The 56,079-nt window shown below is 66.8% G+C and carries 54 protein-coding genes and 2 tRNA genes (1 of these 56 running past the window's edge); 24 read left to right on the top strand and 32 right to left on the bottom strand.

Going from position 1 to position 56,079, the window contains the following annotated elements; translation table 11 throughout:
• The 6 genes from ACIPRS_RS09875 to ACIPRS_RS09850 form a co-directional block, all read right to left on the bottom strand.
• Window positions 1–646: the 5' portion of an RDD family protein gene (locus ACIPRS_RS09875; RefSeq protein ID WP_446538422.1), read on the bottom strand. It extends 401 nt beyond the left edge of the window; the window shows 646 of its 1,047 coding nt (coding positions 1–646); it begins with the start codon at window positions 644–646; the stop codon falls past the left edge of the window.
• A gap of 19 nt (window positions 647–665) precedes the next feature.
• Complete coding sequence (locus ACIPRS_RS09870) at window positions 666–1,568, bottom strand: RDD family protein (protein ID WP_446538421.1); 903 nt, start codon at window positions 1,566–1,568, stop codon at window positions 666–668.
• Window positions 1,569–1,619: 51 nt separating this feature from the next.
• Window positions 1,620–2,357 carry a GYF domain-containing protein gene (locus tag ACIPRS_RS09865; protein ID WP_446538420.1) on the bottom strand — a complete coding sequence of 246 codons (738 nt, stop codon included), beginning with the start codon at window positions 2,355–2,357 and terminating at the stop codon, window positions 1,620–1,622.
• 26 nt (window positions 2,358–2,383) lie between these two features.
• Window positions 2,384–2,857: a DUF494 family protein gene (locus ACIPRS_RS09860; protein ID WP_142123186.1), complete on the bottom strand. Its 474-nt coding sequence runs from the start codon at window positions 2,855–2,857 to the stop codon at window positions 2,384–2,386.
• The gene (gene dprA / locus ACIPRS_RS09855) at window positions 2,854–4,029 is read right to left on the bottom strand and encodes a DNA-processing protein DprA (protein WP_446538419.1); all 1,176 of its coding nucleotides are present in this window, start codon (window positions 4,027–4,029) and stop codon (window positions 2,854–2,856) included. The genes ACIPRS_RS09860 and dprA overlap by 4 nt, the downstream gene beginning before the upstream one ends.
• Window positions 4,030–4,107: 78 nt before the next feature.
• Entirely contained in the window at window positions 4,108–5,232 is a 1,125-nt protein-coding gene (locus tag ACIPRS_RS09850) for a LysM peptidoglycan-binding domain-containing protein (protein WP_337732289.1), read from the bottom strand.
• A gap of 132 nt (window positions 5,233–5,364) precedes the next feature.
• On the opposite strand from ACIPRS_RS09850, the gene def reads away from it, so the two are divergent.
• From def to ACIPRS_RS09830, 4 genes are all read left to right on the top strand, one after another.
• A complete protein-coding gene (gene def / locus ACIPRS_RS09845; RefSeq protein WP_337732288.1) occupies window positions 5,365–5,877 on the top strand; it encodes a peptide deformylase in 513 nt (170 codons plus the stop codon).
• Between the two features lie 75 nt (window positions 5,878–5,952).
• On the top strand, window positions 5,953–6,873 hold the full coding sequence (gene fmt, locus ACIPRS_RS09840) for a methionyl-tRNA formyltransferase (RefSeq protein ID WP_446538418.1): 921 nt from the start codon (window positions 5,953–5,955) through the stop codon (window positions 6,871–6,873).
• The gene (rsmB, locus tag ACIPRS_RS09835) at window positions 6,870–8,165 is read left to right on the top strand and encodes a 16S rRNA (cytosine(967)-C(5))-methyltransferase RsmB (RefSeq protein ID WP_446538417.1); all 1,296 of its coding nucleotides are present in this window, start codon (window positions 6,870–6,872) and stop codon (window positions 8,163–8,165) included. Before fmt ends, rsmB begins: the two co-directional genes overlap by 4 nt.
• A 249-nt stretch (window positions 8,166–8,414) precedes the next feature.
• Window positions 8,415–9,593: an O-antigen ligase family protein gene (locus ACIPRS_RS09830; RefSeq protein WP_446538416.1), complete on the top strand. Its 1,179-nt coding sequence runs from the start codon at window positions 8,415–8,417 to the stop codon at window positions 9,591–9,593.
• A 33-nt stretch (window positions 9,594–9,626) separates the two neighbouring features.
• Here the strand turns inward: ACIPRS_RS09830 and ACIPRS_RS09825 are convergent, their stop codons facing one another.
• The 3 genes from ACIPRS_RS09825 to ACIPRS_RS09815 are packed head-to-tail and all read right to left on the bottom strand — an operon-like array spanning window position 9,627 to window position 12,365.
• Window positions 9,627–10,517, bottom strand: coding sequence for a glycosyltransferase family 2 protein (locus tag ACIPRS_RS09825; protein WP_337732283.1), 891 nt, complete (start codon window positions 10,515–10,517; stop codon window positions 9,627–9,629).
• Window positions 10,514–11,425: a glycosyltransferase family 2 protein gene (locus ACIPRS_RS09820; protein WP_337732282.1), complete on the bottom strand. Its 912-nt coding sequence runs from the start codon at window positions 11,423–11,425 to the stop codon at window positions 10,514–10,516. Before ACIPRS_RS09820 ends, ACIPRS_RS09825 begins: the two co-directional genes overlap by 4 nt.
• A 1-nt stretch (window position 11,426) precedes the next feature.
• Entirely contained in the window at window positions 11,427–12,365 is a 939-nt protein-coding gene (locus tag ACIPRS_RS09815) for a UDP-glucuronic acid decarboxylase family protein (protein WP_337732281.1), read from the bottom strand.
• 152 nt (window positions 12,366–12,517) lie between these two features.
• Here ACIPRS_RS09815 and ACIPRS_RS09810 point away from each other — a divergent pair, with 152 nt between their 5' ends.
• Genes ACIPRS_RS09810 through ACIPRS_RS09800 form a run of 3 tightly spaced genes read left to right on the top strand, consistent with a single transcriptional unit; the run spans window position 12,518 to window position 15,245 of the window.
• Window positions 12,518–13,345 carry a glycosyltransferase family 2 protein gene (locus ACIPRS_RS09810; RefSeq protein ID WP_446538415.1) on the top strand — a complete coding sequence of 276 codons (828 nt, stop codon included), beginning with the start codon at window positions 12,518–12,520 and terminating at the stop codon, window positions 13,343–13,345.
• A complete protein-coding gene (locus tag ACIPRS_RS09805; RefSeq protein WP_446538414.1) occupies window positions 13,345–14,373 on the top strand; it encodes a CDP-glycerol glycerophosphotransferase family protein in 1,029 nt (342 codons plus the stop codon). Before ACIPRS_RS09810 ends, ACIPRS_RS09805 begins: the two co-directional genes overlap by 1 nt.
• Before the next feature lie 56 nt (window positions 14,374–14,429).
• Window positions 14,430–15,245 (top strand): glycosyltransferase family 2 protein, encoded by an 816-nt coding sequence (locus ACIPRS_RS09800; RefSeq protein WP_446538413.1) that lies wholly within the window; start codon window positions 14,430–14,432, stop codon window positions 15,243–15,245.
• Here the strand turns inward: ACIPRS_RS09800 and ACIPRS_RS09795 are convergent.
• The 5 genes from ACIPRS_RS09795 to ACIPRS_RS09775 form a co-directional block, all read right to left on the bottom strand.
• Window positions 15,221–16,231, bottom strand: coding sequence for a glycosyltransferase family 9 protein (locus ACIPRS_RS09795; protein WP_446538412.1), 1,011 nt, complete (start codon window positions 16,229–16,231; stop codon window positions 15,221–15,223). The two genes, ACIPRS_RS09800 and ACIPRS_RS09795, sit on opposite strands and share 25 nt — an antisense overlap.
• Window positions 16,232–16,305: 74 nt before the next feature.
• Entirely contained in the window at window positions 16,306–17,838 is a 1,533-nt protein-coding gene (locus tag ACIPRS_RS09790) for a PH domain-containing protein (protein WP_446538411.1), read from the bottom strand.
• Complete coding sequence (locus ACIPRS_RS09785) at window positions 17,838–18,338, bottom strand: PH domain-containing protein (RefSeq protein ID WP_446538410.1); 501 nt, start codon at window positions 18,336–18,338, stop codon at window positions 17,838–17,840. The genes ACIPRS_RS09790 and ACIPRS_RS09785 overlap by 1 nt, the downstream gene beginning before the upstream one ends.
• Window positions 18,335–19,723, bottom strand: a complete 1,389-nt coding sequence (locus ACIPRS_RS09780; RefSeq protein ID WP_446538409.1) for a hypothetical protein — start codon at window positions 19,721–19,723, stop codon at window positions 18,335–18,337. The genes ACIPRS_RS09785 and ACIPRS_RS09780 overlap by 4 nt, the downstream gene beginning before the upstream one ends.
• 91 nt (window positions 19,724–19,814) lie before the next feature.
• On the bottom strand, window positions 19,815–20,714 hold the full coding sequence (locus tag ACIPRS_RS09775; RefSeq protein WP_446538408.1) for a lauroyl acyltransferase: 900 nt from the start codon (window positions 20,712–20,714) through the stop codon (window positions 19,815–19,817).
• Window positions 20,715–20,809: 95 nt separating this feature from the next.
• On the opposite strand from ACIPRS_RS09775, the gene dtd reads away from it, so the two are divergent.
• The 5 genes from dtd (at window position 20,810) to ACIPRS_RS09750 (ending at window position 26,922) form a co-directional block, all read left to right on the top strand.
• The gene (dtd, locus tag ACIPRS_RS09770; protein WP_446538407.1) at window positions 20,810–21,250 is read left to right on the top strand and encodes a D-aminoacyl-tRNA deacylase; all 441 of its coding nucleotides are present in this window, start codon (window positions 20,810–20,812) and stop codon (window positions 21,248–21,250) included.
• A gap of 100 nt (window positions 21,251–21,350) precedes the next feature.
• Window positions 21,351–23,207, top strand: coding sequence for an RNA polymerase sigma factor RpoD (gene rpoD / locus ACIPRS_RS09765; protein WP_337732271.1), 1,857 nt, complete (start codon window positions 21,351–21,353; stop codon window positions 23,205–23,207).
• Between the two features lie 165 nt (window positions 23,208–23,372).
• Complete coding sequence (locus tag ACIPRS_RS09760; RefSeq protein ID WP_446538406.1) at window positions 23,373–24,911, top strand: glucan biosynthesis protein; 1,539 nt, start codon at window positions 23,373–23,375, stop codon at window positions 24,909–24,911.
• Between the two features lie 2 nt (window positions 24,912–24,913).
• The gene (mdoH, locus tag ACIPRS_RS09755) at window positions 24,914–26,884 is read left to right on the top strand and encodes a glucans biosynthesis glucosyltransferase MdoH (protein ID WP_446538458.1); all 1,971 of its coding nucleotides are present in this window, start codon (window positions 24,914–24,916) and stop codon (window positions 26,882–26,884) included.
• Window positions 26,847–26,922 (top strand) — tRNA-Ile (locus ACIPRS_RS09750). The genes mdoH and ACIPRS_RS09750 overlap by 38 nt, the downstream gene beginning before the upstream one ends.
• 428 nt (window positions 26,923–27,350) lie before the next feature.
• Here ACIPRS_RS09750 and ACIPRS_RS09745 read toward each other — a convergent pair.
• The 5 genes from ACIPRS_RS09745 to ACIPRS_RS09725 form a co-directional block, all read right to left on the bottom strand.
• Window positions 27,351–28,856, bottom strand: coding sequence for a YadA-like family protein (locus ACIPRS_RS09745; protein WP_446538405.1), 1,506 nt, complete (start codon window positions 28,854–28,856; stop codon window positions 27,351–27,353).
• A 148-nt stretch (window positions 28,857–29,004) separates the two neighbouring features.
• Window positions 29,005–30,843, bottom strand: coding sequence for a sensor histidine kinase (locus ACIPRS_RS09740; RefSeq protein ID WP_446538404.1), 1,839 nt, complete (start codon window positions 30,841–30,843; stop codon window positions 29,005–29,007).
• Window positions 30,840–31,532 (bottom strand): response regulator transcription factor, encoded by a 693-nt coding sequence (locus tag ACIPRS_RS09735; RefSeq protein ID WP_337730832.1) that lies wholly within the window; start codon window positions 31,530–31,532, stop codon window positions 30,840–30,842. The genes ACIPRS_RS09740 and ACIPRS_RS09735 overlap by 4 nt, the downstream gene beginning before the upstream one ends.
• 219 nt (window positions 31,533–31,751) lie before the next feature.
• On the bottom strand, window positions 31,752–33,008 hold the full coding sequence (locus ACIPRS_RS09730; RefSeq protein ID WP_446538403.1) for a tyrosine-type recombinase/integrase: 1,257 nt from the start codon (window positions 33,006–33,008) through the stop codon (window positions 31,752–31,754).
• A 176-nt stretch (window positions 33,009–33,184) separates the two neighbouring features.
• A tRNA-Met gene (locus ACIPRS_RS09725) sits at window positions 33,185–33,261 on the bottom strand.
• Between the two features lie 116 nt (window positions 33,262–33,377).
• Here ACIPRS_RS09725 and ACIPRS_RS09720 point away from each other — a divergent pair.
• From ACIPRS_RS09720 to bfr, 3 genes are all read left to right on the top strand, one after another.
• A complete protein-coding gene (locus ACIPRS_RS09720; RefSeq protein WP_337731772.1) occupies window positions 33,378–33,977 on the top strand; it encodes an RNA pyrophosphohydrolase in 600 nt (199 codons plus the stop codon).
• Between the two features lie 67 nt (window positions 33,978–34,044).
• Window positions 34,045–34,257 (top strand): (2Fe-2S)-binding protein, encoded by a 213-nt coding sequence (locus tag ACIPRS_RS09715; protein ID WP_337731771.1) that lies wholly within the window; start codon window positions 34,045–34,047, stop codon window positions 34,255–34,257.
• Window positions 34,258–34,377: 120 nt separating this feature from the next.
• Complete coding sequence (gene bfr / locus ACIPRS_RS09710; protein ID WP_337731770.1) at window positions 34,378–34,854, top strand: bacterioferritin; 477 nt, start codon at window positions 34,378–34,380, stop codon at window positions 34,852–34,854.
• Here the strand turns inward: bfr and ACIPRS_RS09705 are convergent.
• The 3 genes from ACIPRS_RS09705 to ACIPRS_RS09695 all read right to left on the bottom strand — a co-directional run bounded on the left by ACIPRS_RS09705 (window position 34,821) and on the right by ACIPRS_RS09695 (window position 39,926).
• Window positions 34,821–37,286, bottom strand: coding sequence for an ATP-binding protein (locus ACIPRS_RS09705; RefSeq protein WP_446538457.1), 2,466 nt, complete (start codon window positions 37,284–37,286; stop codon window positions 34,821–34,823). The genes bfr and ACIPRS_RS09705 overlap by 34 nt on opposite strands.
• 38 nt (window positions 37,287–37,324) lie before the next feature.
• Entirely contained in the window at window positions 37,325–39,223 is a 1,899-nt protein-coding gene (locus tag ACIPRS_RS09700; RefSeq protein ID WP_337731769.1) for an EAL domain-containing protein, read from the bottom strand.
• 82 nt (window positions 39,224–39,305) lie between these two features.
• A complete protein-coding gene (locus ACIPRS_RS09695; RefSeq protein WP_142126192.1) occupies window positions 39,306–39,926 on the bottom strand; it encodes a DUF4126 domain-containing protein in 621 nt (206 codons plus the stop codon).
• A 98-nt stretch (window positions 39,927–40,024) separates the two neighbouring features.
• Between ACIPRS_RS09695 and ACIPRS_RS09690 the strand changes: the two genes are divergently transcribed.
• The 6 genes from ACIPRS_RS09690 to ACIPRS_RS09665 are packed head-to-tail and all read left to right on the top strand — an operon-like array spanning window position 40,025 to window position 44,295.
• A complete protein-coding gene (locus tag ACIPRS_RS09690; protein ID WP_446538402.1) occupies window positions 40,025–40,759 on the top strand; it encodes a DUF6776 family protein in 735 nt (244 codons plus the stop codon).
• 1 nt (window position 40,760) lies between these two features.
• Window positions 40,761–41,192 (top strand): bactofilin family protein, encoded by a 432-nt coding sequence (locus tag ACIPRS_RS09685; RefSeq protein WP_192202291.1) that lies wholly within the window; start codon window positions 40,761–40,763, stop codon window positions 41,190–41,192.
• 47 nt (window positions 41,193–41,239) lie between these two features.
• Window positions 41,240–41,968: a DUF6776 family protein gene (locus ACIPRS_RS09680; protein WP_446538401.1), complete on the top strand. Its 729-nt coding sequence runs from the start codon at window positions 41,240–41,242 to the stop codon at window positions 41,966–41,968.
• Between the two features lie 37 nt (window positions 41,969–42,005).
• Complete coding sequence (gene erpA, locus ACIPRS_RS09675) at window positions 42,006–42,392, top strand: iron-sulfur cluster insertion protein ErpA (RefSeq protein ID WP_337731766.1); 387 nt, start codon at window positions 42,006–42,008, stop codon at window positions 42,390–42,392.
• Between the two features lie 20 nt (window positions 42,393–42,412).
• A complete protein-coding gene (nudC, locus tag ACIPRS_RS09670; protein ID WP_446538400.1) occupies window positions 42,413–43,363 on the top strand; it encodes an NAD(+) diphosphatase in 951 nt (316 codons plus the stop codon).
• 38 nt (window positions 43,364–43,401) lie between these two features.
• Window positions 43,402–44,295 (top strand): hypothetical protein, encoded by an 894-nt coding sequence (locus tag ACIPRS_RS09665; protein WP_446538399.1) that lies wholly within the window; start codon window positions 43,402–43,404, stop codon window positions 44,293–44,295.
• A 61-nt stretch (window positions 44,296–44,356) separates the two neighbouring features.
• On the opposite strand, the gene ACIPRS_RS09660 is transcribed toward ACIPRS_RS09665, so the two are convergent.
• The 4 genes from ACIPRS_RS09660 to ACIPRS_RS09645 form a co-directional block, all read right to left on the bottom strand.
• A complete protein-coding gene (locus tag ACIPRS_RS09660; protein ID WP_446538456.1) occupies window positions 44,357–44,767 on the bottom strand; it encodes a DUF2752 domain-containing protein in 411 nt (136 codons plus the stop codon).
• Window positions 44,767–45,102, bottom strand: a complete 336-nt coding sequence (locus ACIPRS_RS09655; RefSeq protein WP_337731763.1) for a CD225/dispanin family protein — start codon at window positions 45,100–45,102, stop codon at window positions 44,767–44,769. Before ACIPRS_RS09655 ends, ACIPRS_RS09660 begins: the two co-directional genes overlap by 1 nt.
• Before the next feature lie 43 nt (window positions 45,103–45,145).
• Window positions 45,146–45,433 carry a CD225/dispanin family protein gene (locus ACIPRS_RS09650; protein WP_192202286.1) on the bottom strand — a complete coding sequence of 96 codons (288 nt, stop codon included), beginning with the start codon at window positions 45,431–45,433 and terminating at the stop codon, window positions 45,146–45,148.
• A gap of 111 nt (window positions 45,434–45,544) precedes the next feature.
• On the bottom strand, window positions 45,545–47,440 hold the full coding sequence (locus tag ACIPRS_RS09645) for an MFS transporter (RefSeq protein WP_446538398.1): 1,896 nt from the start codon (window positions 47,438–47,440) through the stop codon (window positions 45,545–45,547).
• Between the two features lie 142 nt (window positions 47,441–47,582).
• On the opposite strand from ACIPRS_RS09645, the gene ACIPRS_RS09640 reads away from it, so the two are divergent.
• A complete protein-coding gene (locus ACIPRS_RS09640) occupies window positions 47,583–48,689 on the top strand; it encodes an NADH:flavin oxidoreductase/NADH oxidase (RefSeq protein WP_446538397.1) in 1,107 nt (368 codons plus the stop codon).
• Window positions 48,690–48,696: 7 nt separating this feature from the next.
• Here ACIPRS_RS09640 and purD read toward each other — a convergent pair whose 3' ends face one another.
• From purD to prmA, 6 genes are all read right to left on the bottom strand, one after another.
• Window positions 48,697–49,989, bottom strand: a complete 1,293-nt coding sequence (gene purD / locus ACIPRS_RS09635; protein WP_446538396.1) for a phosphoribosylamine--glycine ligase — start codon at window positions 49,987–49,989, stop codon at window positions 48,697–48,699.
• Between the two features lie 10 nt (window positions 49,990–49,999).
• On the bottom strand, window positions 50,000–50,434 hold the full coding sequence (locus tag ACIPRS_RS09630) for a hypothetical protein (protein ID WP_337731759.1): 435 nt from the start codon (window positions 50,432–50,434) through the stop codon (window positions 50,000–50,002).
• A 90-nt stretch (window positions 50,435–50,524) separates the two neighbouring features.
• The gene (gene purH, locus ACIPRS_RS09625) at window positions 50,525–52,111 is read right to left on the bottom strand and encodes a bifunctional phosphoribosylaminoimidazolecarboxamide formyltransferase/IMP cyclohydrolase (protein WP_446538395.1); all 1,587 of its coding nucleotides are present in this window, start codon (window positions 52,109–52,111) and stop codon (window positions 50,525–50,527) included.
• A gap of 76 nt (window positions 52,112–52,187) precedes the next feature.
• Window positions 52,188–52,460, bottom strand: a complete 273-nt coding sequence (fis, locus tag ACIPRS_RS09620) for a DNA-binding transcriptional regulator Fis (RefSeq protein WP_142126177.1) — start codon at window positions 52,458–52,460, stop codon at window positions 52,188–52,190.
• Window positions 52,461–52,580: 120 nt separating this feature from the next.
• The gene (locus ACIPRS_RS09615) at window positions 52,581–53,537 is read right to left on the bottom strand and encodes a DUF3426 domain-containing protein (RefSeq protein ID WP_446538394.1); all 957 of its coding nucleotides are present in this window, start codon (window positions 53,535–53,537) and stop codon (window positions 52,581–52,583) included.
• 64 nt (window positions 53,538–53,601) lie between these two features.
• Window positions 53,602–54,516 carry a 50S ribosomal protein L11 methyltransferase gene (prmA, locus tag ACIPRS_RS09610; RefSeq protein ID WP_446538393.1) on the bottom strand — a complete coding sequence of 305 codons (915 nt, stop codon included), beginning with the start codon at window positions 54,514–54,516 and terminating at the stop codon, window positions 53,602–53,604.
• Between the two features lie 173 nt (window positions 54,517–54,689).
• On the opposite strand from prmA, the gene ACIPRS_RS09605 reads away from it, so the two are divergent.
• Together ACIPRS_RS09605 and ACIPRS_RS09600 are read left to right on the top strand one after the other, a co-directional pair.
• Window positions 54,690–55,601, top strand: a complete 912-nt coding sequence (locus ACIPRS_RS09605; protein ID WP_446538455.1) for a hypothetical protein — start codon at window positions 54,690–54,692, stop codon at window positions 55,599–55,601.
• Window positions 55,598–55,960 (top strand): hypothetical protein, encoded by a 363-nt coding sequence (locus ACIPRS_RS09600; protein ID WP_337731753.1) that lies wholly within the window; start codon window positions 55,598–55,600, stop codon window positions 55,958–55,960. The genes ACIPRS_RS09605 and ACIPRS_RS09600 overlap by 4 nt, the downstream gene beginning before the upstream one ends.
• Window positions 55,961–56,079: the final 119 nt, after the last annotated feature.

The raw sequence follows: 56,079 nt of genomic DNA, 5'->3' as shown, positions 1-56,079 counted from the left end.
ACGAGATGGCGGTTTCGCCGACGTTGAAAGCGCCCGCCGCCCCCGAGAAGCCATCGGCGAACGAACTGCCCAAGCCCAGCAGCCCGGCGATGATGGTGGCCACGATGCCCACCGGGATGCCGATGGCGAACGCGTCGATGAAGCTGGCCGCCACGCGCTTCCAGAAGCCGGCATACACCACGTGACCATCCGCGACGGGGGGGCTGTAGGTGACGCGGCCCATGTCCGCGCGTGGTGCCGCGTAGGGCGACGCGGCCGCCTCCGGGGATTCCCCCGCCGCAACCGCGCGGGTGGCGGCGGCTGCGGCCGCCACGGCATCGGACTGGCTGGCATGCGCTGGCGCATGCCGTGCATAGCTGGGTTCGCTGGCGGTGAAAACGGCCCGGCCGGTCAGCGGGCGCTCTACGGGTGCCGGCTGCGGTTCGGGCTCCTGCGCGGCGGGCGCAGGTGAAGCCGGGACGGGGCGCGTGTCCGCGATGCCGAGTTCGACCGCGAGTTCGCCCAGCGGCGTCCACTGGTTCATGCCCTCCCGCCAGGCAAGCGATGCACTGGTCAGGGCACCGGAACGGTAGAGCCCCGTGAGAGCCTCCGGGGACACCGGGCCTTGGCGCTCGTGCCGGATATCAACGTAATACCACTCGGTCATGCAGGGTCTCCTTGCCCTTTCAGGATTGTGTGGCCAGCGGAATCAGGATGGCGGCCATCATGGCGATGAAGATCAGGCCGTAGATCACGGCCGCGATCGCCAGGATCACCTTCGTGGCGGTGCCGAGGCCGCGCTGCTGCCAGTCGGGATGCGCGGTGTACGCCCAGCGGTCCACCACCAGCGTGCCCACCGCCATGTCGTGCAGGCCCTGCTTGCGCTCGGTGAAGGCCGCGATCAGGTAACCGATGTACAGCGTGAGGTAGTTCAGCATGACGGCCAGCCAGCGCAGCAACGCGCGACCCAGCGTCAGGCGGCGCCCGTCGATGTCGGTGACCTTGATGCCGACCGCCATCTTGCCCAGCGTGGCCTGCTTGCCCGAGGACTCGAAACCGACGTAATACGCCGCACTGATCACCGGATACAGCAGGTAGACCAGCGCCATCATGCCGAACATCGCCGCCATGCCTTCGGCGTCGTTCCCGCCGCGCATCAGCAGGCTGCCGCCGACGCCCAGCACGACCACACACACGATGAGCACCAGGTAGTAGGCGAAGCCCACCACCATCGAGTCGATGAAAAGCGCCGCGAGGCGCCGCCAGAAGCCAGCGAGCACCACGTCGCCATCGCCCACGTAATGCTGTTCCGATGCGATCTGTGCCGCAGGCGGTGCGTAAGGCGCGTCTGCGGCGGGGATGTGGAGTTCAGTGGCGGCGTCGGCACCTGCTGCCGGCGGGTCCATCGTGCCGACTGGCAGGTCCAGTTCGGAGGCCAGCGCACTCAGCGGCTTCCAGTCCTCCAGCCCCTCTCGCCACACCAGGGACTGCGCGCCCAGGCGCGCCTGGCGGACATGGCCGCCGAGTTCCCCGGCCGTGAACGGCCCCTGCCGCTGCCCTTGGGCGTCGGCGTAATACCAGTGCGTCATGCGTTCGATCCCCGATGAAATACGTGGCCTGCCGCGCCACGTCGACGTTGCTCAGCCGCGACACTCCATGGGCAGCCATTTGTCGTCGATTTCCGACGAGCACTGCCATTCGGTGTGGTCGCTCCCCATGTCCCACCACAGCTTCCTGCCGTCGATCTGCGCGTTGCCGGTATTGCCGAACTCCAGCTCGAAACCGCAGGTGCCGTCGTCGAAGTCGCCGACGACGGCGCGCGTGATGTAGGTACCCGCGTAGCTCTCGGGCGTGCCGATGCCGCCTTCGCCATTGGTGGGGCAGCGCCCTTCGCGGTCATGGAAGGCCTTCACGTCGCTGCGCAGTTCGACGTTGTCGATCACCGCCTGGGAAACCTTCGAGCGCAGGGTGTAATCGTTGTACGCAGGGATCGCGATGGCGGCCAGGATGCCGCCGATGCCGACGCAGGGCAGCACCAGGGCCGCCGCCACGATCAGTGCGATCCTGCCGCCCGACATCCCTTTCTTGGCGACGGGCTGCGCGGGTGCGCGCAACAGGCGTTCCTGTGCGGGAGAAGCGGCAACATGCGCTGTCGGCGGCGGTGGAACGGGCGGTGGCGTCCCGCCGCCATCGGCCGGTGCCGCATCCAGTCCCAGCTCGGCGGAAAACTCCCGCAGCGGCAGCCACTCGGGCAGGCCTTCGCGCCAGACAAGGCTGTCCAGCGCGACGCGGCCGTAACGGTAATGGGTGACCAGTTCTTCCGACGACACCGGCCCGTGCTGCTGACGGTTCCGGTCAGCGTAGTACCAACCCGACATGCTTCCCCCTGAAGCGTTTCAACGCCTCAGTGTACCGGCTCGGGTTCGTCCGCAAACATCTGGGTTTCCATCCACGCGTAGGCGGCTTCCGAGCCGGGCTGGTTGAACAGCACCATCAGCACGACCCACTTCAGGTCGTCCAGGTCCAGTTCGTCCTGGTCCAGTGCCATTGCACGGTCCAGCACCAGCTCGCGTTGGTCCGCGTCCAGTACGCCATGCTGCTCCAGGAACAGCAGGAAGCCCCGGCATTCGACGTCGAGCTTTTCCAGCTCGGGACCGTGGAAGACGCGGGTGGGGCCGCCCACGCGCGGCGTCGACGCGGCCGGCCGCTGGTCGGCCAGGGCATCGAGCCAATCGAAGGCCTTGCTGATTTCGGCGGGGCTGAAACCGGCCTGGATCAGGCCGTTCTGGAGAGAGTCGCGATCGCGGACGGGGTCCGCATCTTCGGTGAAGTAATGTTCGAACAGGTACAGCAGTACATCCAGGATGCTCTCTTTCATTGCCCCTCGGCCTGCGTCATCGACGCTGTGGAGGTGAAGAAACCGGTCTTTCTCTGGTATCGGCCGTGTTCTGCCGTTACTAAGCCATCCAGTTCCATGACCAGCAGCATGGAGGACAGTTCCGCAGCCGTCAATCCGGTTCGTGAGACGAGCTGATCCATACCTGTTGGGTCGTGACCCAATCCTTCCCACAACTTCTGGTAGTCGGCGTCCAGTCGCAAGGGTGTCTCGCCTGGTCCTGCGATTGCCGCCGATTCAGTCTCGCCCAAGCGGCCACGCAAGGCGTTGGCGAGGTCTGCGGCCAGTGGTGCCACCGCCTCGATGACCTCCTGCGCGCATTCCACCAGGGCGGCGCCGTCCCGGATCAGGCGGTGGCAGCCCCGCGCCAAGGGGTTGTGGATCGAGCCGGGGATGGCGAAGACCTCGCGCCCGGCTTCGCCGGCCTGGCGGGCGGTGATCAACGCCCCCGACCGCTCGGCGGCTTCGACCACGAGCGTGCCCAGCGTCAGGCCCGCGAGGATCCGGTTGCGCGAAGGGAAATGGCTGCGCATCGCAGGGGTCCCGGGCGGGTGTTCACTGACCACGGCGCCGTGGGTGGCCAGGCGATCGCGCAGCCGGTCATGCCCCGGGGGATAGGCGATGTCCGGGCCCGTGCCGACGACCGCAAGGGTGGTGCCGGGTCCCAGCGCCAGCGCGGCCTCATGCGCTGCGGCGTCGATGCCCCGCGCCATGCCGCTTGCCACCACGATCCCTGTCGAGGCGAGCGCCCGTGCGAAGGCGTGGGCATTGTCCCGTCCCCCGCTGGTCGGCGCGCGGCTGCCGACCACGGCGACGGCGGCCCGCCACAGCAGGGTTGGATCGCCTTCGACGAACAGCGCCAGCGGCGGGCTTCCGATCTGCCGCAGCGGGGCCGGGTAGTCCGCGTCGTGCCAGCCGATCAGATGATGATCGGGGACTTGCAGCCACTCCAGTGTTCTCATGTGTGCTTCATCGGCAGGGCCGCGCAAACGGGTGATCTGTACGTCATCCATTCCTGCCGCTCGCCAGGCGCTTGCTCCTGCCCGGAGGGCCGCCGCCGGTGTGCCGTACTGGTCGAGCAGGCGTCGGCGGCACAACACCGGGCCACTGGCCAGGACCAGTCTGGCCAGTGCGATCGTGTCGTCGGTATGCATGCCGCGAGCGTAGGCCGGAAACGACGACGGCGCCCTCGGGCGCCGTCGCGGTCTTGCGTAGGAATTGCCTGACGCGGATCAGTAGGTCGCGTCGGGGTGCTTCAGCTCGTAGCCGACCCGGGTGGCCTCCACGCCTTCCATGACCAGCGCGTAGCTGACCTTGTCGAAGGTGCGGAACACCATCGCATGGCTGGCGTATTCGTCAGGCAGGCTGACGCGGCCAGCGCCCGACTTCGGCGACTCGCTGATTCGCGAGGATTCCGGATGGGCCATGCGGTTGGCGGTGTGGCTGCCATTGCGCCAGATCGAGAACACGGTGCCGTTGTCCACGCCGTCCAGGCGGCCGCCGGAGATGGCGATCACGTCGCGCGTACCGCCCGAGGTGAGGGCATCCGCCACCGCCAGCACGCGCAACTTGCCGGCCGGATCGCTGGCGGGCGGGTGCGGGAAGAAGTGCAGGTCGTAGGGCTGCGCGTCCACCGGGATCAGGCGGTCACCGACGCGGACCTCATGTCCGCCGATGTCGGCGACCAGCGTGCTGACTTCGGTGCCCGGGACGACACCCCGCGTGAAGGTCGCCACGTTGACCTTGGCCAGTTCGTAGCCCAGGAAAGCGCCCTTGCCACTCTGTTCGACGATGTCCTTCCACTGGTCCACTTCGCCGCGGATGGTCTTGCCGCGGAAGTCCAGGTCCTGCGCGCGCGGGTTGTCGGTGAAGCGGGCCGTCGGCCGGACCACCGCAAAGCGCTGGCCAGGCTGCGCGCCATCCAGTCCGCGGACATAGATGTTGTGGCCGCCGGAGCCGCGCAGGCGATCTTCATCCAGCCCGGCGACATGCGGCAGGCTCTCGAAGCTGTCGACGACGCGACGATCCTTCAGGTACGCCTCGATGTCGGACAGCGGGATGGCGTTCAGCGGGGCTTCCTGGCGCGGGCCCGGTTGCACGGCCACGCGGTCCAGGTAGGCCAGGCTGATCACATCGCCCGGATAGATCAGGTGCGGGTTCTGGATCTGCGGATTGGCCTGCCAGATCTCCGGCCACAGCCAGGGCTTCTTGAGGAAGCGCGCCGAAATATCCCACAGCGTGTCGCCACGCTTGACCACGTAGGTATCAGGGTGGCTCCCCGCCATCTCGGCAGCGGCCGCGTAAGTGCCGACGGTCAGCGCCGCAACGGCGAGAACCGTACGAAAATATTTAAACATGGCGGTATCTACCTGATTCCCCGACAGGTGGTCAGCACTATAGTCCAGAAAACCCGACGCAAAGCAAGCGCCCGCGTTAGAATTCGTGAGGGCTTGCCGGATTCCACTGGCGCCCCCATCCAGAGAAGCATCATGGCCCTGCTCCCCATCCTCGAATTCCCCGATCCCCGCCTGCGCACGAAGGCCGTGCCGGTGGATGCGGGGCATGTGACCTCGTTGGCGTTCCAGCGCCTGCTGGACGACATGTTCGAGACCATGTACGACGCTCCCGGCATTGGCCTGGCCGCCAGCCAGGTGGATGTGCACCAGCGTTTCATGGTGATCGACATCAGTGAAGAGAAGAACCAGCCGCAGGTCTTCATCAATCCCGAGCTGAGCGACAAGTCGGGCGAACAGATCTACCAGGAAGGCTGCCTCTCCGTCCCGGGCATCTTTGCCGACGTGACCCGTGCCGATGCGGTCACCGTGCGTTTCCTCGACCGCCAGGGGCAGCCGCAGGAACTGCGGGCCGATGGCCTGCTGGCGGTCTGCATCCAGCATGAGATGGACCACCTGGACGGCAAGCTGTTCGTCGATTACCTCTCGCCGCTGAAGCGCGAAATGGTGCGCAAGAAACTGGCCAAGCAGCGCAAGCACGTCGCCTGACGTGCGGGCGTGGCGGGATCGGGTGCCGGGCTGGTCCCGCCCGTTCCGATATCCCTTTCCTGAGGTCTCACCCGCATGAGAATCGTCTTCGCCGGCACGCCGGCGTTCGCCGTGCCCAGCCTGCGCGCCGCACATGCCCACCATGAAGTCGTCGCGGTCTACACCCAGCCCGATCGCCCGGCGGGGCGCGGGCGCGGGCTGACCCCTTCGCCCGTCAAGCTGGAAGCGATCCAGCGCGGCATCCCGGTGCTGCAGCCGCTCTTGCTGAGGAAGAAGTCCACCCAGGACGCACTGCGCGAGATGCAACCGGACGTCATGGTGGTGGTGGCTTATGGCTTGATCCTTCCGCAGGCGGTCCTGGACATTCCCCAGTACGGTTGCTGGAACGTACACGCCTCGCTGCTGCCGCGCTGGCGCGGTGCCGCGCCGATCCAGCGCGCCATCGAGGCGGGCGATACCGAGACGGGTGTCTGCCTGATGCAGATGGAAGCGGGCCTGGACACCGGGCCGGTGCTGCTGGCGCAGAGCATGCCGATTGGTCCGGAAGATACCGGCGGGCAACTCCACGACCGGCTTTCCGATCTGGGCGCCCAGGTGTTGCGCGATGCATTGGGTCTGCTGCGCGCCGGTGTCCGCCTGCCGCCGCATCCCCAGGCGGAAGAGGGCGTGGCGTACGCACATAAGCTGGACAAGGCCGAAGCGAAGCTCGACTGGTCGCAACCGGCCGGAGTGCTGGCCCGCAAGGTGCGTGCCTTCAATCCCTGGCCCGTGGCCGAAGCGCAGGTCGCCGGCGAGCGCTTGCGCATCCACGGCGCGGTCGTGGTGGACCAGTCCCACGACGCCACGCCGGGCACGTTGCTCGCGGCAGGCCGGCAGGGGTTGGACATCGCCTGCGGCGTTGGCGTCCTGCGCCTGCGTGTCGTCCAGCGGGAAGGGGGCAAGGCCATCACCGCAGCGGACTACCTCAACGCCCGGCGCGACCTGGTGACGGCATGAACACGCAGGCCGGCGTCGCGGTACGGGTCCTGGCCACCCGTGTCGTCGATGCCGTGATGCACCGTGGCCGTTCACTGAAAGCGGAACTGGCCGCCTGCCTGCCCCGCATCGATGACGCACGGGATCGCGCGTTGCTGGAGGCGATCTGCTTCGCCGTGCTGCGCTCGCGTGCCCGCAGCGAGGCAGCGCTGGGGCAGTGGATGAGCAGGCCGCTGGGGCCGCGCGACAACGAGTTGCGTGCGCTCCTGCACGTGGGGTTCGCGCAGGTGGTCGTCCTGGGGCTTCCCCCGCACGCGGCGCTGTCGGCAACCGTGGAAGCCGTGCGCGCGCTGGGGAGGCCGCACCAGGACAAGGTCGTGAATGCGCTGCTGCGTCGTGCGCAGCGTGAAGGCCTGCCCGCTGTGCCCGCTGACGCGCTCTGGCCGGAGTGGCTGCGCCGGCAGATCAGGGCCGATTGGCCTGAGCATGCCGAGGCGATCTTCGAGGCCAGCCAGCAGGAAGCGCCGCTGTGGTTGAGAGTCAATCGGTCTCGTGGAAGTCGCGACGAGTACCGGCAACGACTGGCGGATGCGGGCATCGTGGCGGACCTCGCAGAAGGCATGGCGGATGCGCTGGTACTGCACGAACCGCTGGCCGCCACGGCGTTGCCCGGTTTCGCCCAGGGCGATGTCTCCGTACAGGATGGCGCCGCACAGCGCGTGGCCGACCTGGCAGCTGCATTGCCCAACGGAGTCCGCGTGCTGGACATGTGTGCCGCACCCGGGGGCAAGTCCGCACACCTGCTGGAACGTGATCCTTCATTGGGACTGGTTGCACTGGATGTGGACGCCCGCCGGTTGCAGCGCGTCCGGGAGACACTCGACCGGGTGGGTGTCAGCGCACACCTGCAGGCAGCCGATGCCACCGATACGGCGTCCTGGTGGGATGGCCAGCCGTTCGATGTCGTGTTGCTGGATGCGCCCTGCTCCGCCACGGGCATCGTGCGCCGGCAACCGGACGTGCTGCTGCATCGGCGAGCCGAGGACCTTGCGGCGCTGACGCGGCTGCAAGCCAACCTGATGGATGCGGCTTGGCATGTCCTGGCCCGCGGCGGGCAACTGATCTACACGACATGTTCGATTCTGCACGCAGAGAACGGACGACAGATAGAGGCGTTCCGCTCACGCCACCCGGAAGCGGTGCTGGATGCACTGGATGACACATGGGGTCACGAAGACGCGGGCGGCCGGCAGTGTTTGCCCGGTGAGGAGGACCGCGACGGGTTCTTCTACGCGTCATGGCACAAAGCGTGAGCCGCGTTGCAGGACGCAACCTGACTCGACTGCATGGAGCGTGCCGCGTACCGGGAATGCCTCGATTGCCGCATACTTCCGCACGCAGAGAACCGTCGATTCACATCACTTTGACGTAACAAGTAAGCGGTTGGCTCAGACTCTGTTTCCCGGAGTACCGCCTGCCGCCTTCATGATCGTGCCGCCACAATCCGCAGGACCCGAGGTGTACAGGTGAGGAGCTATCGTCGACAGGATGTCGCGCGTGGGTTGGCGTGGCTGGCGGGATTCAGCGCGGCCGCGCTGCTGGTGGTGCCGAAGGGACTGTCCGTATTCGCGGTACTGATGCTGGCGGCAACCTTGGCCGCGCTCCCCGACGTCTGGCGCAGCGGACGCACAATCCCACGTGCCTGGTATGCGTTGTTGGCGGCGGCATTGATCGTTGTCGCGATCACGGCCATATCCACCTGGACGGCTGGCGCGGGTTGGACAGCGCTGGACAATCCTTCGCGCGCGCTGCTGCTGCCCTGGTGCGCCTGGTTGGCATGGACGACTGGCGTGCGGATGTCGAGCCTGTGGTATGGCGCGCTGGCGGGCCTGCTCATCGCGTTCGCCATCTCGATCGTGCAGGTGTGGCTGGGCGTCGAGCGGGCTGGCAGTGAGGCGAACCCGATCGTGTTCGCGAATGCGGTGCTGACGTTGCTGGTGGTCGCGGTGTTCTGTCGGCCGCCGGGCAGGGGTCTCCTGATGCCGCTGCTGTTGGTGGGGATGATCGTGCTGGCCAATGTGGCCGTCATTCTCAGCGGCAGCCGCGGCGCGCTGCTGGGCCTGGGATTGGTGGTGCTGATGTTGCTGGTGGGCGGTGCAACGCAGTACCGGTGGCGGCGGCTGGGTATCGCCGGCGGCGTGCTCGCGACCTTGTTCGTCGCGCTATGGACCGTGCCATGGCTGTCCACCCAGTTCAGGCTGGACCAACTGCATGCGGACGTGTCCGGCTATGCGCTAGGCCAGGTGGACAAGCCGATCAGCGCGCGCCTCGCGCTTCTCTCCGTGGCATGGGACGCTTTCCGCGACGCGCCGCTTACGGGCATCGGCATTGACGCTTTCGAGGCGCGTATCGACGCCAGCATCTATTGCCAGGGGGCAGAGCGGCATTTCTGCGGGCTGGAGCACGCTCACAACGATCTCGCCCAGTGGGGCGCGACGATGGGGGTCGCCGGGATCATCGCCTTGTTGACCCTGTACCTGGTCCCGCTGGTAATCGCGGTGCACCAGATCCGCACGGGACGCACGGGGGTGGCGGCAGGAGCCCCGTGGGCGGCCGGCATGCTGGTGGCCACCTACATGGTTTCGGGTCTGACGCAGTCCATGTTCGCCCACGCGCTCAGCACGAGTGCATATGTGGTGCTGGTGGGATTGCTGCTTGGCATCGGCATGCGGAACGAGTGAGCGCGCGCCCGCGCATCATTGCTGGCACATGCTTCATGCTGCGTTAGCGTGTTCTCCGCCTGCAGAACTCGCCAGGTCGGGCAGTAACGCCCGGTCAGCCGTCTCAAGGTGCCTGTCCAGGCCCAGTAGGCTGCGCGTGCGCCGTCCGTGTTTCGTTTCGAAGATCAGCGCATCATTGGCGCTCGTTTCCCCATCGTGGCGTTCAGGGTGATACAGATGGCTGGCCAGACCGGCGAAACGGAGTGACCGACGCCTTATGCCCAACCGTATGGCGCGAACCGCCAGATCAACATCTTCGCGTCCCCATCCCTCGTAGCGTTCGTCGAAGCCGTTGAGTGCGACCAGATCTTCACGCCACCACGCCTGGTTGCAGGTCTTGATGGCTTTCAGGGACGTACTGGGGCTCACGGCTGCGATGCAGCGCGACAACCATGGCAGGCGCAAGGCGTGACGCCGCCGGCGAATGCCCGGATCGAAGAACCGTAAGGTGTAGGCGTCGCTGGCAAGTAGCCTGTCACGACCGTCGGCATCGGTCAGCACGCGCATACCTTGCACGAAGGTGTTACGCCGCGCGGCAGCAAGGTGATCGGCGACGAATGCAGGATGCGGCACCATGTCGCCATCGAGCAGGATCACGTACTCGCCGGAAGCGGCCGCGATGGCGCGGTTGCGGCACAACGCAGCCCGGAAGCCCTGGTCGGGTTGCCAGCAATGATGCAGAGGTATCGGATAGTCGCGTGCAATGCGCTCGACGCAGTCACGCGTGGCGGGGCCAGACCCGTCATCGGCCACAATCACTTCACCAGGCAGTGTCTGCTGAGCTGCGAGCGCGCGCAATGTCTTCGCCAGCGCCTCGGGCCAATTGAATGTCGTGACGACGACGCTGACCGAATGCGGCTTGCGCGAAGCGGGCTTGGTATTCATCGCTTCCCCATTCTGCGGCCAAGCATGATCCCAAGCGCCCGCTCCCATCGTTTCCACCATGGGGCCGTTCCACGCAGCGCGAGCGAAGCATACCGTTTGCGCTCCGTCCGCGAGGGCGCGACCTTCGTGCGGTACTCGTACTTGCCAAGATCCGCTGCGGACCGGTCGAGGCCGACGATGGCCGCGTAGTGGTTGATGATGCCGAGGTTGCGGATGCGGTTGCGGTAAATTGACACCGGGTCGCGGCGTGTGGCCCACCAGCCATTCTTTCCGTGCGACCGATAGCGTACCTCGCCGGTTGGCAGGAAGTACTTGCGTGCGCCCAGGATGCTGGCGCCGTGGACTACGCAGGCATCGGCGCACAGTCGCCACAATGCGTCGAAGGAAGCGGGAAGGTCGAGCGTCCGCACGGCCCAGTTACGGCGGAGCGACAGTGCGGACGTGGGGGCGCCGTACCAGGGCTGGAATACGAGGGTGCTGATGGCCGTGAAGCCGAGATCGACGGGTTTCTCATCGAAGCGGATGTGCTCGCTGTCGTCACCGAAGACCTGCAGGTCACTGAAGACAAAGTCAACATCCGCGCGCTGGTCGTATAGCCCGGCGAGTGCTTCCAGGTAACCGGGTTCCCACAGGTCATCCGCATCCAGGAAGCAGACCACGTCGGCATCGGCTGACATTACGCCTCTTCGGAACGCCGACAATTGCCCGCCATTCTCGCCGAACAGGAGTGTCACCCTGGGGTCGGCACCGTAACGTTGCCGGAGCAGTTCGGGCGAGCCATCACTGGATCCGTCGTCCACCACGATGACCTGTCGTGGCGCATGGCGTTGGGCCAATGCACTGTCCACCGCAGCCTCGACGAACGCGCGGTAGTTGTAGTTCGTGACGACGACGGCGAACGTGGTCATGCTAGGCCTGCAGCAGGCGGCGGAAGTAGGAGATGGTTTCTTTCAGTCCATCCTCCAGCTCGATACGGGGCTGCCACCCCAGCTTCTCGCGCGCCAGCGCGATATCCGGCTGGCGCTGCTTCGGGTCGTCGGAAGGCAGAGGCTGGAAGACCAGCCGGGAACGGCCGCCGACCAGAGCGAGTACTTTTTCCGCCAGCTCCAGCATGCTGAACTCGCCGGGGTTGCCTATATTGACCGGGCCGGTGAAGCCGCGCTCTGTCTCCATCATGCGACCCATGGCATCGATGAGGTCATCCACGTAGCAGAAGCTGCGTGTCTGGCTGCCATCGCCGTAGATGGTGATGTCGTCGCCGCGCAACGCCTGCACGATGAAATTGGACACGACGCGGCCATCGTTGGGATGCATCCGAGGTCCGTAGGTATTGAAGATTCGCACGACCTTGATGTCGAGCTGGTGCTGGCGGAAGTAATCGAAGAACAGTGTTTCGGCGCAGCGCTTGCCCTCGTCATAGCAACTGCGGATGCCGATCGGGTTGACGCGCCCCCAGTAGCCTTCCTGCTGCGGATGCACCTCCGGGTCCCCGTACACCTCGCTGGTGGACGCTTGCAGGATGCGCGCATCGAGCCGCTTGGCCAGCCCCAGCATGTTGATGGCACCATGCACGCTGGTCTTCGTGGTCTGCACCGGATCGTGCTGGTAATGCACGGGCGAGGCAGGGCAGGCAAGGTTGAAGATGCGGTCCACTTCCACGTAGAGGGGGAAGGTCACATCGTGCCGCATCAATTCGAAACGGGGATGATTGAGTAGGTGGGCAATGTTCTGTTTGCTGCCGGTGAAAAAGTTGTCGACACACAGTACGTCATGGCCTTGCTCGACCAGTCGCTCGCACAGGTGCGACCCGAGGAAGCCGGCTCCGCCGGTGACCAGGATGCGCTGCATGGGAAAGGGGGATAGTGGGGACGCAGTATTTTCCCGGGACTGTGGGCTGAGGGCGGGTCCGCGTGTAAGCGCAAGACAGCCGCCAGTCAGGAAGTCATGCCAGTGAAGGATCGGCAGGCCTCCTGCAGCCGGAATCTGCGTGGGAGTCTAGAATGACCGCCATGCCCCCCCCCCTTCCCATCTCCCTCGTCGTCATTACCCACAACGAGGCGCTGAACATCGGTCGCTGCCTGGATAGTGTGCCGTTCGTCACGGAAAAGCTGGTGGTCGACAGCGGGAGTACCGACGATACCGTCGCGGTCGCGGAGGCGCATGGCGCGCGCGTGGTTCATCAGGACTGGCTGGGGTTCGGGCCGCAACGCAACTTCGCCAGCACCCAGGCGCGCCACGACTGGCTGCTGGTGCTGGATGCGGACGAGTTCCTGTCGGAGGAACTTGCCGCGCAACTCGAACGCGAATTGCCCTCCTTGCTGGCCTCTGCGAAGGCTGGTGCCTGGCTTCGCCGTCGTACCTGGCTGATGGGCGCACCGATGCGGTGGTACCGGCCGATGGTGGGCGAGCGTTCTGCGCGGATCTATCACCGCGACCGGGCGCGGTGGACGGATGCCCGCGTGCATGAGTCGTTGCGTTTCGATGGCGGGACGGTAGAGTTCCGCGCGCCATTCAATCACGCCGACAACCCCAGCTTGGTGCACAAGCAGCTGAAGGTACTCCGTTACAGCGAACTCAAGGCTCTGGACTGGCGCGACAAGCGGCGGCCGGTACGGATGTGGCTGACCCCGCTGGTCTATCTGTCGAGCTTTATCAAGGACTACCTGCTGCGACTGGCTTTCCTGGACGGCTGGCGCGGTTTCATCATCGCCCAGACTGCGGCGAACTACGCTGTCTACAAACGCATGCGCTACTACGAGATGCAACACAACCCGGCCTCGATCAAGGCCGCACATCGCAAGCTCGCTGCACACCAACTGGAACACTGATGGCCAAGCACTATCTCCTCTATGGTTCGGAGCGCTATGCGCTCGCCATCCTGCGGCCGTTGCAGGATGCCATCCGTGCTCGCGGCGACGAGGCCGCCTGGTTCTTCGATGGCCCAGGGGCGGAGGACCTGCGACCGGACGAGAGACTGCTGACCACCACGGAGGAAGTCCGCCGCTGGAACGCCATCGCCGTGATCACCGGCAGCAACGCGGTCCCGCACTTCTTCCCAGGCGTGAAGGTGGAAACCTTCCACGGCTTCGATGCGGGGAAGCCCCGGCATATCTACATCCGCGGGTTCTTCGACCTCTATTGCACCACGGGGCCGAACGACACGCGCGCATTCACGGGCATCGCCGAGCGCGTCGGCCACTTCAAGGTGGTCGAGACGGGCTGGCCGAAGATCGACCCCTTCATGAAGGATATCGCCGGCGCCCTGCCGCCGGTTCGCGATCCGCCGGTCATCCTGTACCACTCCACATTCTCCCCGTCATGGAGTGCCGCAGAGACGCTGTACGAAGAAGTGAAGCGACTGTCGCGCACCGGGGAGTGGCGCTGGATCGTCACCTTCCATCCGAAGATGAATCCGGACACCGTGGCGAAATTCCGCGCGCTGCAGAACGAACACCTGCGCTTCGCCGACGACGACAACATCCTGGACCTGTTCCCGCAGGTCGACATGATGTGTTCGGACACATCGTCGGCGCTGAACGAGTTCCTGCTCACGCACAAGCCGGTGGTGACGTTCAAGAACCGCAGGCCGGGCCCGCAACTGATCGACATCGACGATGCGGCCCAGTTCGAGCCGGCCATCCGGCGTGCGCTGTCCCGGCCGCCGGCGCTTATGCAGGCCATCGTCGACTACGCCGACAGCATCCATCCATACCGCGACGGCCGATCGAGCGAGCGCGTGCTGGAGGCCATCGACGCGTTCGTCGCGGCAGGGGCACGCAACCCGCGGCCCAAGCCGATGAACCTGTGGCGGAAGCTCAAGATCCGCAAGCGCATCGGTTATTGGGGGCCGGCCTGAGGACCGCGACCGGTTGTCATCTGGCCCGGCGAGAATCGGGCGGGTGAAGGGGTGTCATGAAGATCACTGTCATTGCCAGTACGTACAACGCGGAGGAATGGCTGGAGAAGGTGCTGCACGGCTACCGGTTCCAGACATGGCGCGACTTTGAGCTGATCGTTGCCGACGATGGTTCGCGCGCGAGCACCCGCGAGATGGTGGAACGGCTGGCGGCCGATTATCCGGTGCCGTTGCGGCATGTCTGGCACGAGGACGCGGGTTACCGGCGACAGGAAATCCTGAATCGCGCGATCCTGGAGTCGTCGCACGACTACATCCTTTTCACCGACGGCGACTGCATTCCGCGCCGCGATTTCGTGGGCGTCCACGCCGCACTGGCGGAGCCGGGGCGCTTCCTGTCCGGGGGCTACTGCAAGCTGAGCATGAAGGCGAGCAAGGCGATCACGCTGGAGGACATCCGCGACGGCCGGTGCTTCCAGCTCGACTGGCTGCGCGCACTGGACCGCGTGGGATTCTCGCCTGCGCTCAAGCTGGGCGCGGGAACGCGGACCGGCCCCCTGCTGGATGCCATCACCACCACGCGCGCGACGTTCAACAACTGCAACTCTTCCGCATGGAAGCAGGATCTGCTGGCGATCAACGGTTACGACGAACGGATGAAGTACGGCGGCCCCGATCGCGAGCTTGGCGAGCGTCTGGAGAACCATGGGGTGCGCGGCAAGCAGATCCGGCATCGCGCGGTCTGCGTGCATCTCGATCACGCGCGTGGTTACAAGACGTCCGAATCGCTCCAGCGCAACCTCGCCATCCGCGCACAGACCCGCGCGCAGCGCATCACCCGGACGCCTTACGGCATCGAGAAGACGGGCTGATCGCGCATGGGCAGCGTGCGCCATGCGTGGATCACGTCGGCGACCTGAAGGTCACTGACGCGGCTCGCCTCGCCGCGTTCGCCGCCCAGCACATGGATCGCTCCGGGACCGATGGGTCGCCATTTCGCGGGCGACGCGGAACCGAACATCACGACGAGCGGGCAGCCGAGCGCCGCAGCGGCATGGGCGGGGCCGGTGTCGACGGACACGATGCTGTGCGCCTGTTCCAGCAATGCGAGCAGGCGCGGCACCGGAAGTTCCCCTGCGGCGTTGACCATCCTGGGCGTGTGCCCAGCGGCCGCGTGGATGTCGTCCAGCACGCCGCGTTCGACCGGCGATCCGCAAAGCACGATCCGGGCATCGGGCCGGTCGTTCCAGATCGCGTCCGCCAGTCTGGCCCATGCACTGGGCGGCCAATGCTTGGAATGGCTCAGTGCGCCCAGACGGCCTCGCTTGTGGGTGCGCTTGTTGCCAGGCTGGAACAGGATGCACGGCGCGGTTCCGAATCCGTAGGCGGCCTTCCAGCGCAGCACGTCCTCGCGATCCGCCGGGCGCACGACCAGCCGCGGCAGGCGGAAGGCAGCGGCATCGACTTCGGCAGCATGCGGGTAGGGGTGCGCCGGATCGTTCGCACCCAACAGCAGCCAGCGGTCAGGCCAGAGTCTCGGGACGCCGTCGCGCTCATCGTCCTCGAGTGCGCGCCGCACCTGGTCCTCGTCGGGTATGCCCGCACGTTGCAGCAGGCGCAGTGTGGGCGAATGTGTTTCGCACACGTACACGGGGCCGCGCCCGCGTGCGCGCAGCCGACTGACTGCCGCCCATTGGCTGGGGCAGAGCAGGTAAGGCGTATTGCGGCTGCGGATCGTCCACACGGAACCCACCTCCGGCAATGGCTCGAGCAGGGCGTGCGTCCAGGGTCCGGCGCCCAGTACATCGACGGGACGGCCGTAGCGTGCGTGCAGGAGGCGGATGAGGGTGGTGAGCATCACCACATCGCCGAAGGCGCCACAGCGCACCACGAGCGGAGCGGCGGCGTCCGATTGCGGAATTGACTCCATGTTCACCATGTCAGGCGGCGAGTCGCCAATGTGCCACGCAGGCGATCATAAACAATGGCCACGTCTTCGAAACGTACGAAGCGCAGGCACAGCGGTGCGGCGATCCCGCTCGCGCCCGCCGTATCCAGCCAGAGCGTGGCGGTGCCGCAGGCGTGGTCGAGGGGCGAGCGCGACAGGCGCAACGCCTGCAGTTTGTCGATCTCGGCAAAGCGCCAGTAGCGTGACCACCAGCCACTGCGCACCGCCACAACGTGATTGTCCAGGGCCCAGCCCATGCGCTGCGCCTGCCGGTGTGCGGCGTACGCGGCGAAGGCGAACCATGCGAGCCCCAGCCAGGCCCAATGGCCGACGTGCCACGCTGCGAGCGCGGTGACCGGTACCAGCAGGGCCAGCGACGGCAGCAACAAGCGCCAGCGTGCGGAGTCTTCGACGGGTTGCCAGTCCTTGCGTGGCCATTCCACATGCGGCAGCAGGTGCCGTATGAGCGCATCGCACGCGTCTGGCGACGCGACGGGGGCCACGTCCTTCAGTGCGCGCGTGTCCTGTTGGCCTGCCTTCTCGGCCACGGCGGTATCGATGCGCAGCGAGCGGCGGTGGAACACCCGGTGCAGCACGCCCTCATGGACGGTCCATGCCTGGATGCGCCGGCGCGCAACGCTGGTGCGCAGGCGCGCAAGCAGGCCGCGTTCCACCATCAGGCGGCGTGCATCTTCTGTCAGCCGGAAGCCGTGGAACTGCAGCAGTGCCAGCACGACGGACAAGGCCCGGACCAGGCCCAGCGCGAGGATGACGAGCGCGACGACGCTGGCCGCGCCCGCGAGCCAGCCCAGATGCAGTTGCTCGGCATAGCCGTAAGCCTGTTTCGCACCCTGGCGGAAGAACTGTTCGATCATCTTCTCCGGCAGGATCTGCCACGCGGCACCGAAGCCCGCGGCGACCACGATCATGCCGCGGTTGGAGATCAGGCCAAGCCTGATGACTTCCCGTGTCGAGAGTGACAGAAGTGTGGTGTCGGCCGGGTGTGCTGCGCCCGTCGTACCCGGCGCCTCGTGGGCGGCCGTGCCATGCGCCTGATGCCGCACCAGGTTTTCCAGGGCCAGCGCGTCGTGCAGGCCAAGGACCCGCATTTGGGCTTCCGGCTTCTGTCCTCCCGCAGACTCGAGCCGCACCTCTGCGACGCCGAACATGCGGTGCAGCAGCGACTGGTGGACCACCACGTTGTGAATGCGCGAGAACGGGATCTCCCGTCGCGAGCGGTGCAACAGGCCTTCGCGCACCGTCAGGCCATCGCGCCCGATCGTGTAGCGATAGGTGAAGTACTGCAGGATTGCCAGCACCACCAGCACGGCGATGCCGATGATGGGTGCGAGCGATGCCCAGACGTCGCCATCACCGCTGCTTTTGCGGGCACCGAACACCACCAGCGCGACCAGCGGAAAGATGAGCTGCCTGAGTTGTTGCAGCAGCACGAACAGCCATGACCAGGGGTGCAGGCGGCGTTCGTCGGGAGCATCGGTTTGCACGGCGCCATCCATCACAGCGCGTCGTCGTGGTCGACCTGCGTGGCGAGGCGTTCGCGCAGGCGCTCCGCGTCCTCTGCATCCAGCCCCGACACGGAAACCGCCGCCATCCGCGTGCCTGCGGTATGCACCACCAGGGTCGACAGGCGTGCGCTGCGTTCGAGCGGTCCCCGCTTGAGATCCAGATGCTGCACGCGCGAAATGGGCACGTGGGTCTCGCTCTGCCACCAGTTGCCGCGACGCAACGCGAAACCCTGGTCGTCCAGGCGCCAGCGGGTGCGCCGATGGCGCTTGACCGCGACCCACGCGCCGATCAAGGCGCCGGCCAGCGCCGCTGCCGGAACGGCAAGCCAGGGCGACACGACGTCAGTGGCCCGGGAGATGAAGAAAGCAGGGATCGCCAGCGGGAACATCAGGGCAGCACCGCCCAGCGCGGCCAGCCAGGCGCCGCGGGGCGGCAGTGATTGCCAGTTGGCGACCGCCGGCAGGGGTGTGGGGATATCGGGGTGCGTCACTGCCTGCCTGTCCTCAGTTCATCGATCATCCGATAGTCCAGCACGTAGTCACGGCCGCTGCGATAGCGGCTCAGCCGGGCTTTCATGCGCTTCAGGACCGCGTCGCGCTCGCGCCCGCTGTACTCGGGATCGGCGCTCATCTTCTCCACCGCTTGGCTCTGGAAGCGGACAGCCTGCTCGAAGTCGTGATTGGCGGCCAGCGCAGCCGCGACGGTGTCCAGTTCATGCCAGGCCAATGCCTCTTCGCGATGGATCATGTGCTGGGCGAGTTCCAACGCCTGGACCGGATCGCGTTGTCCGGCGACAGGACAGGTGGCCCAGATCCAGACACGTTCGTTGCGCGCAGACTCCGCTCCGGCTTCTTCAGCGCGCGCCGCCCATTCCGCTGCCTGCCGGCAGTCGCGCGGCAGACCGCCCATGCCATCCAGGTAGTAGTTGGATTGTGCCAGCAGTGCTTCGGGCGGCCGGCCTTGGGCCACTGCGCGCTGCAGGTGGGGGAGTGCCTTGAGCATGGCAGCATCGGTCTGGCCTTCTTTGCCCCCGGTGATGGTGATGAACGTCATCCACGCGGCGTCGCCATGTCCGCCTTCGCTGGCCTTCTCCCACCAGGCGAGGCCGGCGGCTTCATCCTTGGGCAGAACGGCCGGTATCTCACCGCTATACAGCAGGCTGCCGGTGACGAATTGGGCGAAGGCGTCGCCTTCTTCGGCCTTGCGCACCACGGCGCGTACGCGCAGGTGTCGCCACTGGCTGTAGTCAGGCCATCTCTCATTCAGTCGCGTGCGCTTGGCCGCATCATCCAGCAGCGCCCGGTCGAGTGTGGCCAGGCTGGGCGCCTGGCTCTGGAGCGAATTCGAGAGCGACATTTCCAGCACGCGGGATTCACTCATGCCCGTTCGCCGTATCTGCTCGTCCATCCCGAAGGACATGTCCTCCACCATGGACGTGTAAAGGAAGCGCCACTGGCCGTCCTCGCGCACGAACGCGGGCCCGAACTGGAACTGGGTCTCCGTCGGTGGTGCCAGTTCGCCGATCGCCTGGTCGCCCACCACCGTGACGTGGGACAGGCTTGGTATGGCGGCATCAGGCTGGGGTGGTCGGGTATTGATCCAACCCCGGCTCACGCACAGGGTGGCCACGGCGCGATCGTCCATGGCCTGCAATGCCGCCTCGGCTTGAGTGGCGCGAAGAAGATAGACGACCACGCGATCAAGAACCGGCAGGCGCCGCAACTGATCAGGCGAGGCGTAGAGCGCCATGTCGCGCAGAAAGCCGGCGTGCGTCAGGCTCGAGTCTGACAGCAGATCCACGGCCTCGACCCTATCCTGGCTGCTGAGTGCTGCATAGCGATCCCACGCTCGTGAGACCTCGTTCATGGTGGCCATGTCCTGCGCCGCCGCCGGCAGCACCAGCGCGCCAGCCACTATCCCGGCCAGCCATCTCCGCATCCGCATCGTCTTCCCCCGTGTATTCCCCTCAGTGGTAGGGATTGCCCTCGCCACTGCCTTCCGGCCGCAGGGTATAGCGTTTGTAGGTCCACTGGTACTGAGCCGGATCGCGACGCGCGATCCGCTCGACGGCCTGGTTGAGTGCTGTCACGGCCGTCACGGCGTCCGTATCGGCGATCGCTGCGGGTGCGCGCTCCACGTGCAGCGCGAAGTCCGGCCCCGGACCGATGCGTTCACACCAGGCGAACAGCACCGTCGCCCCCGTGCGCTCGGCCAAGCGCGACACCAGCGTCATGGTCAGCGCAGGCTTGCCGAAGAACGGCGCGAATTCGCCGTCGCCCATCTTGGGCTGCTGGTCGGGCAGGATGCCCACCGCACCCCCATCCTTCAGTACCTTCCACAGCTGGCGCACGGCGGGGCCCTCCGCACGCACCTGGCGGATGTTGTCCGCTCCACGTACCCGCAGCAGGAAGGCGTCACCCGCCGGCGACTCAGGCGGGCGGTAGACGATGGCGATCGGGCCGCGCGAGGCCAGCCACTGGTTGAGCAGCTCCCAGTTGCCGAAGTGGGGCGCAGCGACGATCACGCCCTTGCCACTGGCCAGCGCTTCGTCGTACAGCGCTTCGCCGTGACGCTCGCGCAGGCAGGCCAGGTTCTCGCCTGCCGGCCGCGTCCAGAAGCGCAGCGTTTCCAATGCCTGCCGCGCGGTCGTGCGCAGGATGGCGGCGTGCAAATCGTCCCGCTGTCCCGGCAGCAGGTCCGGATAGGCGATCTCCAGATTGCGGCGGGCCACCCGGCTTTCGCGCACGTCGAACCGCCGCCACGCCCAGGCCATCGCATCTCCCAGTGCGCGCAGCCAAGGCCAGGGGAGGCGCCCGATGAAGGCGGCGGCGTGGTAGCCGAAGGCGGCGAGGGTGTCCGGTTTCATCCGCCGAGTGTAGCCAACCGGCGTGCCGCCCTTGCCAGTGCGGGACGGCGCCCCCGGTATCCTGTTCTTCCCTTCATGCCATCCGGACCCATCCCATGCTTTCCCTGATCCAGCGTGTGACCCGGGCGAGCGTCGCGGTCGACGACACCGTCGTGGGGGCCATCGACGCCGGTCTGCTGGCCTTGGTGGGGGTGGAACCAGGAGATGGCGAGGCGCAGATCGCCCGCATGGCCGACCGTCTGCTGGGTTACCGGGTCTTCGCCGACGAGGCGGGGCGCATGAACCGCTCCCTGGCCGATACGAACGGCGGACTCCTGCTGGTCAGCCAGTTCACGTTGGCCGCCGATACCCGTTCGGGCATGCGGCCCAGCTTCACCACCGCGGCCCCGCCCGCCGAGGCTGAACAGGGCTTCAACCGGCTGGTCGACATCTGCCGAGAAAAGCACGCCGGCAGGGTGGAAACCGGGCGTTTCGGCGCCCATATGGTGATCAGCCTCGTCAATGACGGGCCCGTGACCTTCCTGCTCCGCCCGTGACGTTCTCCCCTTGCCGGGAGACAGGCTTCAGGAACCCAAGCCGGTCCGGGCTGGTATAATACGGGGTTCTCCCTTTCCTCTTCCCGGTGGCGCAACCTCGATGGCCAACGAACGTCCTGCGCAGCAGTCCGACATCAAGCTCTTGATCAGCAAGGGCCTGGAGCAGGGCTATCTGACTTACGCCGAAGTCAACGATCACCTTCCCGACGACCTGGTCGATCCGGAACAGATCGAAGACATCATCGGCATGATCAACGGCATGGGCATCGATGTCCATGAAGTCGCTCCCGATGCCGAAACCCTCCTGCTTGCCGATGGCAACACCGGCAACCGCGAAGTCGACGAAACCGCGGCCGAAGAAGCCGCCGCGGCGCTCACTTCGCTGGATACCGAAGGTGGTCGCACCACCGACCCGGTGCGCATGTACATGCGCGAGATGGGCACCGTCGAGCTGCTGACGCGCGAAGGCGAAATCGCCATCGCCAAGCGCATCGAGGAAGGCCTGGGCCAGGTGCAGGCGTCGCTCGGCAACTTCCCGTGGTCGATCGAGCTGTTGCTGGAAGACTACGAGCTGCACAAGGCGGGCAAGAAGCGCCTGGCCGAGGTCATCGTCGGATTCAACGATGTCGAGGAACCGGCGCCGGAAGTACCGGTGGCCGAGGAAACCGTCGAAGCCGCCGACGATGCCGCCGACGATGAAGAAGAAGCCGCCGACGATGTGGCCGAGGAAGCGGGCCCGACCGGCCCGGATCCGGAAGAAGTCGCGCGTCGCATGCAGGTGCTGGCCGACGGCTACGCCAAGTTCAAGAAGTCCTATGCGAAGAACGGCCCCGAGAACAAGGCCGTGGTCAAGCTGCGCACCGAACTGGGCGAGACCTTTGTCACCCTCAAGCTGCCGCTTCCGCTGACCGACACGCTGGTACGCAAGCTGCGTGAGGTCGTGGCCCAGGTCAAGGACCATGAGCGCCGCGTGCTGCACCTGTGCGCCAATGTCGCCAAGATGCCGCGCAAGGAGTTCCTGCGCGCGTGGGAAGGCAACCAGACCAACCTGGGCTGGGTGGACGAGGTGTTGAAGCGCAAGCAGAAGTGGTCGTCCGGCCTGCGTGACGTCAGGGAGCAGATCGTCGCCGAGCAGGAAGCCACCATCGCCGTCGAACAGGCGATGTACCTGACGCTGGCCGACATCAAGGAAATCAGCCGCGCGATGGCCTATGGCGAAGCCAAGGCACGCAAGGCGAAGAAGGAAATGGTCGAGGCCAACCTGCGCCTGGTCATCTCCATCGCCAAGAAGTACACCAACCGCGGCCTGCAGTTCCTCGACCTGATCCAGGAGGGCAACATCGGCCTGATGAAGGCGGTGGACAAGTTCGAATACCGTCGCGGTTACAAATTCTCGACCTATGCCACCTGGTGGATCCGCCAGGCCATCACCCGCTCGATCGCCGACCAGGCGCGCACCATCCGCATCCCGGTGCACATGATCGAGACGATCAACAAGCTCAACCGCATCTCCCGCCAGATGCTCCAGCAGTACGGCCGCGAGGCCACGCCGGAAGAACTGGCGAAAGAAATGGACATGCCGGAGGACAAGATCCGCAAGGTGATGAAGATCGCGAAGGAACCGATCTCCATGGAGACGCCGATCGGCGACGATGAGGATTCCCACCTGGGCGACTTCATCGAGGACACCAACGTGGAGTCCCCGATCGAGAACACCACCAACATCAACCTGTCGGAAACGGTTCGCGACGTACTCGCCGGCCTGACCCCGCGGGAAGCCAAGGTGCTGCGCATGCGCTTCGGCATCGACATGAACACCGATCACACGCTGGAAGAGGTCGGCAAGCAGTTCGACGTGACCCGCGAGCGCATCCGCCAGATAGAAGCCAAGGCACTGCGCAAGCTGCGTCATCCGTCGCGTTCGGAACAGCTGCGCAGCTTCCTCGACATCGATTGACGCAGCGGAACCTCTGCGTTTGCACCAATGAAGCGCGGCCCTGGTGGGCCGCGTTTCTTTTTGGTGCATGGCGTGCCCGCGCATTGTGCGCAGTGCGTGGTCTTGTCATTCCGCTCACATCACGCGATCTAGAATGAACGAGACACCCGTTGTCATGGGAAAGGCGTGGAGCGCAGACAGGTATTGAAGGGCGCCATCGCGTTGGCGGCATGGGGCGCGATGCCTCGTGTATGGGCACAGGCGAGCGTCACGGCAGGCGCCACGCCAGGCCACTTCTCACTGGAAACGGTTCCAAGACTTGCACGGATGCTGGCGCGCCAGCCTTATCGCGCACCCGATGAAACCCTGCCGGCGTCACTGGATGTCGGCTATGACGGCTACCGCGACATACGCTTCGATCCCGCGCAGGCGATCTGGCGCAAGGAGGCGCTGCCGTTTCGAGTGCAGATGTTCCATCGGGGCTTCCTGTTCAAGCAGCGCGTCGAGCTGTGGCGCGTGCACGAGGGGCTTGCCGAACCGATCACCTACTCCCCCGACCTGTTCGACTTTCCGGAAGGGGTGACACCGCCGCGGGACCCCGCGCTCGGGTTCGCCGGCTTCCGCGTGCATGCGCCGCTCAACCAGCCGGACGTGTTCGACGAACTGGTCGCATTCCTGGGCGCCAGCTATTTCCGCGCGCTGGGCAAGGGGCACGCATATGGTCTCTCCGCACGGGGACTGGCGTTGGGCAGTGGCGACGCGGGCGCGGAGGAGTTCCCGCTGTTCCGTGCCTTCTGGATCGAACAGCCTTCGGCAGGCGCGAAGCATCTGGTTGTGCATGCGTTGCTCGACAGTCCCAGCGTGACGGGCGCATTCCGTTTCGTGATCCGCCCGGGTGGCGAAACCGCCATCGACGTGCAGTCGCGCCTGTATCCCCGCGTGGACCTGGCGCATGCCGGCATCGCGCCGTTGACCAGCATGTTCGAGTTCGATGCCGGTGATCGCGTGGGGACCGACGACTACCGTCCGGCCGTGCACGATTCGGATGGGCTGGCCATCTTCAACGGGCACGGCGAACAGATCTGGCGTCCGCTGAGCAACCCGCCGCGGGTCCAGCACAGTGCGTTCGCCGATGCCGATCCCCGCGGCTTCGGCCTGATGCAGCGCAAGCGTGGCTTTGGCGACTATGCCGATATCGAGGCGCGTTACCACCAGCGTCCCAGTCTCTGGATCGAACCCAGGGGAAATTGGGGAAGAGGTGCCGTCACGCTGGTGGAGATTCCCACCGGCGACGAATACCACGACAACATCGTGGCGTTCTGGCGGCCCGCCGCGCCGCTGCGTGCGGGGCGCGAACACCGCTTCGACTACCGCATGCACTGGTGCGACACGCATCAGTGGGACGCCGACCTGGCCGTCGTCACCGACACGCGCATTGGCGCGGCGCCTGATCCTGCGCGTCGACTGGTGGTGATCGATCTGGATGGCGGCCGCCTGGCCTCGCTGCCGCGCGATGCGAAGCTGACACCGGATGTGTGGGCGGCGAGGGGCGACATCGTCGGTGCGGTGGTCTATCCGAATCCGGAGACGCGGGGCTGGCGGTTGAGCTTTGAATTCTGTCCCCAGACAGGGAACACGGATGGACGTGACGTGGAACTGCATGCGCGCGTGCTGGAGGGGCACGTGCCGTTATCCGAAACCTGGCTGTACCGGTGGAGCACCTGACCATGAACACACATCGCGTGGATGATCCGCTGCAGCAGGAGTGGCTGCCCCCGGAATCGCCGCTTGCCATGCCGGTACAGGACCTGCGGACAGGCCGTCTGTCGTCAAGAGCGCTGCCCACATCGCCCCCCGCCATCAGGCGGCGGCGTGCGTTGGTAATGGGTACTGCGATCGCGCTGACCCTGTTCGCGACCTACCAGATCTGGTGGGTATTGCGTGGCGACGGCATCAATGTGCTGGAGGGCGTGCTGCTCGCGTTGTTTGTTGCGCTGTTCGCCTGGATCGCGCTGTCGTTTTCCAGCGCACTGGCTGGCTTCGTGCTGCTGTTGCGCCGACGCCCGCATCCACTCGGCATCGATGACGCGGCGGCGCTTCCCGAGCTATCGACGCGCACGGCCCTGCTGCTGCCGACCTACAACGAAGACCCGCATCGCGTGCTGGCCGGCCTGCATGCGATGCATGAGTCGCTGCAAGGTACGGGACAAGGGGATCGCTTCGACTTCTTCATCCTCAGCGACACCACGCGCTCGGAAGTTGGGCATCAGGAAGTGGCGGCCGTCCGGGCTCTGCGGCGCAGGCTGGGTGCCGATGCACGTGTGTTCTACCGCCGTCGCCGCGAAAACGCGGAACGCAAGGCGGGCAACATCGCGGAGTGGGTGCGGCGTTTCGGCGGCGCGTATCCGCAGATGCTGATCCTGGATGCCGACAGCCTGATGACCGGCGACACCCTGGTCCGTCTGGCGGGTGCGATGGAACGCAACGCCAGCGTTGCACTGATCCAGACGCTGCCGATGATCGTCAATGGGCGCACGTTCTTCGCGCGCATGCAGCAGTTCGCCGGCCGTGTGTATGGCCCGGTGGTCGCGCATGGCATCGCCTGGTGGCATGGCGCGGAAGGCAACTACTGGGGGCACAACGCTATCATCCGGACTGCGGCGTTCGCCAGGCACGCCGGCCTGCCCCATCTTCGCGGCGGCAAGCCGTTCGAGGGGGCCGTGCTCAGCCATGATTTCGTGGAGGCTGCGCTGCTTCGCCGTGGTGGCTGGGCCATCCACATGGCGCCGGGGTTGGGCGGCAGTTACGAGGAAGGACCGCCTTCACTCACGGACATGCTGGTACGCGACCGCCGCTGGTGCCAGGGCAATCTGCAGCACGGCGCGGTGCTGCCGGCGCGCGGTCTGCACCGCATGCATCGGCTGCATCTGCTGGTCGGCATCGGTCACTACTTCACTGCGCCGATGTGGGCCATGCTGATGCTGGTCGGCCTGGCCATCCCCTTGCAGCAGGCCGGCTTCAACCTGAGCCAACCGCATCTGGAAGGCTTCACGCCTGCGCTCTACTGGCGCGGTGGCGATCCCGCCCGCTTCCTTTGGGTTTTCTACTTCACGATGACGGTACTGCTGGCGCCCAAGGTGATGGGTTGCATGGCCACGCTGGTGCAGCCGGCGTTGCGTCGGCAGTGCGGCGGTGGGCTGCGCATCATCGGCAGCGCTTTGCTGGAAACCGTGATGGCGGCATTGATGGCGCCCGTCACCATGTACGTGCAATCGCGTGGCGTGGCGGAAGTGCTGGCCGGACAGGATTCCGGCTGGGAGACGCAGCGCCGCGACGACGGCAGCGTGCCCCTCGCCAGCCTCGTGCGCCGCTACGCGGGATTGACGTTGTTCGGCGCGAGCAGCGGCGTGGTCGCCTACCTGGTGTCGCCCGCGCTCGCGGCGTGGATGGCGCCGGTCGTGCTGGGCATGGTCCTGTCCATCCCCATCAACGTCCTGACGGCATCGACCGTGGTCGGCCAGCGCCTGCGTGCTGCCGGATGGCTGCGCATTCCCGAGGAGTCCACGCCTCCGGCGATCCTCAGTCGCGCCCTGGCGTTGCGCGCCGCACCCGACGACACGCCATCGGCACCCGTGGCCTCCGGTACAATCCTCGCGCTGGGGGCCTATAGCTCAATGGTTAGAGCAGAGGACTCATAATCCTTTGGTTCCAGGTTCGAGTCCTGGTGGGCCCACCAAAAAGTAGTATGAATTCCGGCGCGGTACCGACCCCAGAAGTTGAAACTTTGTTTCAACTTACGATGAAAAAAAGGCGATAGTTGCAACGACTTGCCTCCGAATGACGGCCAGATGGGGCGTTCTAGCGATTTTCGGCCAGAAGCGGACATCGAACGTCTGACAATCAGGCCGACCCAAAATGCGAGTTCGGCCTGAATTGCTAGACCCAACACCCATGGGAGACAAAAGAGACGAACATCGCCAGGGTCTGAGCGTACGGCGATGACGACTGTGTCCCGCACTCGATTTCTCCAGCCGTTGCGAATGGAGCTTGGGCTGGCGCCAAGATCCATCCGTCGTTGGTGTCGCCAGAGATTAAAGCGCGCGAATTCCAGATGCGGGACAAGTGTCGCAGTCCTCTAAAGGCAAGCGACGCGCGAACACCGCTTCACCAGCTGAAGCCGGCGCCCGCCGACACGCTCTTCTCGCCGCCACCGAAAGCGGCACCCAACGACACACTTGCGCGGTTGCCGATCACACGCTGGTAGCCAACCGCCATGGCCTGCTCACCGCCCTGCGCGCCGATGCCCACGCCCACGCGGTTCTTGCCCGCCAGGCCTGCTGTGTTCATCGCCATGCCGGCGTAGGCACCGCTCATCGCGGCCATGGTGTCGATGCGGCGATCCAGATGACTGAAGCGGCGGTCGACGTCGCCGCGGAAGGCGTTGAAGTCGTCGCTCAGTCCGGTAAGTTCGGTGAAGCGGGCATCGGTGTAGGCATTGGCCGAAGCGAGTGTCGTGGCGTCGCCAGCATCGGCGTAGTCCTGCGCCGTCGCCAGCGTGACCGCATCGCCCGCGGCGATGTCGTTACGCACGGCGGCTTCTCGGGTATCGGTATAGCCATTGGCCGTCGCCAGCGTCGCAGCGTTGCCGGCTGCCATATCGATGCGCACCGCAGCTTCGCGGGTATCGGTGTAGCCGTTCGCGGTCGATAGCGTGGCCACATCGCCCGCGGCCACGTCGTTGCGCACCGCAGCTTCGCGGGTGTCCGTGTAGTCGTTCGCCGTGGCCACCGCGTTACCTGCCGCGTCCAATGCTGCATCGGCCGTCGCCTGGGCGGTGTCCGCGGTCGAAAGTGCCATGTCGGCGGTCGCCTGTGCATCGCCTGCTGCGTCCAGCGCCGAATTGGCCGTGTTCGCCACCGCATTCAACTGGCCAACGTTGACCGCATCAGTGGTGGCGGTACCCGCCGCGACATTGGTGACCTGACGCTGTTGGCCTGAAGAACCGACCGAGACCACGTTCGCGCGACCCTGATCACTACTGTTGTAGCCCAGGGCGACCGATCCACCCCCGTTGGCCGACGCGCCGGTGCCGAGCGCGATGTTGTTGTTGGTGCCGCTGGAACCCGAGGGGCCCGGGAAACCACAGCACATATCCGCGCCCCGTCCGCCCGTGCCGGCGCTGCTGCCATTGCCGATGGCGATGTTGTTGTTGCCACCTGTCCCGCCAGCGCCGCCGGTGCCACCTGCGCTACCAGTTCCTCCCGCACCGCCATTGCCTGCGCTGCTGTTCGCGCCAAGCGCGAGGTTCGCTGCGCCGCCCGCGCCACCCGTGCCGGCGATGCCTCCGGCAGTGGCGATCCCACCCTGACCGCCATTGCCTGCACTGCTGTTTTGGCCTATTGCAACGTTGCCGGTTTCGGCGCCCGGCCCGCCAGCCCCGGCCGTCCAGCCTGGAGGAGCAGGGCCATTGCTGCCATTCACGCCCACCGTACTGCCCGGCATGCACGCCATGCCGCCGGTGGTGGGGTTCTGGTTGCATGGCTGCGTGGGTGCGGTACCACCCACCACCTGAGCTTCGGCCGACGTCGTTGACAAAAGCAGGCCGCCACCCGCAGCCAGCATCAGCATGAAATGACGGACAGTATTGATGTTGCGGCGATACCTACGCATGGCGATGCCCCCTGTGGCATGTCGCCGGCCGCCACGCCATGACGCGGCCACCCACCGGCGACGATGGCGCACACGGTAGGTGCCGCATCCCGCCCCGGGTATCCCTGAAATCAGGTAAAGCACTCCCGATCCGCCCTCGAGGCCGCGCTCACGCGGCCAATGGCAGATCCAGTTCCAGCGCAGTGCCTTTTCCATCGGAAGCGCCCGCGATGCGCAGCTCCGCCCCGAGTCGCTGGGCGCGGTGGCGCATGCTCGCCAAGCCGGCACCTGCGGCCCGGGCCTGTCCGGCCGCGGGTGCCGCCCCGGCAAGGCCGACGCCATCGTCCCGCACGCGCAGCTCAAGGCGATCACCGGCACGGCGCAGATGGACGTCGACCCGCGCCGCGCGACTGTGCTTGAACACATTCGTCAATGCCTCCTGCAGCAGGCGCAGCAGGTCCAGGCTGCGGCCGGGCCCCAGTTGCAGACCCTCCAGACCTTCCACCCGCCAATGCGCATCGATGTCCGCCGCTTCCAACAGGCGGCTGGCGCGATGGCGCAGCGGGGCGATCAGCGTGGCCAGGTCGGCCTGCTCCTGCGCGGTGGTATCGATCACCAACCGCAGGTCGTCGCGCATGTCCTTCAGCAGATCCACCACCTCTGCCCTCGAGGTCTCGTCCGGCGCCTGCTGCAGGCGGGTGATCGCCCCCACCAGCGTGCCGCCGAAGCCATCGTGCAGGTCGCGCACCAGCTGCAGGCGCTCGCCTGCACGGCTGTGCGCCAGCGCCAGCGCGTGCTGCTGGTTGAGTGTGTCGGCCAGGGTCACGGTGGCGGCCTGTACTTCGCGATGGAGTTCGGCGTTGAAGCCCTCCACCCGCTTCATGGTCTGCGCGAAGCGATAGGCCAGCACGAACCCCATGCCCAACAGCATGACCGGCGAGGTGAACGACCCCAGGTAGCTCACGCCGCCGTACCAGCCCATGTACACACCGAGGTCGTGCAGCGACACCAGCAACGGGACGCTGATGCAGGCCGCAAGCACCTTGTAGTCGCGGCGATCGCTGCGCAGCGCGAAGACGACGAAGACCGCGCTGACGACGTACAGGAACAGGATGGCGGGGGTCACGTACAGATTGCGCAGTGGCCCCATCCAGTGCGGAAACGATAATCCCAGCACCATGCCCGCGCCCGCCAGCGCCAGCAGCGCCCGCTCGAAGCGCGGCCATCGCCGCTCCGAGAACCGCAGCAGGAAGATCGTATGGGTGGCGGCGGAGGCCACGAAGACCGCCGCGATGAAAGCCTGCCATCCGTCCGTCGTGCGGAACGGCCAAGGACTGCCGGCGATGAAGTTCCAGTCGTACAGCCTGCCAAAGACTGCGCTCAACGCATACCAGCCATACAGCGTGTCCTGCGGGCGTAGCAGCCAGAAGATGCCGATCATCGCCGCCAGCACCATTCCCACGGCGGCGTCGAATATCTGCATGTCACGACGTGCAAAACGCTCCCGCTCGTACTGGCCGCGCAACACGATGGGATCGCCCACGCTGACGGTACCGAACGCAGGCTGATAGGCGGCCAGGCCGGAAACCCGCACGAGCAGTTCGTTCTGCCCTTCGCGCAGGAGCGCCGGCGGCACTGTGTAGTAACGCGGCACATGCCACTTGCGTGACAGCGGCTCCACCAGTGAGGCGTCCCGGTCGATCGGCTGGCCATTGAGGGAGACCGCGGCCGCCAGGCAGGTGTAGTCGAGCAACAGCCCGACCGGCTGCGATGCATCCGCCTGCTGCCAGCGGACGCGGTACCACACCACGCCATCATGGCCGGGCCAGCGCTTCTCCCACAGGTCGCGCAGTCCGACCGGTACCCAGCCCTGCCGCGGGGGCGCCTGCGCCGACCAGTCCGACCGCACGGCATCCGCCTGCTCGATCCGTGTCACGTGCTGCGCCTGCACGGGCAGCATGGCAAGCATCGCCAGCAGGACGACCAGGCACCGGACGATGCGCCTCACTTCAGCAGGCCCCGTGCCCGCGCCTCGTAAACCGCCTCGGTCCGTGACCCGACGGCCAGCTTGCGATAGATGTTCTTGACGTGGCTTTCGATGGTCAGCCGCGACAGCGAGACCAGCTCGGCGATCTCGCGATTGGTGAACCCCTGCGCCACCAGCTGCACGATCTCCATCTCGCGCTGCGACAGCGGCGGCACGGGCGAGGACCGCAGCGCCGGATCGGCGCCGACAGGCAGCAGCGCCAGAATGCGGCGCGCGATGGAAGGATCGATGGGAGCTCCGCCGCGTTGCAGGCTCTTCAGCGACACCACCAGTTCCTCGTCGTCGCGCTCCTTCAACAGGTAGCCGACAGCGCCGCTGCGCAAGGCCGTCAACACGCTTTCCTCTTCCGCGAACGACGAGACGATCACCGCGGCAGCCTCGGGAGCGTGCGATCGCATCCACGCGATCAAACCATTGCCGTCGCCATCGGGCAGGTACATGTCGACGAGCGCCAGAGTGTAGGGATGCGCCTGCAGTCGCGATCGCGCCGCGTCGAGCGTATCGACTACGTCGATACGCGCCTCGCTGGCCAGACCTGCCACCAGGCGTTGCAGGCGGTGACCGGCATGGATGTTGTCTTCCACAATCAACACATCCGACATAGCGATCGGTTGCATCTCGATCAAACCCCAGCGCTGGAACTCAATCAAGTCTAGCTGTGCCACTGACCGCCGGCCACTCGACGGGCTACGAACATGGCTAGCCCCGCGGCTCCATGAAGCCCGCCATCCTCACGCGACTGACAGCCAATCCACAACGCGAAGGCAAGAACCAGCCAGAGCGACCTGCCATCCGTGGTGGCGCCTCTCTGCTAGCGAAGCTATGGCGTCCGCTTCTGGCCGGAAGCGGACTCGTATCTTTGAGGAAATTCAGGCCGCTTTGGAATCAAGCTGTCGATCAGTTCCCATCGACTTGCAGGCGTCCAAATAGTCCGCCCAAGCCTGCATCATCTTCTTGCGTTCGGGCATGTGCTTCGCAAGATTGTAGATGGCCCTTACACCTTGCCCTTTGTGGGCGAGTTGGCGCTCGATCGCATCTGGATTGAATCCGAGCTCGTTGAGTAATGTGGACGCCATGTGGCGAAATCCGTGCCCAACGATGGTGTCTCCGTCGTAGCCGAGGTTTCTCAGGGCGGCGTTGATAGTGTTCTCGGACATGCAGCGCTTCGGGTTGCGGACTCCAGGGAACACGTACTCCCGGTGTCCGGTCAGCGGCTGTAGATCGCGGAGGATGGCAACCGCCTGTTCCGCCAGTGGTACGACATGCGGCTCCGTACTTGGATCTTCTTTAGCGGCTTTTGGCAACTTTCTTCGCGCGGCAGGGATGACCCAGCGCGCGCCTTCCGGATTGTCCAGATCGAACTCGTCCCAGCGAGCGCCACGGAGTTCTCCCGGTCGCACAAAGGTCATGGGCGCCAACTTCAACGCCGCAGCGGTCACAGGTTCGCCGCGGTACCCGTCCATAGCACGCAAGAGTCCTCCGATCATCTTCGGATCGGTGATCGTTGGAAAGCTGCGCTTCCTACGTGATGGTAGGGCCGCGCCCAAGTCGGCTGCCGGGTTCCGCTCGGCCCGCTCCGTAGCCACGGCATACTTGAATACACTGCTGATCGCGGCCATGACGCGATGTGCCTGTTCGTGATGACTGCGCTCGACCATACGGTTGAGTAGCGGCCGTAGATCCGACACTCCGACATCGGTGATCGGCTTTTTGCCTATCCATGGCAGGACATGGGCTTCAAGGCGGACCCGTTGCTTTGCATGATGGCTTTCGGTCCAGCCATGAGCCTTTACAGCCAGCCATTCGCGTGAGATGACCTCAAAGCTGTTGCTGGCTCGCTCGGCCCCGGCAGACTGCTCTGCCTTCCGGTGCTCGCCGGGGTCAATGCCTGCGGCGAGCTGCTTGCGGGCCCGATCTCGCTCAGCGCGCGCCTCTGCAAGGCCTGTATCGGGGTAGGTACCCAGGCTGAGGGTATTCCGCTTGCCTGAAAGAGGGCGCCGGTAATCCAGCCGCCACCAGCGCGCGCCATCGGGCCTGAGGATCAGGTACAGACCCCCTCCGTCGCGCAATTTTATGGGCTTCTCTTCAGGCTTCGTTTTGCGAATGGCGGTATCGGTCAGGGGCATGCCTCAGGCTCCATGGCGGTAACAACTTTGGCGGGCTACCGCCTACCGCCAAAGTTACCGCCTGCTACCGCCGGCTTGCAACGGATGCCCTGGGACTGCGTCGGACACAAAAAAGGCCGGAAGCCTTGATTTTGCTGGGCTTACCGGCCTTCGTTGGACTGCTTCGGACTATCACGTGGTGGCTATGGGTGGACTCGAACCACCGACCCCAGCATTATGAGTGCTGTGCTCTAACCGGCTGAGCTACATAGCCGCGTGAACCGCGTATTCTTCATTTCGACCCCCTGCCTGTCAAGCCGGGGCGCCGCGCTTGTCGCCTGCGGCAGGGCGTGGCAGAGTCGGGCACAGTAGATTTATGGAGTCCGCATCGTGATCGATCCGGACGGCTACCGACCCAACGTCGGCATCGTGTTGATGCGGCCGGACGGCCGGGTGTTCTGGGCGCGACGCGTGCGCCGGGATGGCTGGCAGTTCCCGCAAGGCGGCATGAACACGGACGAGACACCGGTCGAGGCCATGTACCGCGAGTTGCGCGAAGAAACCGGCCTGTTGCCCGAACATGTGGAAGTTCTGGGCGTCACGCCCGGGTGGCTTCGCTATCGCCTGCCCCCCCGCGCCATCCGGCGCAACGAACGCCAGGTCTGCATCGGCCAGAAGCAGGTGTGGTTCCTGCTGCGCCTGGTCGGCGACGAAGCCCATGTCCGCCTGGACCTGACCGAGAGCCCGGAATTCGACCACTGGCGCTGGGTGGATTTCTGGTACCCGCTCGAGCACGTGGTCATGTTCAAGCGCCGCGTGTACGCCAGCGCGCTGGGGCACCTGGCCTCGTTTGCCCGCGGCGTCGCGGGCCCGCAGGCGATCCCGCCACAGCTGCCCGACCCCCGGGCTTCGGTGGAAGGATCCCGCTGGCGTGGCCGTGACCGGCCGGCACGTAAACGGGGTGGTACCGGTGAACCTGCCAAGAATTGACAATCATTCTCATCTTGGGTGAAATGGTGGCGGGCCATCCCGTGCCCGCCGCACTGCCACCGCCACCGTGTACGTCTGCATCTGCAACGGCGTGACCGACCGCCAGATACGTGAAGCCGCCACCGCGGGATGCACCACCGTGGCCGAGCTGACCATGCGTACGGGCGCGGGCGCCAACTGCGGCAGCTGCCTGGACATGGCGATGGACGTGCTTCAGGCCGCGCAACCCGCATCGCGCGAGCCGCTGTTCCCCATCCTGACGCTCTCGCACGCAGCCTGACGTCCACGCGACCGCCCGTCGGCGGCGCGGCATCCTTCCAGAATGATCACGATTCGCGTTCCGTCACGGCGCGCGTGCACGGGCTAACCTTTGCCGTCCTTCCGCCCACGGAGCATGGCCATGAAAGGCGACGCCAAGGTCATCGAATACCTCAACAAGGCGCTCTACAACGAGCTGACCGCCATCAACCAGTACTTCCTGCACGCCAAGATGCTGAAGAACTGGGGCTTCAAGGAGCTGGCCGAGCACGAGTACAAGGAATCCATCGACGAGATGAAGCATGCCGACAAGCTGTCGGAACGCATCCTGTTCCTCGATGGCCTGCCCAACTTCCAGGCGCTGGGCAAACTGCGCATCGGCGAAACGCCGCGCGAGATCCTCGAGTGCGACCTGGCGCTGGAACAGGAAGCGCTGCCGCCGCTGCGCGAAGCGATCGCCTATTGCGAATCGGTGGCCGACTACGTCAGCCGGCAGCTGTTCGCCAACATCCTCGATTCCGAGGAAGAGCACATCGACTGGCTGGAAACGCAGTTGTCGGTGATCGACCGCATCGGCGAGCCGAATTACCTGCTGACCAAGCTCGAAGGCGACGACTGACCGTTCGCCGCTGCCGGCGGCAACAGCGGCCTGCCGAGTTGTTGCGCGGCGTAGCCCTGCAGCGCCATGCGCGCACGCGCGTACTCCGCGATGACCAGCGCGACGGCCACGGCCGGGCGCTCCAGCTTGCGGGCACGTGCGCCCAGTTCCACACGCTTGGCGGCGGCCGACAACGCCATCGCGCCCACGTTGGCGCTGGATGATTTGAGCGTATGCGCCGCATCACGCATGGCATCCAGATCGGGCACGGCAGCCGCCTTCTCCAGCGTGCCGATCAGGCGCGGCGCGTCTTCCAGGAAGATGGTGATGATGCGCGTGGTTTCGTCGCCGGCGATCTCGCGCAGTTCTTCCAGCATGGTCTGGTCCAGCACCGGGAAACTCGGCGCCGGCGCGCGCGCGGTGGCGACAGCCGGGACCGGCGGTGCCGGTTCCGCAGCGGGCACCAGCGCAGCGTTGCGCAGCACGAAGTTCATGCGGTCCGGCAGCCAGCGGTGCAGGCAGCTTTCCAGTTGCTCGCGCGACACCGGCTTGGCGAGATAGTCGTCCATGCCGGCATCCAGGCAGCGCTGGCGATCCCCGGCCATCGCATTGGCGGTCATCGCGACGATGGGCAGGCGGACGCCATCGGCGCGCTGCGCCTCCAGGTCGCGCCAGCGTCGCGTCGCGGCGTAGCCGTCCAGGACCGGCATCTGGCAGTCCATCAGGATCAGATCGAAGTGCTCCACCTGCATGCGCTTGATGGCGATGTCGCCATTGGCCGCGGTCTCGCAGTTGAAGCCGAGTGCCGACAGCAGCTTCTGCGCCACCAGCAGGTTGACCGGGTTGTCTTCCACCAGCAGCAGGCGGGGCTCGGTGCGCATGGCGCTGATAACGGCAGGTTCCGGGCCCGCAGCGGGCGCCTCCGCCTCACGAACGGCAGGGACGACCGGTGTCTGCGCCTCACGTGCCTCGGTCAGGCTGGGCGGCGCGGGATCGAGCGGCAAAGCAGTGGTCCTGGCTTCCGGAAATATCTCTTCCATCGCGGCGGTACCCGCTTCCTGGTCAGGCTCCGGCGCCGCACCGGTCAGCGCTGCACGGAGGTCCGCATCCGGTGACTGCCGCGACAGCAGGGTGCTGCGCGGGTGCAGCTCGGTCGGGACGGTCTCGTCGCCGTACAGCCAGACCAAGCGCAGCGGATCCGGTGAAGGACGCCGCGCGATGGCGCGATGCAGCGCCAGGGCGGTGCTGCGGATGCCACCGATGTCGGCGAGGACGGCCAGATAATCCTGCTGCGCCTGTTCGCTGACCAAGCGCAGCCGGTCCAGCGCTTCCTGCGTGGTTTCCACCGCCACCGGTTGCATGCCCCAGTTGGTGGCCAGCAGCGTGAGTCGCTGCCGCAGCCGGGCATCGGGGGAGACGATGAGCACGCGGCCATGGTCCAGCGCGCCGTTGTCGCGCTGGCGCAGGTCGCCGATGACCTTCATCAGCGGCACTTCGAACCAGAACGTGGAGCCGCGCCCGATCTCCGAGACCACGTCGATGCGGCCGCCCATCAGGTCGACGATGCGCCGGCAGATCGCCAGGCCGAGCCCGGTGCCGCCGTACAGTCGGGTGGTGGACGCATCGGCCTGGCTGAAGGAATGGAACAGGCGATGGCGTGCATCTTCTTCGATGCCGATGCCGGTATCCCGCACCTCGAAGCGCAGTAGATGCTGCGCGGCGGTTTCGCCGAGCCGTCGCACCACCAGCGTGACCGAGCCGCGATCGGTGAACTTGATCGCGTTGCCGACCAGGTTGGTGAGCACCTGGCGCAACCGCACAGGGTCGCCACGGACCGGCAGGCGCACCGCAGGATCCAGTTGCAGGCTCAGCCGCAGCCCCTTGTTTTCCGCGGGGCGATACATGAGCTGCAGCACGCTGTCGAGCAGTTCGCGCAGGTTGAATCCGGTGATCTCCAGATCCAGCTTGTTCGCCTCGAGCTTGGAGTAGTCGAGGATGTCGTCCACGATGCGCAGCAGCTGGTGCGAGGATGCGGTGGCCGTGCTCAGCATCTCGCGCTGGTCCGGTGCCAGCGGTGCACGCGACAGCATCTCCAGCATCGGCACGATGCCGTTGAGCGGGGTGCGGATTTCATGGCTCATCGTGGCCAGGAATTCGCCCTTGGCCATCGCGGCGGATTCGGCGGCCTGCTTGGCGCGCATCAATTCCTGTTCAAGCCGGTCGTGCCGCTGCAGATCGCGTTGCAGGCTGTCGCGCTCGGATTCGGCCATCGCCGCACGCGCCTGCATACCGGCGCGCTGATGGGCTTCGCTGCGCGATTGCAGCCCGGCGGCGACGGCCGCGGCCAGCCCCGCCGCACCTGTTCCGAGTGCGACGGGTATCCAGGGCCCCGCGATGCCTGCCCAGTGCAGGCCCATCGACGCCACCGACGACGCAGCCAGCGCCACCGTCACCCACGGCATCACCGGCGTCCGTCCGGTGGTGGGCATCGTTACAGCACCGCGTTGTGGAAGTCGAAACCGAGCTCGCTGCCGACTGCCTGCACCAGGTTGCCCTGGATGAAGTCGACACCGCCCATCCACATGGCCGCTGCGGCCTGGGGATCTTCGATCTGCTGTCCGATCACCTGCAGGCCCTGGCGGTGGGCGTTGTCGATGATCCCGCGCAACTGGTCGCGCAGGACCGGATCGGCGTGGGCGCTGGCGTACTTGCTGGAAACACGTACGAAACCGAGTGGCAGCTGCGTCAGCAGGGCGTCGGCTTCCACTCCGGGCTCGAACTGGCTGAGGCAGAACTGCACGCCGGCCGGCATCAGCTGCTGGCAGAACTGCCGCAGGGTGACGGTGTGGATCAGGGCGTCGGACAGGCGCAGGTCGATGACCAGCGACGTGCCCTCGATGCCGCGCGCGCGCAGTGCATCCAGCAGCCATGGGGCATGCGATTCGCGCGCCAGCGAGCGCGGCGACTGCGAGACGAACAGGCGCAGCGACGGTCCCATGGCCTGTCGCTCGGCCAGCACGAACAGTGCGTGCTCCAGCACCCAGTGATCGATCTGCGCGATGCCACCGGCGAGTTCGGCCGCCGGGATCACCTGTGACGCGGGCAGCAGCGAGCCATCGGGCTGGCGCATGCGCAGCAGCACCTGGTATTGCGCCTGGTCGTTGCCAGCCACCGCCACGATCGGCTGGTAGGCCAGTTCGAACTGGCCATCCTCCAGCGAGATGCGCGGGGCATCGTCGTCGACCTGGGCCGGTATGTACTCGGCCAGGCTGTCGGACTTCAGGCGGGCCTGCAGCACGGCACGCTCGATGGCCTCCAGCGCGCTGCCGGCGTCGGCGAAGCCGAGGGACAGCGCGGTGTAGCCGATCGAGCCGCGAAGCTTGAGCACTTCGCTTGGGCGGGTTTCGAAGTCATGCCCGGCCAGTCCGTCGCGCAACTGCTGCGCCAGGGCGGCCAGGGTCGCCTCGTCGACGCTGTCGGCCAGCATCAGGAAGCTGTTGTCGTTCAATCGCGCCACCGGGTGCGGCGACGCAGCGGCAGCCAGCTGGCGCCCGGCCTGGCTCATCAGGTGCTCGAACACCGCATAGCCATAGCGTTCACGCAGGCTCAGCGCGCTGTTGACCTCGACGAAGAACAGCCCGCCGCGCCCCTGCCGCTGCAGCGACTCGCCGAGCTGCTGCAGCACGAAGGTACGGGTGGGCAGGCCGGTATCGGTGTTGAGCGAGGGCCGCGGCGCCTGCTGGGCCTGGCTGCGCTGGCGCGCGCGCTGGATGCGGTTGGACACCGCCGCGATCAGGTGGCGCGGACGGATCGGCTTGTTGAGGAAGTCGTCGGCGCCGCTCTCCAGGACTTCGAACTGGCGTTCCGGGTCCGGGTCGCCGGTCAGGAACACGATCGGCAGGTGCAGGTACTCGGGCTGTTGCCGCAGCAGCATGGTCAGCGACATGCCGTCCCTGCCGGGCATGTGCAGGTCCATCAGCACCAGGTCGGGACGGAAGCGGCGCATGGCATCGAGCAGGCCATCGGACTGCATCTGCACGTCGGCCTGCATGCCGGCGCCATGCAGCACGCTCTGGGCGAACAGGGCCTGCCCGCGGTCGTCTTCGACGATCAGCACGCGATAGGGCGATTCCGGATCGACGGGTTCACGGGGTCCAGCCGGCGTCGCGGCAGCCGGTGCCGGCGGGGGTGCGGACCTCGCGGGAGGCTCGGTAGGCGTGGGGGGCTGGCTGGTCATCTCGACGGGCTCTCCGGCGCCGGGTTCGGCCGCGTCTTCGGGGGCGGCATCGTCCACCCAGCGGCGCCAATGGTGCGCCGGCGGGGTTTCTGCGCGCAGGCGCGAGCGTGAAGGCTCATCCTGCGGGCGGGATGTGGAATCGATGGCGGACATCAGGCTTCCCCAAGCTGAGCCCCATTATGCGATGAAGTTCACGGGTGAGGCAGACCCATGATCCCCGATGCGCCGACGCCTGTCACGGGCCGGAGGTCGGGGGCGACACGGGAGCTGAAGGCGCTGTCTGCAACAAGCGTTTCAGTCCGCGCGACACGCTGCGCCAGACCCACCAGACCGCCAGCGCGATGAGCAGCGACACTCCGATCACAAGGAACAACGCAATCCAGGGGTGCGCAAAGGCCATCGCAAGGCCGCCCACGACCACGGCGTCTTCCGCCACCGAGGCGGTCCAGTTGCTGACCGGCTCGGGCGAGGTGTTCATCAGGGCGCGCGACCCGCTCTTCAGCAGGTGGCTGGTGAGCGCCACGCCGGCACCCGCCGCCAGCGCGCCGCCACTGAGCTGGCCGTCCGGCGACAGGGTGGCGGCTGCGAGGAACGCACCTGCCGGCACGCGGGCCAGGGTCTGCAGCAGGTCCCAGCCAGAGTCCACGCCCGGGATCTTGTCGGCGAAGAATTCGGTCAACGCGAGCGCCCCGGACGTCCCCAGCACCCACCAGGACTCGGTCACCTGCAAGGCGGGCGGCAGATCCAGCCAGCCCAGCGCCCCGGCGAGGCCCAACCCGAAAACGGTGAGATAGACGCGGATCCCGGCCATCCATGCCAACAGGATCCCAATTACGAAAAGATGCGCTTCGGACATGCCGGCCACTCCCGTTAGACTCATGGGCTCGCGCCACTGCGGCGAGTATAGGGGTCCCGTCTGGCTGCCGGCTGAGTGCCGCATGCCGCTTGTCCGTCATGTCTGCGCCTGCTCCATCCCGCTTCAGGATCGTGCCGCGTGACGCGGCTGTGCGTCGTCGTGGAGCCTCCTTGCTGTTCGGTCTGGCGTGGGCAGGCAGCCTGGCGGCCATGTGGTTCGCCGCCAGCTACACCGCCGCGCCGCGATTGGCGAAGGCCGATGCCAATCGTATACAGGCGGAACGTGAGCTGGCCGTGGTGCGCGGCGAACTGCGCAACCTGCGCCAGCGCGAGTCCACGCTCTCCCGCTCCGATCAGATCAGTCGCGCGGCCAATGCCGAGGTGCAGGATGCGCTGGCCGAGCGCGACGAAGAGATCGCTGCGCTGCGTGCCGATGTGGCGTTCTATGAGCGTCTGGTCGGTTCGACCAGCCAGCGCAAGGGCCTGAGCGTGCACGTGGCCGAGTTCGCACCGGAGGCCGGCGGCACCTGGCGTTACCAGATCATGCTGACGCAGACGCTCAACCGCGGCGCGATCAGCCAGGGCCAGATGCGCTTCACCGTGGAGGGTGTGCGCGAAGGCAAGCTGGCCGCGGTGCAGTGGGACGAACTGCACCAGCAGCGCAGCGCGCCGGGCCAGACCTATTCATTCCGTTATTTCCAGCAGTTGGATGGCAACGTGATGCTGCCGCCCGGGTTCACGCCACAACGCGTCAAAGTGACGCTGAATGGCGGAGACGCGGCGGTGGAGCAGGCCTTCGACTGGAAGACCGCCACAGCCGCAGGAGGCAAGTGAGATGTTCAAGACCAAGCCCATCCGTCCCGACGTGGGCGCCATCGACACGCTCATCGGGCCACAGGTCACCATCCGTGGCGACGTGGTGTTCAGTGGCGGCCTGTACGTGGAAGGCCATATCCAGGGCAAGGTCATCGCCGAAGCCGGCGAGCGCGCCGTCTTGACGCTGGCCGAGCAGGGCAGCATCGAAGGCGAAGTGCAGGTGCCCGTGGTGGTCATCAACGGCCGCATGACCGGCGACGTGCATGCCTTCGACCGGATCGAGCTGGCCGCCAAGGCGCGCGTGCAGGGCAACCTGCATTACAAGGTCGTCGAGATGAGCGCGGGCGCGCAATTGACCGGGCGCCTGGTGCATGCGGATGCCGTGCCTGCGGGGTCGCCGTCGCATGACGGTGCTGCCTTGCCGGAAGCGTGGGCCACCGCCGACGCCTGACCGGGGCATTCAGAGCCCGCTGGGATCGGCCGCGCTATCCTGCGGCCATGAGTCCCCAGCCCGTACCGCCCAGTGTCCCGCCCCCCAGGCTGGTGGGCTGGCCCGTGTTGATCGCCGTGTTGGCGGTGGCGCTTTCGTTTGGCGGCTGGGGCCTCTGGCAGGTGTTCGCGCGCCATGTGGGCGAGGCCCCCACGGCCGCCCAGTCGCGCGAGCAGCAGCAGCGCATCGAGATCCTGGAGCAGCGCAGCGCCACGCTGGCGCGCTCGGACCAGATCACCCGCGACGCCAACCGCGACCTGCAGGCCACGCTGTCCGAACGCGACGAGGAAATCGCCGGCCTGCGCGCCGACGTGGCCTTCTACGAGCGTTTCGTCGGTGCCACTGCGCAGCGCCGTGGCCTGTCGGTGCACGAGCTCACCCTGCAGCCGCAGGACGAGCAGGCGTGGCACTTCACCGCCACGCTCACGCAGAACCTCAATCGCGGCGCCGTCAACGCCGGCCGCCTGCTGGTATCGGTGGAGGGCACTGAGGCGGGCAAGCTGCGCCGCCTGGGGTGGGCCGATCTGCGGCAGCAGCCCAATGCGCCCGGCGTGCCGTACTCGTTCAAGTACTTCCAGCAGGTCGAAGGCGACCTGCTGCTGCCGCCGGGTTTCAAGCCCGTCCGCGTGATCGCCCGCGTGGTGCCGCAGAGCGGCGCAGCCGTCGAGCAATCGTTCCCGTGGGCGCAGGCAGCGGCCAAGGAAGGCGCGGGCGAAGGCAGCACCGGCACACGTTGAGCTTGAACTGCCTCCCGCCAGCCCCCATCCTTTCGCCATGACTACCGTCGTTTCCCTGCCGACCGCAGCCGCCGCTCCGGACTACCAGTCCATCGACCGGCCGCTGAACTTCACGCCTGCCGCGGCGGCCAAGGTGCGCGAGCTGGTGCAGGAGGAAGGCAACGAAGCCCTGGCCTTGCGCGTCTACATCCAGGGCGGCGGCTGTTCCGGCTTCCAGTACGGGTTCGAGTTCGACGAGAACCGTGCCGAAGACGACGTGGCCGTGGATACCGATGGCGTGTCGCTGCTGGTCGACCCGCTGAGCCTGCAGTACCTGATGGGCGCGGAAGTGGACTACAGCGAAAGCCTGCAGGGTGCGCAGTTCGTCATCCGCAACCCCAACGCCAAGACCACCTGCGGCTGCGGCAGCAGTTTCAGCATGTGAATGCCGGCCTGCCGCGTTCCGTGACAGGTCCCGTCTCCTCCACCGTGCCGCTCACCGGTTTCGCCTTCGCGGGCGATACGCTGGATCGCGCCGACGCGCTGCGCGACGACACCGACGCGTTGACCGCCTTGTGGCCGGCCGCCCGCGTGATGCTGCTGGACGACGACGGGCGCGCGATGGTGGAAGCCGACGGTGCGCTGCTGGCACCGGAAGGCGCGTCGCTCGGCGGTGGGCCGGGCGCGAGCCTGTTCCTGGGGCTGAAGGATGGCGTGGCATGGTTCGCGGCGCATGCCCGGCACCATGCGGTGCAGGCGCCATCGTGGCTGGACTTGCGGCGCGCGGCCGCGACATGGCCTGCCTTCATGTCCGGCGTGTTCGCCATGGCGCGAGCGCTCCTGCACTGGCAATCGTCCACGCGCTTCTGCAGCGCCTGCGGCGGCGCCATCACGTTCCGCCGCGCGGGCTACATCGCCCATTGCACGCAGTGCGGCAAGGATCATTATCCGCGCGTGGACCCTGCCGTCATCGTTGCGGCCAGCGATGGCGAGCGCCTGCTGCTGGGGCGGCAGGCATCGTGGCCACCACGCCGCTACTCGGTCATCGCGGGCTTCGTGGAACCCGGCGAGACGCTGGAGCAGACCGTTGCGCGCGAAGTGCTCGAAGAAACGCAGGTGCGGGTGCGCGATTGCCGCTACCTCGGCGCGCAGCCGTGGCCGTTCCCGGGCGCGTTGATGCTGGGATTCTGCGCCGATGCCGAGCCGGATCCGCCCCAGGTGGACGGCGAACTCGAGGACGCGCGCTGGTTCACGTTCGACGAGATCGATGCCGCACTCGCGCGTGGAGACGACAACACGGGCGACGGGCTGCTGCTGTCGCCGTCCATCTCCATCGCGCGCTCGCTGATAGAACACTGGCATGCCGGCATGCGCGCGACGCGCGACTCGAAGATCCCTGACAAGACCGGGCATTAACAGACAGCCGCGCTAGAATCCCGGCTCGGAGGAATTGCATGTCGATCACGCTCGTCGCCGTCGTGCTTGCGCTGGTGCTGGGGCATGTCGCACCCGCGCTGGTCGCATCGTTCCGCCAGTACGCATGGTATGGGGCATGGTTGCGCTGGCTGGGCGAGCGCTCCGGCGGCGCGGGCGTCTGGCAGGCGCGCTACGGCATCGCGTTGGCCATGGTGCCGGTGTTGCTGATGGTCGCGCTGCTGCAATGGATGCTCGATGGTCCCCTGTACGGGTTGCCCGGCCTGCTGTTCGATATCGCGGTGCTGGTCTACGCCTGGGGGCCGCGCGACCTGGACGTGGATGTCGAGGCCGTCATCGACGCGCATGATGCGCCTGCCCGTCGCGCCGCGATCGCCCGGCTCGGACTGACCGGTGAAGCAGCGGCGCTGGATGGGCCGGCGTTGGTGGAAGCGGTGTTCGTCAACGCGCTGCAACGCTGGTTCGGCGTGCTGTTCTGGTTCCTGCTGCTGGGCCCGGTCGGCGCGGTGCTCTATCGCCTGTCGGTACTGGCGACGCAGGACGAATGGGCCTCGACCTTGCCCGAAGAGAATCGCCTTGGCGCGCGTGCGGTGAAGACCGCACTGGACTGGCCTGTCGCCCAGTTGATGACGCTGGCGATGGCGTTGGTCGGCAACTTCGATACGGTGTTCACCGCCTGGCGCGAAGCCGGCGGCACGCGCTTCCGGCTGGACACCGGATTCCTTGGTCACGCCGCACGCGCCAGCGTGCGCTGCGAACTGGCCGAGGAAGCGGAGGAATACGCCGAGGAGGGCATGGTCCAGGCCATGCGCGAACTGCCCGAATTGCGCGACGCGATGAGCCTGGTCTGGCGCATCCTGTTGCTGTGGCTGGCACTGCTTGCCGTGTTCGTGATCGGTGGCTGGGTCAGTTGACGGTCCGCGTTTCGCATGCCGCGGCGCGTGACCCGGCATCCGCTGGCGAGGTGAACCGATATCAGCCTGGCGCCAGCAAGGTGAAGGGGAACCAGGGCAAGTTCCTTGCCACCCAGTACACCGGCAACAGTACGAGCCAGAACATCGGTGCGAGCAGGACGCGCATCAAGGGCTCGAGCGCACGGGGGCGCCAACCCTGGCCGTGGGCGACCATCATCGGGATCGCCGGCAACATCAGGATGGCAAGTGGATTCATGGCGAATGCGCGCAGGATGTCGCCGTGGACCAGCGCATGCAGCGCGCGGGTCAGGCCGCAGCCGATGCAGAAGTAACCGGTCAGTGCGCGGAACATGCAGCCAGGGAAAGGACTGTCGGCCGCATTCGGATCGAAGTTCAGCAGGAGCCAGACGCCGACGGCGGCCGCAAGGGCCGCCGCCGTGAGTGCCACATAGTGCAGGGGACGCAGTGCGATCACTGCGCTTGCTGCATCTGCTCCAGCATCATCATGTACTGCTCCATGCCGCCGGTGGCGAACATGGCGATGTTGATCAGCAGACCGATGATGGCGAACGCGGTGGCGACCCAGCACCAGGTCTTGGCGTTGGCGGACGCACGATGCGCGCCCTCTAGGTCGCCCTGGTTGAGCTTGCTGTTGACCTGGGTCGAGAACACGATGGCGACGATGCCGATCAGGCCCAGCGGACAGCACAGGCAGGTGGCCAGCACCGTGGACACGATGGCCCATGCGAGATGGTTGGGAACGTTGCCCGGCGTGGCGGTCGGGGGCATGGGAGGTACGGCGCTCATGCAGGCTTTCCTTGTACAGGGATGAAGGGTCGTGCGAGTCGGCTCACATGCCGCTCAGGCCGCCCAATAGTGCCAGACCGCCGAACAAAAAGAACCACAGCGCGACCAGGATCGGACCGATCAGCGCGGAGGCGATGGCCCAGTTCAACGCCTTGCGCGATGCGTCCTGCGCACCTGCCAGATCGCCGGCGGCGCGCTTGCCGTCCACCTGCGCCGCGAACACGATGGAGACGATGCCCAACGGCAGGCAGCAAAACAGCGTGCTGAGGATGGCCCATACCAGGTGATTGGGTACGTAAGGGCCTTGCGTGGAGGGCGGAATGGCGCTCATGACGGTTCTCTTGCGGGCGAGGGACAGGAAGGGGCCGCCGCCACGAGGGCGGGCATGGATGACGAAAATCCCCGCCGCTAGCCTAGCGGGGATGGCGACGACGCGAAACCGTCACGCCGCATCCCCGCGCAGCGCGCGCACCCGCGCCTCCAGGACCTCGGCGGTCACGGCGGTGCCATCCAGCGGTTCGCTGGCCACCACGTCAACGTGCGCGCGGAAACGACGGGGCACGCGCATGCGCCCCATCCGGGTATCGCGGTGGCTCCACATGCTGGTCCACATTCCCTTCAGCGCCATGGGCACGACGGGCACCGGGCGGCGCTCGAGTATCTTCTCCACGCCGGACTTGAACGCAGCGATCTCGCCATCCTTCGTCAACGCGCCTTCGGGGAAGATGCCGACGATCTCGCCCGCCGCCAGGGCCGCGTCGATTTCCTCGAATGCGCGCCGCATCAGGTCCGGGTTCTCCCGCGCGCCGGCGATCGGGATGGCCTTGGCCGTGCGGAAGATCCAGCTCATCACCGGGATGTTGAAGATCCGGTAGTACATGACGAAGCGCACCGGACGCGGGATCGTCGCGGCCAGGATCAGCGCGTCCATGTAGCTGACGTGGTTGCACACGATCAATGCCGGGCCCTCGTCCGGCACGTGCTTCTCGATGCCGTGCAGGCGCAGCCGGTACAGGCCGCGCACCAGCAGCCAGCTGAGGAAGCGCATCAGGAACTCGGGCACGATGGTGAAGATCCAGATCGCCACCAGTGCGTTGGCGATGGCCAGCGCGAGGAAGATCTGCGGGCCGCTCCAGCCCAGCGCATGCAGGCCCAGACCGACCAGCGCGGCCAGTACGATGAAGCCCGAGTTCTGGATGTTGAGTGCGGCGAACACCCGTGCCATCCGCGAATTGTCCGTGCGGCTCTGGATCAGTGCGAACAGCGGCACCACGAAGATGCCCGCGAACATGCCGATGCCGACCAGGTCGATCATGATCCGCACGCTGCCGGCCTGGCGGACGAACTCGGCTACCCCCAGCCCGGTGGCGGGCGCGGCGCCCGGCCTGGCGAAGTAGAGATCGAGCAGGAACGCCGTCATGCCGAACGCGCCCACCGGTACCAGGCCGATCTCGACAGTGCGCCCCGACAGCTTCTCGCACAGCAGCGAACCCACGCCCGTGCCCACCGAGAACAGCGCCAGTGCGAACACGTACAGCGTCGACGAACCGTCGGCCGCGCCGAGGTGCAGCTTCGCGTAGGCAGGCAGCTGCGAAGTCAGCAGCGTGCCGAAGAACCAGAACCACGACACGCCGAGGATGGCGTTGCGCACGGCGAGTTGCTGCTTGGCCATGCGCAGCACGGCGAGCGATTCCGGGATCGGGTTCCAGCGGATGACCAGGTCGGGCGCACCCGCGTCCATGCGCGGGATCAGGCGTGACACGGCGTTGCCCAGCACCGCCAGCAACACGATGGCGATGGCGGCCGCCTGCGGGCCGTAAACTCCGGCCACCTGGAAGATCATGCCGCCGGCGATCATGCCGCACAGGATCGAGATCGAGGTGCCCATCTCGACCAGGCCATTGCCGCCGGTCAGTTCCTCCGGCTTCAGGATCGAAGGCAGCACCGAATACTTCACCGGCCCGAACAGGGTGGACTGCACGCCGGTGCAGAACAGCGCGACCAGCAGGACCGGCATGTTCTGCAGCAGGAAACCGACCGCCGCCAGCGACATGATGGCGATTTCCATCGTCGTGGTGATGACGATCAGCCTGTGCTTCTCCAGCTTCTCGGCGAACTGGCCCGCGATGGCGGAGAACAGGAAGTAGGGGAGGATGAAGATCGCCGGCGCCAGCGTGGCGTACAGCGAAAGTTCGCCATCGCTGGCGCCCAGGAAGAACAGCAGCGCGATGATCGCCTGACGGTAGACATTGTCGTTGAAGGCGCCCAGCGCCTGGACGGTGAAGTACGGCAGGAACCGTCGTTGTTTCAGCAGCGAGAACTGGCTGTGGCTGGACATGCGCCCTCCGTGGGTTGCGCGCAGCCTAGCAAATCACGATGGCTCCGCGAGCCGGTGCGCCCGACAGTGTTCCGCCCGTGGCATTGATGGGCCACAGGGGCAGGGGGATAGTGGCGCCCCCACGTCGTCGACACCTTCCCTCATGAGCCGTCTGTTCTCACCCCTGGATCTGGGGCCATTGCGCCTGCCCAACCGCATCGTGATCGCGCCGATGTGCCAGTACTCCGCCGAAGCGGGGCGCGCCACCGAGTGGCATGCCTTCCATTGGCCGAACCTCGCCCAGTCCGGTGCCGGGCTCGCGATCGTCGAAGCGACGGCAGTCGAGCCGCGAGGACGCATCAGCTGGGCCGATCTCGGCTTGTGGGATGACGTTACCGAAGCGGCATTCGCCACGGCGCTCGCCGCCACGCGTCGATATTCCTCCATGGCGATCGGCGTGCAGCTCGCCCATGCCGGACGCAAGGCGTCGACGCACCGCCCGTGGGAGCACCACGGTGCCGCCATCGCGCCCGGTGCCGAACACGGATGGCAGACCGTATCGGCATCGGCCATGCCCTATGCCGAAGGGCATCCTCCGCCGGTTGCGCTGGACCAGGCGGGCATCGATGCGGTCGTCGCTGCGTTCGCCGACAGCGCGCGGCGTGCGGTGCGGCTGGGTCTGGACCTGATCGAGATCCATGCGGCGCACGGCTATCTGTTGCACCAGTTCCTGTCGCCGCTCAGCAATCATCGCGAAGATGCGTATGGCGGTTCGCTGGAAAACCGCATGCGGCTGGTGCTGCAGGTGTTCGATGCGATCAAGGCGGCCGTACCCGCGTCGATGGCGGTCGGCATCCGCATTTCCGCCACCGATTGGGTCGAGGGTGGCTGGGATCCTGCCCAGAGCATCGCCCTGGCGCAGGCGCTCGACGCACGGGGTTGCCACTTCATCCATGTCTCCAGCGGCGGCCTGCATCCCGCGCAGAAGATCACCCTGGAGCCGGGCTACCAGGTGCCGTTCGCCGCCGCCATCAAGCAGCATGTCGCGATGCCGGTGATCGCGGTAGGCCTGATCACGGAGCCGCGACATGCCGAAGACATCCTGCAGCAGGATCGGGCCGATGCCATCGGGCTCGCACGCGGCATCCTCTACGACCCGCGCTGGCCATGGCATGCGGCCGTGGCGCTGGACGCGAAGATCGCGGTCGCGCCGCAGTACCTGCGCAGCGCGCCGCGCGAGCACGCGGCGAACTTCGTGCAGGCGCGATAGCCGCCGATCAGGTGTCCGCGCGTTCGCGCGCGATCGCGCGCCAGCCGATGTCGGCGCGGTGGAACTCGTTGGTCCAGCGAATCCGGTCCACGCCGGCATACGCATTGCGCTGCGCATCCGATACCGAATCGCCCAGCGCCGCCACGCACAGGACGCGGCCTCCGGCGCTGACCACGTGGCCTTCCGCGTCAAGCGCGGTGCCGGCATGGAACACCTTGGCGGTCGCAGGCACGTCGTCCAGCCCGGCGATCACGTCGCCGGTGACCGGTGTTTCGGGATAAGGCGCCGCGGCCATCACGACGCCCAGCGACGGGCGCGGATCCCATCGCGCTTCGATGACATCGAGGCGTCCGTCGATGGCCGCTTCGACCAGATCCACCAGATCGGATTGCAGGCGCAGCATCACCGGTTGCGTCTCGGGGTCGCCGAAGCGCACGTTGAACTCGATCACCTTCGGAGCGCCGCTGTCGTCGATCATCAGCCCGGCATACAGGAAACCGGTGAACGGCACGCCGTCGGCGATCATGCCCTGCACCGTGGGATTGACCACCTCGCGCATCACGCGCGCATGCACTTCGGGCGTGACCACCGGGGCGGGCGAATACGCCCCCATGCCGCCGGTGTTGGGGCCCGTGTCGCCGTCGCCGACCCGCTTGTGGTCCTGGCTGGTCGCCATCGGCAGCGCGGTGGTGCCATCGACCATCGAGATGAAGCTGGCTTCCTCGCCTTCCAGGAATTCCTCGATCACCACGCGTGCACCGGCATCACCGAACGCATTGCCCGACAGCATGTCGCGCACCGCGGCTTCGGCTTCGGCCAGCGTCATCGCCACGATCACGCCCTTGCCGGCGGCCAGGCCGTCGGCCTTGACCACGATCGGCGCGCCTTTCTCGCGGAGATAGGCGAGCGCGGCGTCCACATCGGTATGCACGGCGTAGAACGCGGTCGGGATGCCGTGACGCGCCAGGAAATCCTTGGCGAATGCCTTGCTGCCCTCCAGCTGCGCCGCAGCGGCGGTGGGACCGAAAACACGCAATCCCGCCAGACGGAAGCGGTCCACCACGCCGGCCACGAGCGGCACTTCGGGACCGACCACGGTCAGGCCCACGCCTGCCTCCTGTGCCAACGCCAGCAGACCGTCGATGTCGGTGACCTTGACCGCGACGTTGCGGCACTTCGCCTCCGTCGCGGTGCCGGCGTTGCCGGGCGCCACGATCACCTCGTCCACCCGCGGCGACTGCGCCAGCTTCCACGCGAGGGCGTGCTCGCGACCGCCGGAACCGATGACCAGGACTTTCAAGGGGTATTCCTCATGGCTGGACCGGCGCGTCGGCCGGCGGAGTCAGGCACGCGCGTGCCGGAAGTTCGACGTCGAAGAAAACGGCGCCGTGACGGTCGACGAAGCGTCGCACCAGGATGGCATCGGTGTCGATCAGTGGCGTGATCGCGGGCTGCGCGCACAGCTCTCGCAGCGCGTACTGCTCGCTTTCCTTCAGCGTCTCGAAGCCCGGGGCTTTGCGTGTCTTGGCAGCGTTGCCCTCGGGGCTGCGTATCAGCAGCACCAGCCGGTCACCCTCGATGGCGACCGACTCGGTCACCAGATCCTCGAAGTGGGGAGCGGGCAACGTGGCAGCGACCTTCGCATGCGCCTCGTGCAGGCGGGCCTGCGTGTCCGTACAGCCGGTGAATGCGAGGACCACGAACGCCGGGACGAGCATGGCGGAAAGCGTGCGAAGGATCTTCATGGCCGTGGTGGTGCTCCCGTGCTGGACAACGAGCGGAGAAAGCTGCCGCGCAGATGACGACCGCCAGAGCGGCATCATCGTGCGCTGTCTTCAGTGGCGGAAGTGCCGCACGCCGGTGAATACCATGGCGATGCCGTGCTCGTCGGCGGCGGCAATGACGTCGCCATCGCGCATGGAGCCGCCCGGCTGGATCACCGCCTTGATGCCGGCGGCTGCGGCGGCGTCGATGCCGTCGCGGAACGGGAAGAATGCATCGCTCGCCATCACCGAGCCTTCGACCACGAGGTTCGCATCCGCGGCCTTGATGCCGGCGATGCGCGCCGAATACACGCGGCTCATCTGTCCGGCGCCGACGCCGATGGTGCGATGGTCCTTCGCATAGACGATAGCGTTGGACTTGACGAACTTGGCCACCTTCCACGCGAACAGCAGGTCGGTGAACTGCGCGTCGGTCGGCGCGAGCTTGGTCACCACCTTCAGTTCGTCGCGCGTCACGACGCGGTCGTCGGCGGTCTGCAGCAGCAGGCCGGAACCGACGCGCTTGGTATCGATGAAGCCGGTCGACGCTGGCGCCAGCGGAATGCGCAGCACGCGCACGTTGGCCTTCTTCGCCGCGTAGTCGAGCGCGGCCGGCTCGTAGTCCGGCGCGATCAGCACCTCGACGAACTGGCGGTCCAGGATGACCTTCGCCGTCGCGGCATCCAGCGTGCGGTTGAAGGCGATGATGCCGCCGAACGCGCTGGTCGGATCGGTGGCATAGGCCAGCTCATAGGCATCGCCGCAGGCCACGCCGACTGCCACGCCGCAGGGATTGGCGTGCTTGACGATCACGCAGGCCGGCGCATCGAACTGGCGCACGCATTCCCACGCCGCATCGCTGTCGGCGATGTTGTTGTAGCTCAGTTCCTTGCCCTGCAGCTGGGTGAAGGTCGCCAGCGAGCCGGGTGCCGGATACAGGTCGCGGTAGAACGCGGCCTGCTGGTGCGGGTTCTCGCCGTAGCGCAGATCCATGACCTTGACGAAGCTGCCGTTGGCCTGCGCCGAGAACGCCGCGCGCACCGGCACGTCGCCCGACGTGTCGGTGACGGCGGACAGGTAGTTGCTGATGGCGGCGTCGTACTGGGCCACGCGGTTGAACGCGGCCACCGACAGCGCGAAACGCGTCTGCGCGGAAAGGGCGCCGTCATTCGCGTCGAGTTCGCGCACGATGCCGTCGTATTGCGACGGGTCCGTGGCCACCGCCACGCGCGCGAAGTTCTTCGCGGCCGAACGCAGCATCGCCGGGCCGCCGATGTCGATGTTCTCCACCGCGTCGGCGAGCGTGCAGTCCGCCTTCGCGGTGACCTGTTCGAACGGATAGAGATTGAGCACCAGCAGGTCGATGGCGCCGATGCCGTGCTCGGTCATCACGGCGTCGTCGGTACCCGCACGGCCTAGCAGGCCACCGTGGACCATCGGGTGCAGCGTCTTGACGCGGCCATCCATCATTTCCGGGAATCCGGTGACCTCGGCCACGTCGCGCACGGACAGGCCGGCGTCACGCAATGTCCTGGCAGTACCGCCGGTGGACAGCAGTTCGACATTGCGGGCGGCGAGCGCGCGGGCCAGGTCGAGCAGGCCGGTCTTGTCGGATACGGACAGCAGCGCCCGGCGCACGGGCTGTAAATCGAGGGTCATGGGGAGGGCAGTACGGAGCGGGGCGCGAATTATAACGCGCCGCAGCATCGCGCCCGACCCGTTGCCAGGCGCTCCGTCAGGCCAGCCCGTAGTCCTTGAGCTTCTTGCGCAGCGTGGCGCGATGGATGCCCAGCATGGCGGCGGCGCGGCTCTGGTTGCCTTCGCAATGGTTGAGCACTTCCACGAACAGCGGGATTTCCATCTCGCGCAGCACGATCTCGTACACGTCGTCCGCCTCGCAGCCATCCAGGTCACGCAGGTAGCGGCGGACGGACACGGCGACATGCTCGCGCAGCGGCGGGCGCGACGTGGCGCGTGGCGTGTCCTGACGGGTGGAGGCAGCGTTCAATCGGATCCCCTGGTGCAACGGATGCGGATGCCCGCCATGTGCTTGTGGGTATTCGGCGGGGGGACGAGTCTAGCGCCTGATCGCGGCGCGCGCATCCGCTTTTTGATGAATCCGGCGCGCTTAACGGAAGTCGAAGGAGAACGCGACGACGTTCGCACTCGGCTCGCGCACAAGCACGGCCATCTGGGCGCTCTGTCCGGGGCCGATCGATGAGGACGCCGCGTCCTGTGGCAGGTAGTCGCGTGGCGCCAGCGCACGCGCGCCCAGGGTGCGGCCATCGGCATCCTTCAGCGTCAGCAGGATCACCGGCCAACCCTGTTCCCAGCGTGCTTCGTTGCGGAACGTCGCTTGTGCCTGCAGTGTTCCCGCCTGGCCGGTGACCGGCCGCACATCGCGACTCAGCATGGTGAAGGCGCTGGGTTCGTGCCACATCGGTACGTCGCAGCGGAACGCGCCGCACAGCATCATCACCAGGGGACGCCACCCTGCCTGGGTCGCCAGGCGGGCGCGATCGGCCAGTACGATCTGTACACACAGCAGTGTTGCCAGTGCGCCCACGGCAACCCATTGCCAGCGTGCGCGGGCTGCATGCACCGGCATGGTGCGCGTGCGTTGCAGGAACCGGGGACCCGTTGCCTTGCGCGTGGGCGTGGCGGTGATGACGGGCGCCGGCTCGATGGCGGAAGCCGCTGCGTCCTCGGGCATTGCATGGACCGGAATGACATCGACAGGCGTCGCATCTTCCGGTGCTGCAGCGTCTGCCGCGTGCGCGGTGATGTCGGGGGTGTCATCGACGGGTATCGCCACGTCCGCCGCATCAGGCATGGTGTCTCGCGAAGCCGCCTCTTCCTCTGCCAGGAATGGTGCCGCGGGCGTGTCGTCCGGTGGCGCACCCGGCGATGCTTCCGCGCCGGCTGCTGCAGGATTCAGGAAGGTTGCGAGGCTGGGCGATGCGGCCACCGCCGCTTCGTCCGCCGTGGCCAATGGTCTGCCGCAGCGGGGACAGTCTGCAGGCACGGCATCGGTATGCCGGTCGCGGGCGACAAGGAACTGGCAATGCGGACAGGCCGTGAACATGGCCCCTATTCAACCATGCACGCCCGCGCGCGTGTTGTGATCGCGGACGCGGCGGAGAGCGGTGTCAGCGACGGATGCCGTCGATACGCATCCAGTCGCCGTCCTGCGTGGCCACCAGGGCATCGAACCACGTCGCGTAGCGGGCCAGCAGTTCGTCTTCCTGTCCCTTGAGGATGCCCGACAGTGCGATGCGGCCACCGGGCGCGACGCGCGCGGCGAGGATGTCGGCCAGTGCGTCCAGCGCCGAGGCCAGGATGTTGGCCACCACCACCGGATAGGTCATTACCGGTTCGTCCTCGGGCAGGTAGACGTTGAAGTTCGCATCCACCTGGTTGCGCTGCGCGTTGTCGGCGCTGGCCAGCAATGCCTGCGGATCGTTGTCCACGCCCACGGCCTGCGCGGCGCCGAGTTTCAAGGCGGCGAGCGCGAGGATGCCGGAACCACAACCGAAGTCGAGCACGCGCTGGCCCTCCAGCGCACCGTCATCGGCGAGCCCGTCGAGCCAACGCAGGCACAGTGCCGTGGTGGGGTGCGTGCCGGATCCGAACGCCAGGCCCGGATCGAGTCGCACGATGGCGGCATCGTCGCCGGCTTCCGCGGGTACTTCGTGGTTCCAGGGCACGATGAAGGTGCGGGCGCCGAAGCGCATGGGCTTGAACTGGTCCAGCCACGCGCGTTCCCAGTCCTCGTCCTCGACCTTGCGGAACCCCGCCTGGGTCCAGTCGAGTCCCGGATCGAACGACTCCAGTGCGGCGAGCAGCGCGAGCCCATCGATATCCGCATCGAACAGTGCGGTCAGCACCAGCGATTTCCACAAGGGAGTCTCGCCGACACCGGGCTCCAGGATGGCCCGTTCGTGCCCGGTATCGGCGTCCGCATCCAGCAGCGTGACCGAGAGCGCGCCGACGTCCTCCAGGGCGGTCTCGTAGCGCGGCTGCTCGGTTTCGGTGCAGCGCAGGGAGAGCTCCAGATAGGGCATGGCACAAGGGGCGGGAAGCGGAGAAGGCGTGCATTGTCTCATGCGTTCAGGCGAAGGCCCGGCAAGGCGGGCGACGGAAGGCGTGGCGGGCGTGCTGAACGCGGCGTTTTCGCGTTGAACAGCTTGGGATGCACCGGGATAATGCGGGGGTGCCCCGGAAGCTGCTACTGCCGATGATGCTGGTGGGCCTGCTGGGGGCGCTGGCGTGGATGCCGCTGCGCCAGGCGGGGCTGGCGCCGTTCGCGATGCCGACGGACGATGCGGCTTCCGCCCCGGCCGGGACGACAGCGCTCGTGCCGTCCACCACACCCGCTGTCCTGCGCCCTGTCGCTGCGCATTCGACGCCCATGCTGTCGCCGCTGCGGCGCGCATTCGAGGACAGCACCGACCTGTTCGCCTATTCGCGCGAACTGCTCGCCCTGTCCGCAGCCGGCGATGCCGATGCCATGTGGCTGCTGAGCCTGGTACAGGACTACTGCGCGGGATTTGCCGCAGACCCGGCCGGTTATGCGCAGGACTCGCGCGTCATTGCAACGCTGGGATTGTCCAACGGCGGCGCGATGCTCTCCGCACGCCAGCGCGTGCAGCAGCGATGCGCCAGGTTCGTGCCGCAGGACGGACTGTCGTTGCCGACCATCCTCACCCAGCGCCAGCAGGCTGCGCGCGCGGGCAGCCTGGCGGCCGAGGCGGCACTGCTGGCGATGGAGCAGCCATTGCGCGACGACGATGACTATCGGCGCGAACTGGTCCAGCGCGTGCTCGATTCGGATGATCCGTTCGCCTTCTTCGCCATCGCCCCGGTCATGGGCACCAGTGCGAGTGGTCGGCGCGACACGCTGGGCGAGGTATCGGGCAGTGAACTCAGCGAGATCGCCTGGCGCATCGCGTCATGCGAGCTGGGCATGGATTGCAGTCCGGACGGCGCGATGATGACGAACTACTGCGTGAACGGCGGCATATGTTCGCAGGATGAATCACAGGATTTCACCACCTTCGCGCGCGATGCGGGCGTGCCGCGCCAGGGCGCCGGCAATGTTGACGAGATGGTGGGCACCTTGCTGTCCCACCCGGGAGCTGACGGATGAAGTACAAGCACACGCGACCGGGAGCCAATCTCCTGGTCTGGGGCCTGGTGGTGGTGGCGTATGCCGCCGCTGCCGCCACGATCGTCATCGAGACACGGGATCCCGAGTACCGGGATCTCACGCGCGTGGGCCACATGACGATCCATGCGCCGGACGATGCGCGCCGGCTTGGCGCCAGCCAGGTCGCCGCGCTCTACCGGGCGCGCAGCGGCACGCCGTTCTCCACGCTGGCGCCCGGCAGCACGATCCGGGTGGTATGGGCGGACGGCTCTTCGGAACTGGTGCGGATCACCGATCCATCCTCGCCACTCGGCGTGCGGACGGTGCCCGGCACGCAGCGGGTGCCTGCCGATCGTTGAGCGTCCCCGCGGATGGCTGCAGACGAGAGAAGGGGGGGGGGGGGGGCCCCCCCCCCCCGGGGGGGGGGGTGGGGGGGCGCGCCCGCCGGGTGGCCGGGCGGGGCGCGCGCGCCGCCCGC

This window comes from Pseudoxanthomonas sp. LARHCG66, from assembly GCF_052871755.1.
Note: the sequence above shows the minus strand (reverse complement) of the source record. Positions and strands in the feature narration are given on the sequence as shown.

Excerpts from the sequence above, each read along its gene's own strand:
- ACIPRS_RS09870 (WP_446538421.1), bottom strand. The coding sequence starts at position 1,568 with ATGACGCACTGGTATTACGCCGACGCCCAAGGGCAGCGGCAGGGGCCG.
- ACIPRS_RS09865 (WP_446538420.1), bottom strand. The coding sequence starts at position 2,357 with ATGTCGGGTTGGTACTACGCTGACCGGAACCGTCAGCAGCACGGGCCG.
- ACIPRS_RS09860 (WP_142123186.1), bottom strand. The coding sequence starts at position 2,857 with ATGAAAGAGAGCATCCTGGATGTACTGCTGTACCTGTTCGAACATTAC.
- dprA (WP_446538419.1), bottom strand. The coding sequence starts at position 4,029 with ATGCATACCGACGACACGATCGCACTGGCCAGACTGGTCCTGGCCAGT.
- ACIPRS_RS09850 (WP_337732289.1), bottom strand. The coding sequence starts at position 5,232 with ATGTTTAAATATTTTCGTACGGTTCTCGCCGTTGCGGCGCTGACCGTC.
- def (WP_337732288.1), top strand. The coding sequence starts at position 5,365 with ATGGCCCTGCTCCCCATCCTCGAATTCCCCGATCCCCGCCTGCGCACG.
- fmt (WP_446538418.1), top strand. The coding sequence starts at position 5,953 with ATGAGAATCGTCTTCGCCGGCACGCCGGCGTTCGCCGTGCCCAGCCTG.
- rsmB (WP_446538417.1), top strand. The coding sequence starts at position 6,870 with ATGAACACGCAGGCCGGCGTCGCGGTACGGGTCCTGGCCACCCGTGTC.
- ACIPRS_RS09825 (WP_337732283.1), bottom strand. The coding sequence starts at position 10,517 with ATGAATACCAAGCCCGCTTCGCGCAAGCCGCATTCGGTCAGCGTCGTC.
- ACIPRS_RS09820 (WP_337732282.1), bottom strand. The coding sequence starts at position 11,425 with ATGACCACGTTCGCCGTCGTCGTCACGAACTACAACTACCGCGCGTTC.
- ACIPRS_RS09815 (WP_337732281.1), bottom strand. The coding sequence starts at position 12,365 with ATGCAGCGCATCCTGGTCACCGGCGGAGCCGGCTTCCTCGGGTCGCAC.
- ACIPRS_RS09810 (WP_446538415.1), top strand. The coding sequence starts at position 12,518 with ATGACCGCCATGCCCCCCCCCCTTCCCATCTCCCTCGTCGTCATTACC.
- ACIPRS_RS09805 (WP_446538414.1), top strand. The coding sequence starts at position 13,345 with ATGGCCAAGCACTATCTCCTCTATGGTTCGGAGCGCTATGCGCTCGCC.
- ACIPRS_RS09800 (WP_446538413.1), top strand. The coding sequence starts at position 14,430 with ATGAAGATCACTGTCATTGCCAGTACGTACAACGCGGAGGAATGGCTG.
- ACIPRS_RS09795 (WP_446538412.1), bottom strand. The coding sequence starts at position 16,231 with ATGCTCACCACCCTCATCCGCCTCCTGCACGCACGCTACGGCCGTCCC.
- ACIPRS_RS09790 (WP_446538411.1), bottom strand. The coding sequence starts at position 17,838 with ATGGATGGCGCCGTGCAAACCGATGCTCCCGACGAACGCCGCCTGCAC.
- ACIPRS_RS09780 (WP_446538409.1), bottom strand. The coding sequence starts at position 19,723 with ATGGCCACCATGAACGAGGTCTCACGAGCGTGGGATCGCTATGCAGCA.
- ACIPRS_RS09775 (WP_446538408.1), bottom strand. The coding sequence starts at position 20,714 with ATGAAACCGGACACCCTCGCCGCCTTCGGCTACCACGCCGCCGCCTTC.
- dtd (WP_446538407.1), top strand. The coding sequence starts at position 20,810 with ATGCTTTCCCTGATCCAGCGTGTGACCCGGGCGAGCGTCGCGGTCGAC.
- rpoD (WP_337732271.1), top strand. The coding sequence starts at position 21,351 with ATGGCCAACGAACGTCCTGCGCAGCAGTCCGACATCAAGCTCTTGATC.
- mdoH (WP_446538458.1), top strand. The coding sequence starts at position 24,914 with ATGAACACACATCGCGTGGATGATCCGCTGCAGCAGGAGTGGCTGCCC.
- ACIPRS_RS09745 (WP_446538405.1), bottom strand. The coding sequence starts at position 28,856 with ATGCGTAGGTATCGCCGCAACATCAATACTGTCCGTCATTTCATGCTG.
- ACIPRS_RS09730 (WP_446538403.1), bottom strand. The coding sequence starts at position 33,008 with ATGCCCCTGACCGATACCGCCATTCGCAAAACGAAGCCTGAAGAGAAG.
- bfr (WP_337731770.1), top strand. The coding sequence starts at position 34,378 with ATGAAAGGCGACGCCAAGGTCATCGAATACCTCAACAAGGCGCTCTAC.
- ACIPRS_RS09700 (WP_337731769.1), bottom strand. The coding sequence starts at position 39,223 with ATGTCCGCCATCGATTCCACATCCCGCCCGCAGGATGAGCCTTCACGC.
- ACIPRS_RS09695 (WP_142126192.1), bottom strand. The coding sequence starts at position 39,926 with ATGTCCGAAGCGCATCTTTTCGTAATTGGGATCCTGTTGGCATGGATG.
- ACIPRS_RS09690 (WP_446538402.1), top strand. The coding sequence starts at position 40,025 with ATGTCTGCGCCTGCTCCATCCCGCTTCAGGATCGTGCCGCGTGACGCG.
- ACIPRS_RS09685 (WP_192202291.1), top strand. The coding sequence starts at position 40,761 with ATGTTCAAGACCAAGCCCATCCGTCCCGACGTGGGCGCCATCGACACG.
- ACIPRS_RS09680 (WP_446538401.1), top strand. The coding sequence starts at position 41,240 with ATGAGTCCCCAGCCCGTACCGCCCAGTGTCCCGCCCCCCAGGCTGGTG.
- erpA (WP_337731766.1), top strand. The coding sequence starts at position 42,006 with ATGACTACCGTCGTTTCCCTGCCGACCGCAGCCGCCGCTCCGGACTAC.
- ACIPRS_RS09665 (WP_446538399.1), top strand. The coding sequence starts at position 43,402 with ATGTCGATCACGCTCGTCGCCGTCGTGCTTGCGCTGGTGCTGGGGCAT.
- ACIPRS_RS09655 (WP_337731763.1), bottom strand. The coding sequence starts at position 45,102 with ATGAGCGCCGTACCTCCCATGCCCCCGACCGCCACGCCGGGCAACGTT.
- ACIPRS_RS09650 (WP_192202286.1), bottom strand. The coding sequence starts at position 45,433 with ATGAGCGCCATTCCGCCCTCCACGCAAGGCCCTTACGTACCCAATCAC.
- ACIPRS_RS09645 (WP_446538398.1), bottom strand. The coding sequence starts at position 47,440 with ATGTCCAGCCACAGCCAGTTCTCGCTGCTGAAACAACGACGGTTCCTG.
- ACIPRS_RS09640 (WP_446538397.1), top strand. The coding sequence starts at position 47,583 with ATGAGCCGTCTGTTCTCACCCCTGGATCTGGGGCCATTGCGCCTGCCC.
- ACIPRS_RS09630 (WP_337731759.1), bottom strand. The coding sequence starts at position 50,434 with ATGAAGATCCTTCGCACGCTTTCCGCCATGCTCGTCCCGGCGTTCGTG.
- purH (WP_446538395.1), bottom strand. The coding sequence starts at position 52,111 with ATGACCCTCGATTTACAGCCCGTGCGCCGGGCGCTGCTGTCCGTATCC.
- ACIPRS_RS09615 (WP_446538394.1), bottom strand. The coding sequence starts at position 53,537 with ATGTTCACGGCCTGTCCGCATTGCCAGTTCCTTGTCGCCCGCGACCGG.
- prmA (WP_446538393.1), bottom strand. The coding sequence starts at position 54,516 with ATGCCCTATCTGGAGCTCTCCCTGCGCTGCACCGAAACCGAGCAGCCG.
- ACIPRS_RS09605 (WP_446538455.1), top strand. The coding sequence starts at position 54,690 with ATGATGCTGGTGGGCCTGCTGGGGGCGCTGGCGTGGATGCCGCTGCGC.
- ACIPRS_RS09600 (WP_337731753.1), top strand. The coding sequence starts at position 55,598 with ATGAAGTACAAGCACACGCGACCGGGAGCCAATCTCCTGGTCTGGGGC.